Raw genomic sequence first — 57,671 nt, 5'->3', positions numbered from 1 at the left:
ACGACAAGACCATGGATGACCGTTCCGGAAAGAAGGGACCTGAGGTGGAGAGTGTCACAGTGGGGACCGTGGGAGAGAAGACCTATGCTTTTGTGGGGCTTGAGAGAGTCGGCGGAGTGATGGTATATGACATCACGGAGCCGGAGCAGAGCAGCTTTGTGAATTATATCAATTCCAGAGATTTCAGCCAGGATATCGCCGGGGATGATTCTCCGGAGGGGCTGTGCTTTATCCCGGCGGTGGACAGCGCGGACGGAAATGCGTATCTGCTGGCGTCCTGCGAGGTGTCCGGCACTGTGGCGGCTTACAGGCTGACAGAGGGCACGGCTCAGGAACCGGGCGGACAGCCGGGAGAAGAAGACCCGGATGATACGCATAAGCCGGGCGGACAGGAACCGGGCGGCAGTCAGGAGCCGGGAGAGGGCCAGGATCAGCCGGGCAGCGGAGAAGCGGATAAAGACGCCGGAAAGGATGCTCCGAAGACAGGAGACCAGAATTTTGCGGGCGTATGCTGCATGTTTGTTTTTGCCGCGGCGGCAGCAACAGGGATGGCAGTGATGGCCGGACGCAGAAGATCCGACAGATAGACAGTAAAATTAAGAGAAGTGTTTTGAGAGATATATTTTATTAATCAAAAGCATGCAGCCGGAAGTCTTGTTCAGGGCTTCCGGCTGCATGTTTTTATGGGATCCTGCAGTTATGGGATCCTACAGGGAAAACGTACAGGCGCAGCCTGTCTTTTCGAAGAATTCCTTCTGTATTTCCGCGATTGTTTCCGGATTGGTTTCAGCGGCGGGCTTAAGTGCGATCGCCTTCTCCATGGGGAGATAAGACGGATTCTTTTTCAGGCTGATCCCGTACTTCGCGCAGAGGCTTACCGCATTCTGGGAGAGAGTCATCTGGTTGACCTTGTCCGCGATGCGGATGCGCCATCCGGTCTGGTCTGCACACCTCTGAATTACATCACGGGAGCGGAACCCGATTTCAGGCGACAGAAAGCTAAGTTCGATATATTTCCCCTGAGGGTCCTGTTTCAGGCCCTTCTTTTCAGGTCTGCCGGGAACAGAAGCAAATTCATAGTCAATGCAGGAAAGGGCAAGATTCTGTTCGATCGGACCGGAGGAATCAGAGGCAGGAATGAACTCGCTCTTTTTGTCTGTGCTGATCCCGGCGCCCGGATCCCCGGCCCCGGCTGCTGTGCTTCCGGGTGACGTATTGCAGCCGACAGGCGCGCCGGCTGCCGCGAGCCCGGTTTTGCCGTACAGATGCCCGTTTATGGTCAGGGACCATCCGGTCGTCCTGCAGAATTCGGCTCCCGCTGCTTCGTCGTTTTCTGAGGAGGCAGTCAGGCTGACCGCATAACTTTTCCGCTCGCTGTAATAGGAAATCTTTCCGAGCCTGTCTGAAAAAAGCGTATGCAGGAGACTGCCTGCCGCGCTGTGGTTCATCGAAGGGTTGACGGCTGCCGTCCATCCTGTTTCATCCTCAAACTGCTGTGCCCGGCGGTTAAAATCTTCTGTGTCCAGGCTGTCCGGATAGTCAAAGAGGAGAAGCACTTTTTTCGCGTCTGTATGATATCCGATCCTGCGGTAACCACAACCGGTAAAAATCTTCCGGATATAAGCTTCGATGTCCTGGATCGTCAATTCTTTCGGCGCCAGCGCCCCGGCCACGTCTTCCTCTGTATTTGTTTCAAAGAGAAAGAGCTGGCGCATGTTCGGAGAAAAATAGATGCTGTCCAGAAGGATGTCCTGCATTTCCTGGAGGACAGTGTCATCGGTTATCTTTTTCCCGTACCAGATGAATGCGATCTGGGAGACGGGAAACCGCTTTCCCGGATAGTGTTCTCTCCAATAATCCCACAGAAGCTCCGCGTCATCGGCAGAGAATGCCCGGGCTTTCTGCATGGTAAATGTAGGGACAAAGGAGAGCTGCTTTCGTTTTGTGTGGAGCGTGACTTCGTATTCCTGTCCGCATTCAGGGAGATATACATGCCGCCGGAAATCCTCTGAAGCGAGCTCGTTTCCCAGTTCATGGATCACGTCTTCGTTTCCATGCACAAGGAAAACGCGGCGGGAGGAGAGACGATCCAAAAGCGCAGTGATCTCAGCCTTATCGCCGTGTGCCGAGAGTCCGACCTGCTCGATGCGGCATCTGACCGGACAGGAAGTCCCGTTGAGGGTGAGCTTCCTCTCCGGGAGCATGATCCCTGCTGCTGTATCTTCTGATGAGGCATTTCCCGGGACAGATCCGGGGACGGGAGAGGAGCCCAGCAGGTTCAGAAGCTGCCTTCCCGGCGACTCTTCATCCTGATAGCCGGTGATGATGATGCAGGCGTTTTCCGAGGAGACAAGCTTCTGGGCATACTGTGCGCTGGGACCGCCGGTTAGCATGCCGGAACTGGAGACGATGATCACCGGGTCGCTGCCTGCGAGAAGTTCATCACGCTTCTGGTTTGGCGCCACCGGCTGGATCTCCTTTGTGTAGAATGGCTCGTTCCCTTTCAGTATCCTTCTGGCAAGTGCGTTTTTCAGGAAGGTGGGGTTGCGCGTGTACATGGCGTTGATGTCCCGGACCATGCCGTCCACATATACGGGCACAGCGGGAATATCCCCGTTCTGGATGGCAGCGCGCAGGATCAGCAGGACTTCCTGTGCCCTGCCGAGGGCAAAGCAGGGGATCAGGATCTTCTGCCTGCTTTTTACGCATTCGCTGACCAGGGAGACAAGCCTGCGCTCTTCTACCTGGCGGTTCGAGTGGAGCCTGGTGCCGTAGGTCGTCTCCACAATAGAGACGTCGGGCCGCAGTTTGGGAATGTGGATCCCCTCAATAGTGCGCTGGGAGAAAGAGGAAAAGTCTCCGGAGTAAAAAACAGTGCCCTCATCTGTCATGATATTCATGCAGGCCGCGCCTGCGATATGCCCCGCCGGATAGAAGGTGACGGTAAAGCCGTCAGATATCTGCATGGCGGTCTGATACCTGACGGGGGTGATGCGGTTTAACATAGAGAGGACATCCTGCTCTGTGTAATGTGGGATCTCATCTTCACGGTAATTCATGATCTTCAGGCTGTCGTAGAGAAGGACTCTCGTCAGATCCGCAGACATGGCGGTCATATAGATCCGCGCATCCGGATATGCTTTGCTGATGAGCGGGAGCGTTCCGATATGATCCATGTGGGCATGACTGACCAGGATCGCGTCCAGCCCGCCATGCGCCTGGATAACTGCAAAGTCGGGGAGGGGATCTTTTGTCCCGGACTGCCGGATCCCGCAGTCCATAAGGATCCGCTTCCCTGCTATGTTCAGATATATACAGCTTCCGCCAATCTCCATGGCGCCGCCTAAAAAATGTAATTTCATTCTGTAAACCTCTCTTTGTCTGGGATTTTTTCAGATACCTGTCCATTGTAGCACGGGAAGGGATTTTATGATAGAATGAATCGAAGAGAAAAGACTGATTGAAGAGGGAAAATACATGATTACAGGCGAAGTAAGAAACAAAGTAGATAAAATATGGGAAGTTTTTTGGACAGGAGGCATTACAAATCCCCTGGAAGTGATCGAACAGTTTACCTATCTGTTGTTCATAAAGCAATTGGATGAGACAGAGACTATAAGAGAAAATGAAGCGAGCTTTCTCGGTATAGAGTACCAGGGAATTTTCACGGAAGAGTGCCAGAAATATCGCTGGAGCAGATTTAAAAATCTCGGTGACGCTCAGGAGATATACGATATTGTCCTTAACGGAGTGTTTCCTTTTATCAAAAATCTTCATGGGGATGGGGAATCCGCATACAGCAAATATATGGGAGACGCGATTTTTAAAATTCCGACGCCTGCTATGCTGACGAAATTGATCGATGGAATCGATGGACTGGAACTGGGAGAAGAGGACAGTAAAGGAGATCTGTATGAGTATCTTCTCTCAAAAGTTGCAACAGCAGGAACAAACGGGCAGTTCCGTACGCCCAGGCACATTATAAAAATGATGGTAGAGCTGGTGAAGCCGAATCCGTCAGATATTATCTGTGATCCTGCTATGGGATCAGCAGGATTTCTTGTGGAAGCTCAGGAATATCTCCGGGAACATGAAGCTGATCTGTTTTTGAATAAAGAACTGCGGGAACACTTTAATAACGATATGTTTTACGGATTTGATATGGACCGGACAATGCTGAGGATCGGCGCTATGAACATGCTGCTTCACGGAGTGGACAATCCGAAGATTGAATACAGGGACAGCCTTTCCGAAAATAATACAGATAAAGAAAAATATACGCTTGTTCTTGCAAATCCTCCTTTTAAGGGAAGCCTGGACTATGAAAGTGTATCGGCTGATCTGCTGAAAGCATGCAAAACAAAAAAGACAGAACTTCTGTTTCTCGCATTATTTATCAGAATGCTGAAAAGCGGAGGACGGGCAGCGGTTATCGTGCCGGATGGCGTGTTATTCGGAAGCAGTAAAGCGCATAAGCAGATAAGAAAAGAAATCATCGATAATCACAAATTGGAAGCAGTGATCTCCATGCCCTCGGGAGTGTTCAAACCTTATGCCGGGGTTTCTACTGCGATCCTTGTATTTACCAAAACCGGAGCAGGAGGGACAGATCAGGTATGGTTCTATGACATGAAAGCGGACGGGTACTCTCTTGATGATAAACGGCAGCCGATTGAAGAAAATGATATCGAAGATATTATCAAACGGTTCCATGACAGAGAGAATGAAAAAGAAAGAAAACGGACAGAACAGAGCTTTTTTGTGGATGTAGATGAGATCAGGGAGAATGATTTTGATCTTTCTATCAATAAGTACAAAGAAATCGTGTATGAACCGGTAGAATATGATCCGCCGGAAGTGATTCTGGATCGGATAGACGAGCTGGAAAAAGAGATACAGGATAATATGGCGGAACTGAGAAAATTATTAAATTCGGATTTGTAGGGATGAAAATGTGATGGATTTTAGTGAAATCTTTGAAGATAAAACAAAATATGGAACCAAGCTAAAAACGGATGAATATGAAGAACAAGGGAAATATTTAATTGTAGATCAAGGTCAAGAGTTAATCGCTGGATATACTGATAAAAAAGAAGGATTTTTTTCGGAGCTGCCGGTAATTATTTTTGGAGATCATACGAGAATACTTAAATATATTGATCAACCATTTTATATAGGTGCAGATGGGGTTAAGATATTACGATGTAAGTTGCAAAATGCAAATTACAGGTATTTATTTTATGCATTGAAAAATGTCTATATTCCAAATACAGGATATAATCGACATTTTAAGTGGCTGAAACAATCAAGTATTAAATACCCTGATAGTGTAACTCAGGATAAAATAGTTGAAATACTAGATACTGTGTCCGACATTATTCAGTTGCGTAAAAAAGAGTTGAATCAATTAGACTATTTAATTAAATCCCGATTTGTCGAGATGTTTGGTGATCCAATTGTAAATAGTATGGGACTAGCCACTGCATCTATGGCAGAGCTATGTGAAATTATTGATGGTGATAGAGGAAAAAATTATCCGAAAGGTGATGAGCTTTCTAACGAAGGGGATTGTTTATTTCTTAATGCAAAGAATGTTACTCCACAAGGATTTAATTTTAACACATGTACATTTATATCCAGAGAGAAGGATGAAGCTCTCCGCAAGGGGAAATTGACACGTGGAGATGTGGTGCTTACTACCCGAGGAACAATAGGAAATTTAGCCTTTTATTCGAATGAAATCCCATACGAACATGTCAGGATTAATTCAGGAATGGTGATTCTTAGAATGAAGCAAGGTGTTATGGATGAAGTATACTTTATTGAACAATTTAAGATGAAACTTGCAGATGTTAAAGAGAAAATAGCAAGTGGTTCTGCGCAACCACAATTGCCAATTTCGACAATGAATAAAATTCAAATGCTAGCACCTGACATTACCAATCAAAAACATTTTTCGGAGTTTGTAAGAGAAATCGACAAATCAAAATTGACCATCCAGAAGAGCCTCGATGAACTGGAAACTTTGAACAAGGCACTTATGCAGAAGTATTTTGGCGGAAATGGGGTGTGAGTATGGGAATAATGACAGTATATCATGGTGGATATAAGGCAGTAGAGAGACCAGAAATACGCATCGGCCGAAATACAAAGGATTTTGGAAATGGATTTTATTGCACTGTGATCAAAGAACAGGCTCAGCGGTGGGCAAAAAGATATAATACAAAGATTGTATCAATTTATGATGTGCGGATGAATAGTTCTTTGGATATTAAAGAATTTAAAGATATGTCTGAAGAATGGCTGGACTTTATTATTGACTGCCGCAGCGGAAAACCTCACAGCCACGATATTGTGATTGGCGCCATGGCGAATGACCAGATATATAATTTTATTTCTGATTATATCGATGGAGTTATTACCAGGGAGCAGTTCTGGATCATGGCTAAATTTAAATATCCGACTCATCAGATTAATTTTTGTACAGAAGAGGCGCTGAAATGTTTGAAATATCGAGGATATGAGGTGGTAAAATGACGGACAGACAGTTTGGAAGAGAGAGTAAGAAAGATAATGATCTGTTTTTTACCTGCAGTTTGATTGATTATATTGCAAGAAAGACAAAAAATACTCGGAAAGATATCGTAAACGCTTTGGGAAAACAGAGAGTTGAAAAGATATATGACCTGGCGGATGTCTATCACAGCGATAATATTGACAGAGTGAGTCAGGACTTTATAGAAGAAGCAGGAATACGGGAAGGAAATTTTGACAATGTAGGTGACTGCGGATATGCGGTCCCGACGCATTGGGATATAGGAAAAGTATATAAACGACTGATAAAAATGACGGCGGAGGATGAGAATATCAGCATTGTAGACGCATTGTTTAAGGTATATAATTCTTTTATCAGTCCCAAGATTGACGACTATAACAGCAGTGTATACTATGAAAATCCATCATATATTTTTGAATGTTATAAAGAAAATAAAATGTTGTGAGAGATAGAAGGTAGAAAATGGATAAGTTTGAGAAAAGTGGAATTAAGCCGGTCGTGATGGATGAAATTAAGAAGATAGCCGAAAAATATGACATAAAAAGAGTGATCCTATTTGGTTCACGGGCCAGAGGAGACTATCAGAGGGCGAGCGATATTGATCTGGCAGTTGAGGGCGGTAGGATTACTGATTTTATTCTTGAAGTTAAAGAGACAACATCAACTTTGCTGAACTTTGATATTGTGAATCTGGAGAAAACTGCTCCGGGAAAATTCCGGGATTCCATTAAGAAAGAAGGAATTATTCTGTATGAAAAAATTTGATAATTTTGTTTCCAACCTGGAAATCCTGCAGAAAGCGGAACAGGAGGACTTAAAAAACGAATTTATTATAAGCGGAATTATTGATAAATTTTTTATTCAATTTGAACTAAGCTGGAAGGTGCTGAAAGAATTGCTCCGCTATGAAGGGAAAAGTTCGGCGAATTCCGGGTCACCAAGAGAAATATTAAAAGCTGCATATGAAGTGTATGATTTTATTGATGAGGATGTGTGGCTTGATATGTTGAAATCGAGAAATGATATGACTCACATATATGATGGGGATGCGGCAAAACGTTTTGTAAATGATATTTTGTACAGATATATTCCTGAATTTATAAAGTTGCGTGAAAATATCGCAGAACAATATGAGGAAGTACTTTCGCAAATCTGATATACTTTCTGCAAAAAGGAGATATCAGAAGATGGATAACCAGATCTACAATATTTTGAACGACATGTCGGATTATCTGAATGTTTCGCAGATGAAGAAGCTTCAGGAAATTTTGATCAAGAGACTGGAAGGAACGAATGAGGCGGCAGAAGCAGTTACAAATGACACTTATCTGGAAATGTTTTTGACTGCGAAGCAGATAGAAGGGTGTTCGGTCAGAACGATCCAGTATTATAAAGTTACAATTGAAGGACTCCTTCGGAAAATTGATGTGCCCCTGAGAAAAATGTCGACGGAGATGATCCGGGAATATCTTTCTGAATATCAGGCGAAAAACGGCTGCAGTAAAGTAACTGTGGATAATGTGAGAAGAAACCTTTCCAGCTTTTTTTCCTGGCTGGAGGAAGAAGACCATATTTTAAAAAGCCCGGTCCGCAGAATACATAAAATAAAGACGAAAACTGCAGTAAAGGAGATTATTTCGGACGAAAATATAGAAACTCTGCGGGATAACTGTGGAGAAAAAAGAGATCTGGCTATTATTGATATCCTGTATTCAACAGGTATGAGAGTGGGAGAACTCGTCAATCTTGATATTGATGATTTGAATTTTGAAGAACGTGAATGTATTGTCTATGGAAAAGGAGACAAAGAGCGAAAAGTATATTTCGATGCCAGAACAAAACTGCATTTGCAGAATTATTTAGACAGCAGACAGGATTCTAATAAAGCGCTGTTTGTTTCTTTAAATTATCCATATGATCGTCTGAAAATCAGTGGAGTAGAGATTCGTTTGCGAAAGTTAGGAAGGAAATTAAATATAGACCGAATACATCCGCATAAATTTCGGCGAACCATGGCAACACGGGCAATCGATAAGGGCATGCCTATTGAGCAGGTTCAAAAACTGCTGGGACATCAGCAGATTGATACAACGATGAAATATGCTATGGTTAATCAAAGTAATGTAAAATCTTCTCATAGGAAATATATTGCGTGATGGGATTTGTGCAAGTATTTTTTGAAAACCCTATTGAATTTGACTGAACTGATATAAAGAGGTTAACAGCTTCTAATTTGTGGAGGAAAAACGTGTTATGAATTTAGAGGATTTAAGAATAGATTGTGCTATCAAGCAAAAGAGAGGTATTCATTTTATTTCAGCTTCTATTGTGATTTGGCTTTTGGTGATGATGGTACAATTCTTAGATTTACCGATTCTTACCAAGAATTTGCTAACATTTTGTTGTACCGCACCACTATTGCCTTTAGCATTTTTGGTGTCCAAATTATTAAAGATCCAATTTCAGGACAAAAGCAATCCACTGAATAATCTAGGTATATTATTTTCGATAAATCAAATCTTATATTTATTGATTGCAATGTGGATTTATCCAACAGTACCAGAAAAAATGCTAATGGTTATTGCTATGATTTTTGGGGCGCATTTGTTACCATATAGTTGGTTATATAAATCAAAAACTTACATGATTATGTCAGTTCTTATCCCTATAGCTTCATTGATTGTTGGATGTAATTCTACACGTTTGATATTAGCGTTAATGATGCTTGTTTTTGAAATTATATTTACAGCATTGCTCATAATAGAAAATAGAAAAATATAATGTCTTGCACAACAACTCAAAATTGTTTGTTAATGTATATTTTATTCTGATTTTTTGCTGTCTTAGATGCATAATAAATACATCAGTAAAAAGTAAGTTATCTAATGATAAGGGGGAAGCTCTATGAATACGAATTTTGACTTCTTGGCAAAAAATAAGGAGTTCCTGTCTTTTGCGCGGCAGGCGATAGAAGCAGAGAGAAGTCTGACAATCTCGCCGGCAACGGCGGCCATATTGTCCAGAAGGGCATTGGAACTTGCTGTCCGCTGGGTATATATCAATGAGAATGCGTTACATCTCCCTTATCGGGACAACCTTTCCAGCTTGATCCATGAAGACAGTTTTCAACGGATTATTGAACCAGGGCTGTTTCCCATGCTTAAGTTTATTGTAAAACTGGGGAATACAGCAGTACATACGAATAAAAATATCCGGAGAGATGATGCTGTTCTCTCGCTCCGCGATCTGTTTGAATTTTGCAAATGGATCGAATACTGCTACGGCAAAGAGTATGAAGATGTCTCATATGATGAAAGTATTTTAGAGCAGGGCGGAGGGAAGAAAGTACGCCAGGCAGAGTTGAAGAAACTGTACGGGCAGCTGAGCAGCAAAGACCGTAAACTGGAGGAAATGCGGCGGGAGAATGAAAGTCTGCGCGGGCAGATGTCAGAGCTGCGCAGGCAAAATGTATCCGACAGGACCTTTGAGATCGACAAAATCTCTGAGGAGGAAACACGCAAAAAGTATATTGATCTTGATCTGATGGAAGCTGGATGGCAGATTGGGAAAGATTGTCTGGAGGAAGTTGAAGTCAAAGGGATGCCAAATAGCACTGGCATCGGGTATGCGGATTATGTGCTCTATAGCGACAATGGGCTTCCCCTTGCTGTGGTCGAGGCAAAGAGGATGGAGAAGAATCCGATCGAGGGCAGCCAGCAGGCGAAGCTGTATGCGGACTGTCTTCAGAATCAATATCAGCAGAGACCGCTGATCTTTACTACGAATGGATTTGAGATAGAATTTACTGATGATTATAATGGGTATCCAAGGCGGAGGGTTTCGGGCTTTTTTACAAAGGAGGAACTGCAGTTAAATATTGACAGGAGAAAAACCAGAAAACCGCTGGAACAGATAGAAATCAGGGACGATATTACCAACCGTCCGTACCAGAAGGAAGCAGTGACGGCTGTGTGTGACGCAATACAGAAGAAACACAGGAAGATGCTTATCGTGCAGGCGACCGGCTCCGGGAAAACCAGGGTAAGTATCAGTATTGTTGATGTTTTAAGGCGGCATAATTATGTGAAAAATATATTATTTCTTGCAGACCGCAAGGCGCTGGTAAAGCAGGCAAAAAATAATTATAGCAATTTGCTGCCGGATCTGACATTGTGCAATCTTCTTGACAGCAAGGATGATCCGGAACAGAGCCGCATGATTTTCTCCACCTATCCGACCATGATGAATGCGATCGATGAAACGAGGAGAAAAGATGGGAACAAACTGTTTACGCCGGGACATTTTGACCTGATCATTGTGGATGAGAGCCATAGGAGCATTTATAAAAAATATCAGGAAATCTTTCACTATTTTGATGCTATGCTTCTCGGAATGACAGCGACTCCCAAGGACGAGATCGACAAGAATACATACGGTGTTTTTGATTTGGAGCGCGGCGTGCCGACCTATGCATATGAACTGGACCAGGCGGTCGAAGAGGGATACCTGGTTGATTACAGTACTTTGGAGTATAAAACGAAGATTCTGGAGGACGGGATCCATTATGATGAGCTGACGGAAGAAGAGAAAGAGGAATTTGATGATACCTTTGAAGATGATGAAAGAATCGAAAAAGATATTTCGGCGTCAGCAGTAAATGAATGGCTGTTCAATAAGGACACGATCGATAAAGTCCTGTGTGAGCTGATGGACCGGGGACTGAAAGTGGAGGGCGGAGATAAATTGGGCAAGACGATTATCTTTGCCAAAAACAGCCCGCATGCGGCAAAAATCGTAGAACGTTTTCAGAAATTATTTCCTGAGTATGGGGCGGATTTCATCAAACAGATTGATTACAGTATCCGCTATGGAGAGAGCTTGATCGATGATTTCAGTACCCCGGAAAAACTCCCGCAGATCGCTGTTTCTGTGGATATGCTGGATACGGGGATCGATATCCCGGATATTTTGAATCTGGTCTTTTTTAAGAAGGTGAGAAGTTGTTCTAAGTTTTGGCAGATGATCGGGAGAGGGACAAGACTGTGCCCGGATCTGTTCGGACCGGGACTGGACAAAAAGAAATTCCTGATTTTTGATTTCTGTAATAATTTTGAATTCTTCCGTGCAGACAGGAAAGGAACAGAAAGCAGGATTGAACCTTCAATCTGCGAAAAGATATTTAACTGCAAAGTCAATATTGCCAGGGAGCTGCAGGCACCAGAGTATCAGAGCGATGAGGATTATGCCGCATACCGGGCAGAGCTGGTTGATGAGCTGAACCACACAGTTATCAGCCTGGATAACAGAAGTTCCCGTGTCAAACAGCATCGGCGCTATGTAGAGAAGTATAGAAAGAAGGCATCATGGATGGCACTGGAATCTGTTTCTGTATCAGAGCTGAGAGAACATATAGCCCCGATTCTTGTCAAGCAGAAAGATAATGAGCTTGCCCGGCGTTTTGACTACCTGATTTACAGTATTGAACTTGCTCAGCTTCAGAGCAGAAATGCAGATAAAAATATCAGCGCTGTTATTGCTGCGGCGGAGAAACTGGAGAGACGTTATACGATTCCCCAGGTGAGAGAGCAGAAATACATTATAGAAAAAGTTTTGGGGAAAGATTTCTGGGATGATGCAGTGATCCCGGATCTTGAAGGGGTGAGGGAGGCACTCCGGGATCTGATACAATTTATTGACAGAGCGGATACGAAGATTTATTATACAGATTTTGCTGATAACATTATTTCCCAAAAAGAAGGGACGGCAATACATATATCGAATGATCTGAAGAATTATAAAAAGAAAGTAGAATATTATCTGAAGGAACATCAGGATAATCTTGCGGTTTATAAGCTGCGCCATAATAAGAGACTCAACGATTCGGATATGCGTGAGCTGGAGAGGATTTTGTGGGAAGAGCTCGGAACAAAGGCGGATTATAAGAAGGAATACGGAGATACACCAGTGGGACGGCTGGTGAGAAAAATCGTTGGCGTTGACAGGGAGACAGTGAACGAAGCGTTTAGCGAGTTTATGAGAGATGAACGGCTGAATATTCATCAGATCCGTTTTGTACGCCTTATGATAGATTACATTGCCGCCAATGGAAATATAGAAGATAATTCTGTCCTGACAGAGGAACCGTTCCGAAGTGTGGGCAGCATCCCGGTTCTTTTTAAAGATAATATGGGGACTGCGAAAAGAATACTAGATATTGCCGTTCAGATCAGGAAAAACTCAGAAGAGACTGCGTAACAGGGCAGGGATGGGATGATTGATGCAGCGCCGGAGATGGAAGAAAGCCTCCATCCCCGGCGCTGTATTATAATGTCCGCAGTGGTTTTGCCCATTATCCGATCAGCGTCCCCAGCCAGTACAGCACCCCAAGCCCCCAGCTTGTGAAGATCCCATACAGGATGACCGGACCCGCGATCGTGAAGATCTTGCATCCGATGCCGAATACCTGCCCCTCCTTTTTGTATTCGATCGCCGGCGCGGCGACAGAGTTGGCAAATCCGGTGATGGGAACAAGCGCCCCGGCGCCGCCCCATTTCGCAAGGCGCGGATAGATGCCGGTGCCGGTGAGGAGGACGCTCAGGAGGACAAGGAGCAGGGAAGTCCAGCTGCTGCAGTCGTCCGTACTCAGATTTTTCAGCTCGCAGTAGTGATTGATGACCTGGCCGATGAAACAGATGGTGCCTCCGAGGAGAAAAGCTTTGAGCATGTTCAGCCATACGTTGTGCTTCGGTGTTTTTTGTCTGACATATTCTTCGTATTGTTTTTCCTGTTTTAAACGCTGTATCTTATCCATAGAGAATTCCCCTTTCTTTCAGCCCGGCGCGTAAAAGCGGAGCTGTCTTTTGTTAGTATCCGGGATCATCCGGGAAAATATACCCCGTATATTCATTGGGAAACATGCGCATAATACCCATGAGACAGACGAAAATGCAGACAGACGAAGACAGACGAAAAGGTGGGGATGCGGTATGGAAGAGACCATAAAAGGAAGCCAGAGCCTGATATTCAGAAATGCGCCTTATCTCATAAGCGCGGCGTCAGTGACCGGCAGCAAGGAGGCGGAAGGACCTCTGGGAAAACTGTTTGATATGACAAGTGAGGATGACCTCTTCGGGGCGCAGACCTGGGAGGAGGCGGAGAGCACGATGCAGAAAGAAGCCTGTGTCCTGGCGCTGGGGAAGGCCCATGTGGAGCCGGCGGCGGTACGGTATCTGTTCGGCGGCGACCTGCTGAGACAGGGGATTGCCACTTCCATGGGTGTGGAGGGACTTCAGATCCCGATGTTCGGGCTGTATGGGGCGTGCTCCACGTCCGGGGAAGCGCTCGCCCTGGCGGCGATGAGCGCGGCCGCCGGGTATGGAGAGTATATGCTTGCCGTGACTTCCAGCCATTTCGGCAGTGCGGAGAAAGAGTTCCGTTTCCCCCTGGGATACGCGAGCCAGAGACCGCTGTCCGCACACTGGACCGTGACAGGGAGCGGCGCGTTCCTTGTCGGCTCTGCGGAAAAACCGCCAGGGGACGGACAGGATAAATACGAAAACAGCGAGGTACGCCAGGAGAAGAGCCATGTCCGCATCTCAGGTGTGACCGTGGGGAAGATCGTGGATTACGGGCTCAAAGATTCCCAGAACATGGGCGCGTGCATGGCTCCGGCGGCGATGGATACGATCGTACGGAATTTTGAAGATATGGGCAGGACAGAGCAGGACTATGACCGGATCATCACCGGGGATCTGGGATATGTAGGGCAGTCCATCCTGTTTGACCTGGTCAGGGGGAAAGGATATGACATCCGTGAGCGGCATCTGGACTGCGGGATGACGATCTTTGACCAGCAGACGCAGGATACTCATGCCGGGGGGAGCGGATGTGGATGCGCGGCAGTGACACTTGCCTCTTTTGTGCTCCCGAAGATTGAGAAGGGAGAGTGGAAGCGGGTGCTGTTTGTCCCCACGGGAGCATTGATGTCAACAGTAAGCTTCAACGAGGGCGCCAGTGTCCCGGGGATCGCCCACGGGATCGTGCTGGAGCACTGCTAGCATATCATTTCGCAGATAACTGCGCCAGACCGCCTGCGGGCTTTCCGGCATCCGGTCAGCGCTGACGTGATAATGCGGATAAAAACAGATCTGAAAGGTGGAAAAGACATGGAGTATGTGACAGCTTTTGTGACAGGCGGACTGATCTGCGCGCTCGTGCAGATCCTTCTGGACCGGACGAAACTGATGCCGGGGCGGGTCATGGTCCTGCTCGTATGCACGGGAGCCGTGCTGGGGTTCTGCGGGATATACAAACCATTCCAGGAGTTCGCCGGATCAGGCGCGGGAGTGCCGCTCCTGGGCTTTGGGAATGTCCTCTGGCAGGGAGTGAAGGAAGCAGTGGACAAGCACGGGTTCATCGGGGTGTTCATGGGCGGATTTAAGGCGAGCGCAGTCGGGATCTCAGCGGCGCTGATCTTCGGGTATATTGCATCGTTTATCTTTGAGCCGAGGATGAAAAAATAAGTGCAGGAATCCCGCGCCGGAAGAAATCAGAGGAAACTCTTGGCGGAAAAGGTGAAAAACCCTGACTTGACAGGAAGAGTCCGCAATGCTATTGTTTGTTAGATAAATATGAAAAAATCATACAATAGCGGGATCAGGGAAAAGATGAAACATTTCATAAAAAAGGCAGCGAGGAAGTTACGGGCCGGATATCTTGAGGAAGTATCCGGCGAACTTCGCTGGATGTACCGGTATATAAAAAAATACAGGCTCTGGGTGCTGATGTACATAGTTATTGGGATTGCGGGGGCGGGAATGGGGCTTGGCGTATCCGTGGCGTCACGCAATCTGATTGATATGGTGCTCAGCCAGGATCCTGCGCGGCTCGCCGGGATGGCGGGTACAATGGCTGCAATGGCTGCAGGCAGCATCGCCGCTTCGGCTGCGGTCAGCCGCGTATCGGCAAAGATTATGGTGGATGTGCAGAATGAAATGCGTGGGGAGATGTACAGCAGGATCCTGTATTCCCGTTGGGAAGAACTCCAGCTGTACAGCACGGGGGATCTGCTGAACCGGCTGAACAGCGATATGGGCATTGTCTCAAGGAATGTGATCGGATGGCTCCCATCTCTTTTGACGAAAGGGTTTCAGTTTCTGGCGGCGTTTTTCCTTATTCTGTATTATGACCCGACAATGGCGGTGCTCGCGCTTGTAAGCGCGCCGTTGACTCTCCTGCTTTCCAGGATGCTGATCCGCAGGATGCATCGGTATAACCGGGAGATGCGGGAGATCAGCAGTGATATGATGTCTTTCCAGAACGATTCGTTCCAGAATCTTCAGACTGTAAAAGCGTTCGGCCTTATGGGGGTATTCAGCGGGAAAATGAACGCGCTGCAGGAATATTACAGAGAGCGTCTCATGGATTATAACAAATTTAATATCTTTGTGTCGTCCTATCTGTCTATTGCAGGGACGGCAGTATCATACCTCTGCTTTGGGTGGAGCATCTACCGGCTGTGGGGCGGTTATATCACTGTGGGGACGATGGCAATGTTCCTTCAGCTGGCTTCCGGGCTTTCCGCCGCGTTTAATAATCTGGTGCATATGGTCCCTGCGCTCCTGAGGGCGGCAGCGTCCGCAGGGCGCATTATGGCAGTGGAAGGGATGGAAAAAGAGGATACAGAAGATCCGGAAGCGGAGGAGCTGCGGAGATACCGGGGACCGGTGAAGATTGAGCTGAGAGATGCGGCTGCTGCCTACGAGGGCGAAGCAAACGTATTTTCCCATTCCTGTTTTCACGTGGCATCCGGTGAGATCGCTGCCATAATAGGTCCGTCCGGTGAGGGGAAGACGACCCTGATCCGTCTTCTTCTGGGACTGCTGGAACCGGCAGAAGGAAGTGCGGAGGTACGGTGGAAAAAAGATGGGTCCGATGAGTATATGTGTTCCTGCCGTCTGTCGGCAGCGACCAGGGAGTGCTTCTCCTATGTCCCACAGGGAAATACGGTTTTCATGGGCACGATCGCAGAGAATCTCCGGTTGGTAAAGCCGGACGCGGGAGAGGAGGAGATGCGCAGGGCGTTGGAGCAGGCGTGCGCATGGGATTTCGTCAGCGCGTTTCCGGACGGGCTTGACCACTATATCGGCGAACACGGGGCAGGGATCTCAGAGGGGCAGGCCCAGCGGATCGCCATTGCGCGCGCGGTTCTCAGGGACGCGCCGGTTCTTCTCCTGGATGAGGCGACGTCCGCCCTTGACGCAGAGACAGAAAAGCAGGTGTTGGAACAGATCATCAAAAGTGACAGCAGGAAACTCTGTATCGTTACAACCCACCGGCCCACTGTGCTGTCTATGTGCGACAGGATCTATGAGGTCAGAGACGGCGCTCTGCGAGAGGTATAAGACCTTATGCGTTTTTCTTGACAGAGCGCGCTCTGTAATGCTATGATAAACACCGTAACCGGGTTGTTTGCTTTCTGAAGGAAAGCGGAAAGAATATCGTTTATATGGTGATAAGATTTTCAAAATAAAGGGAAGATTTTATCACCTTTTTGTGTTCAGACAAAGGAGGATTACAGCACATGTGTGGAATCGTAGGATTTGTAGGCGAGGAGCCGGCGGCTCCGATCCTGCTCTCAGGACTTGAGAAACTGGAATACAGAGGATATGACTCGGCTGGTATTGCCGTGCGCAATGAGGAGACAGGCAGGATCGAAGTGGTGAAAGCCAAAGGACGCCTGAAGATCCTCTCGGAGAAAACAGACGGAGGGATGGCAGTGCCGGGGACATGTGGGATCGGCCATACCCGCTGGGCGACCCATGGGGAGCCGTCTGAGAATAACGCCCATCCCCACTGCACGGATGACAAGTCTGTTGTGCTCGTACATAACGGGATCATCGAGAATTATCAGGAATTAAAGGAAAAGCTCCTGAAATCCGGGTACAGCTTTTATTCCCAGACTGATACGGAGATCGCAGTCAAGCTGGTAGACTATTATTATAAGAAGACAGGCACTCCACTTGAAGCTCTGACAAGGGCGATGCTGCGTATCCGCGGTTCCTATGCGTTTGGAGTGATGTTTAAGGACTGCCCGGGAAGGCTCTTTGCGGCGAGGAAGGACAGCCCGCTCATCATCGGGAAGAATGAGTCCGGCTGCCTGATCGCTTCCGATGTGCCCGCGATCCTGGACAGGACGAGGAATGTCTACTATATCGGGAACATGGAGATCGCGGAGCTGAGCAAAGATGAGATCCATTTCTATAATATCGACCGGGAAGAAATCCAAAAGGTAATGGTGGAGATCAAGTGGGATGCGGAATCCGCGGAAAAAGGCGGATATGAGCACTTTATGCTCAAGGAGATCCACGAGCAGCCCAAAGCTGTGCAGGATACGGTGGGCGCTTATGTAAAGGATGGTCAGATCGACCTCTCGGAAGTGGGGCTTACCAGCGAGATGCTGGCAGGGCTGGAGCGTCTCTACATCGTTGCCTGCGGTTCGGCTTACCATGTGGGCATGGTGGCGAAATACGTGATGGAAGAGCTGGCGGATCTCCCGGTGGAGGTGGATCTTGCGTCAGAATTCCGCTACAGGAACCCAAAACTCATGAAGGACTCCATGGTGATCGTGGTATCCCAGTCCGGGGAGACGGCGGACAGCCTGGCAGCCCTGAGGCTTGCGAAGGAAAAAGGAGTGCCGGTGCTCGGCATTGTCAATGTAGTGGGCTCCAGCATTGCCCGTGAGAGCGATCACATCCTCTATACTTACGCGGGACCGGAAATCTCTGTTGCCACGACTAAGGCGTACAGCACACAGCTCATCGCGGTATACCTGCTGGCGGTCCAGGCTGCGTTCGCGAAAGGACTGATCAGCGAAGAGCGGTACGGAGAGCTGATCGCGGAGCTGGGAAGGCTCCCGGAGAAGATCCAGAAGACACTGGACGACAAGGAGCGTATCCAGTGGTTTGCGAGCAAGTATGCGAATGCAAAGGATATCTTCTTTATCGGCCGCGGCATCGACTATGCGATCAGCCTTGAGGGAAGCCTGAAGATGAAAGAGATCAGCTATATCCATTCCGAGGCGTACGCAGCGGGAGAGCTGAAGCACGGGACGATCAGCCTGATCGAGGACGGCACTCTTGTAGTCGGTGTGGTGACGCAGAAAGCGCTCTTTGAGAAGACGCTGAGCAATATGGTGGAGACAAAGAGCAGGGGCGCATACCTGATGGGGCTGACCCTGTACGGCAATTATAATATCGAGGACAATTCGGATTTCTCTGTGTATGTCCCGAAGACAGAACAGTATTTTACGACCAGCCTGGCCATCGTGCCGCTGCAGCTGATGGGATACTATGTCAGCGTTGCGAAAGGCCTGGATGTGGATAAGCCGAGGAACCTGGCGAAATCCGTGACAGTAGAATAAAAAGCATGCAAAAGGACCGATGCTATAAAGATGCGGAGCGATCAACGCCCGCCATCCGAACAGCATCGGTCTTTTACAAACATTTAACATGCCTTGGTATTCGCGGGCCCATGGCTTTGTGATAAAATCGGTTCAGAGATCCTGAGTACAGGAAGAAAGGAAAATTGTAGAGAATCTACAGGGACATCTGCCATGGGGAATATCAGAAAACAGATCGAAAAGGGATACGCGGACCTGAGGCGCTCGGAAAAGCTGGCGGCGGATTATGTGCTGGAGCATATGGAACAGATATCGGATTTGTCCATAGACCGTCTGGCGCACAATGCGGGCGTCAGCCAGCCGACGGTGCTGAGGATGCTGAGATCCGCCGGCTTTTCCGGCTACCGTGACTTCTGCTACCGGCTCGTAGCGGAGCTGGCGAAAAAGGCGGAGGCAGGAGAAGGCGGAAAAGGACCGATGTACGGGTATACACTGGATAAGTCGACGCCCCTGAAGGAGATTCCCTTTAATATGGCTGCGACCACACAGAAAATGCTGGAGGAGACGGTAAAGAATTTCTCCGGGAAAATCTATCAGAAGACAGTGGAAGCGCTGGCAAATGCCCGGCTGATCGATATCTACGGGGTGGAAAACTCCGAGGCTACGGCGCTGGATCTTTTGACAAAGCTTCTCTATCTCGGGCTGCCCTGCCGGTATTTCAGCGACTGTTATCACCAGCAGATCGCGGCGGGAGCCCTGACGCCCGGGGATGTGGCGGTGGGGATCTCCTATTCCGGGGAGTCAAAGGATACCGTAGACTCCCTCAGGACGGCGAAAAAGGCGGGCGCGCGTACGATCGCGGTGACGAACTTTAAAGACGCGGCCATCAGCAGATATGCGGACATCCTGATCTGCACCAGCCAGGAGCAGCTGATGTACGGGGATGCGATCTTTTCGAGGTCGTGCCAGATCCTGGTCGTGGATATGATCTATATGGGCATTATCTCGCTGGATTATGACCGGTTTACGGACAGACTGAAGCGCTGCGAGAAAGTAGTGCGGGAGAAAGCATACGGCGGGAATGCTCCCGGGAAAGACTGAAAATGGGATAGAACGGGAGTGTAGATTTTCTACATTTTTACATATGTTAAGCCTTTGTAAAGTTTACGGTTTCTTTACAAAGGCTTAATTTTTCTTTGATAGAAAACCGGGGAACAGCTCCGCTATAATTGCCGATGCAGGCTGCGGGGCGATAAAGACGTTTCGTGGTGAGGGACACCGCCGGGCAGTGGAGGACGCCTGGGTGCGGATGCCGGCAGCGGCTTTGCAGAAGTATCGTAATGACAATGAGAATCATCGTGAGGAGTTATGGATTATGTTAGAGTTGAAAAATGTGAAGAAGAGCTATGACGGCACGCCGGTGCTCACCGACATCAGCCTGAATATCGAGGACGGAGAGATCGTTTCTATATTAGGTCCTTCCGGATGCGGCAAGACTACGCTCTTAAACCTGATCCTCGGGATCGTGGATTCCGACGGCGGACAGATCATCTATAATGGAAAAGATATCACAGATGTTCCTATGGAAAAGAGAGGGTTCAACATCGTATTTCAGGACTACGCCCTGTTCCCGAACCTGAATGTATATCAGAACATTACATACGGACTGAGGAACAACCCGGAGATCTCTTCGAAAGAGGAGGTGGAAGACCTGATCCGGCTGCTCGGTCTTGAGGAGCACTTAAATAAGAGGATCGGCCAGCTTTCCGGCGGGCAGAAGCAGAGAGTGGCGCTTGCGAGGACAATGGTGATGAAGCCGAAGATCCTGCTGCTCGATGAGCCTCTGAGCGCGCTGGACGGTGTGATCAAGGAGTCTATCAAAGACAGGATCAGGACGATCGCGGAACAGTATAACCTGACGACGATCATTGTGACCCATGACCCGGAGGAAGCGCTCACGCTCTCCAACCGTGTCATGATCATCAATGAAGGGGAGATCGCCCAGTTCGGACGCCCGGAGGAGATCATCCAGAAGCCGGAGAACGGGTTTGTGAAGAAATTCATCCTGAACCAGCTTGAGATCAAGAAAAATAATATCTTCACTCTGTTCGCAGGACAGCTCGCGCAGCAGGCGCAGGTCGGCTGAAGAGGTGCGCGCCATGAGAAAGAACAGAGAAATTAAAGCAATCTTCGCGGTGATGGCGGTATTTTTCGCAGGTTTTCTGGCTGTGCCCATGATCAGCGTGCTTGTGCGGTCATTCACCGGCAACGGCGAGCCGGCCTCGCTCGCTCACTATGTGGAAGTGCTTACCGGAAGAGGTTTCTTAAGGGCACTGGGGAACAGCTTTGTAGTTTCCATATGCAGCGCCCTGCTCGCGACCGGCCTGGCGTTTATACTCGCCTACACGATCCACTATACAAATGTGGGGAAGCGCTACAAATGGCTGATCAGCAAGGCGGCGATCCTGCCCATGCTGCTCCCGACCATTACCTACGGCTTCGCGATCATCTATTCCTTCGGGAAGCAGGGGCTGCTGACAAAGCTTTTCGGGCGGCAGCTCTTTAACATTTACGGATTCAACGGGCTGCTGCTCGGATATGTGGTCTATACGCTGCCTGTGGCGTTCACTTTGATCAACAACGCCATGGGGTATATTGACAAAAGGTTCATGATCGTGTCAAGGCTGATGGGGGATTCCCCGCTGCAGACATTCCGCATGACGATCGTGATCCCGTTGCTGGGTACGCTGGCGACATCGTTTATCCAGACCTTTTTCCTCTGCTTTACGGATTTCGGTATCCCGGCTTCCGTGGGCGGACGGTATGAAGTGGTGGCGAGCGTCCTCTACGCGGAGATGCTCGGAAGCATACCGAACTTCGGGAACGGCGCGGTGGTGGCGCTGATCATGATCATCCCGTCCGTGGTGAGCATTACTGTTCTCCACATCCTGGAGAAATACAATGTGCGCTACAACAAGATCTCTCCGATCGAGCTGAAAAAGGGAGTGAAGAGAGACGCGGTGTTCGCGGTCTTAAGCGGTGCGGTCCTTGTCTTCGCGCTGAGTATGTTTGTCGTGATGTTTATCACGCCGTTTATCGAGGAGTGGCCTTACCGGATGAACTTCACTCTGGAGCATGTGCAGGCGGTATTTGAAGACAGGCAGCTCTACGGCGTGTACGTCAATTCTGTGATGGTCGCGCTGATCACAGCTTTTGTGGGTACACTGATCGCCTACGGCGGCGCGCTTGTCACGGCGAGGAGTACGGTCAGCGGGAAGTTAAAGAAAGTGATCGACAGTATCGCGCTTGTGACGAACACGATCCCGGGTATGGTCATCGGTCTTGCCTATCTGTTCGTGTTCACAGGGACACCCCTGCAGAATACATTCCCGATCATCATCATATGCAACATTGTCCATTACTTCTCGACGCCGTATCTGATGATGAAGAATTCGCTTTCCAAGATGAACGCGTCATGGGAGACAACGGCAATGCTCATGGGAGACAGCTGGGCGAAGACGATCGCGAGAGTGGTGACGCCCAATGCGCTCTCCACACTGCTGGAAGTATTCAGCTACTATTTTGTAAATGCAATGGTAACGGTCAGCGCCGTCATCTTCATCGCCGGTGCAAGGACCATGGTCATCACGACCAAGATACAGGAATTACAGTATTTCAACGAGTTTAATGAAATCTTCGTCCTGTCGCTTCTGATCCTGTTTACGAACCTGATCGCAAGGGCGGTATTCCGCAGGCTTGCCAGGGTAAGCGAGAGCAGGCAGAGCAGGGCGAAAGTTTATAAATTTTCTGTAAAGAAAAAAGCCGCCTGAGATGCTCCGGCGGAAATGAAACAGTCAGTCAAAAAGCAAAAATAATAAATGAAAAATGAGAAGGAGAAACAAAATTATGAAAAAATTTACATTCAAAAGGGCAGCGTCTCTTACACTTGCGGCAGCGGTCGCGGTAACCGGCATGGGACTTACAGGATGCGATACAGGATCTTCCGACGAACAGGTGATCATCTACTCCAACGCGGATGAAGAGGCGATCACAGCGATGGAGAATGCCCTTGACAATAACGGATATGAAGGAAAATACATGTTCCAGACATTCGGCACCTCCGAGCTTGGTGGAAAACTCCTGGCAGAGGGCAAGGATATCGAGGCGGATATGGTGACGATGAGTACCTTCTATGTGGAGAGCGCCCAGGAGCAGAATGATATGTTTGTGGATCTTGACTTTGACGTGGATACGATCGATGAGTTCGAGCCGTACTGTGCGCCGATCACATCCCAGGAGGGAACGATCATCGTAAATACAGAGATGATGGAAGAGAATAACCTGCCGATGCCGGAGTCGATCGCAGATCTGGCTGACCCGGTATACAAAGGTTTTGTATCAGTGACAGATATCGCTGCATCTTCTACGGCGTGGCTGCTGATCCAGGCGCTTGTGTCCGAGTACGGCGAGGACGGGGCAGAGGAAGTCCTGACAGGCATCTATGAGAATGTGGGAGACCACCTCGAGGATTCCGGCTCCGCGCCGCTTAAGAAAGTACGCGCAGGTGAGGTGGCGATCGGATTCGGTCTGCGCCAGCAGGCAGTGGCTGATAAGGAGGACGGACTCCCGATCGACTATATCGACCCGGCAGAGGGCAACTTCAGCCTGACAGAATCCATCGCTATCGTAGACAAGGGCGACGATACAAACCCGCTTGCAATGGAGATGGCGCAGTGCATCATCGAGAACGGAAGAGAAGAACTCCAGTCCTACTATCCGAATGCGATCTATAACGGAGAGAACACAGACGCTGCGAACAAGTCTGCGAACCCGAAGGTATTCCCGGAGAAGCTGACAGTAGACCTTCTTGAGCAGCATCAGGCAATCTCCGAGGCGGCAAAAGAGGCGGCTGGTATCTAAGCGGCCTTACGAAAAACAGGCGTCTTCAGCGAGACAGAGAACGATCACGCCCCGCTATTTCCGGCGGGGCTGAAATATGGCTGTAATCTTACGGAAGAACAAAATAAATATATGAGAAAAGAGGAAACAGAGATGAGATCATACAAACTACTGACACCGGGACCGCTGACAACTACGGACACGGTAAAACAGCAGATGCTTTTTGACCACTGTACATGGGATGACGATTATAAGCAGATCACGCAGCAGATCCGCAAAGGTCTTCTTGAACTGGCCCATGTGTCGCCGGAGGAGTATACGGCAGTGCTCATGCAGGGCAGCGGTACTTTTGGCGTGGAGTCCGTCCTGACCAGCATACCGGGAGCGAACGACGAGCTCCTGATCTGCGCCAACGGGGCGTACGGTGAGCGCATGGCAGATATCGCGGAACACGCGGGGATCAAGTATCAGGTATATAATGAACACTATAATAAGGTGCCCAACGCGCAGAAGATCGCGGAGATGCTCGATGCTGACCCGGCCATCACCCATGTGGCGATGGTCCACAGCGAGACTACATCCGGCATCCTTAATGATATCGAGGCAGTGGGGAAGGTCGTGAAAGAAAAGGGCCGTGTCTTCATCGTGGATGCGATGAGCAGCTTCGGCGGTGTGGATATCCCGGTGAAAGACTGGGGGATTGATTTCATCATCAGCAGTGCGAACAAATGCATCCAGGGCGTGCCGGGATTCTCATTCATCATCGCGAGAAGAGACCTGCTCGAGGCGAGCGCGGGCAATGCCAGGAGCCTGTCCCTGGACCTCTGCGACCAGTGGAAGACAATGGAAGTGGACGGAAAATGGAGATTTACTTCCCCGACCCATGTGGTGCTTGCCTTTGCACAGGCGATGAAAGAGCTGAAGGAAGAGGGCGGGATCGAGGCGAGGAGCCGCCGCTATCTGAACAATAACCGTCTCCTTATCAAGAGGATGGAAGAGATGGGGATCCGCCCGTATATCGATGATACCCACCAGGGACCGATCATCACCACATTCTTCTATCCGGAGGAGTGCCACTTTACATTCTCCCAGATGTATGAATACATCAAGGACAGAGGATATGCCATCTATCCGGGAAAAGTGACCGAGGCTGAGACCTTCCGCATCGGGAACATCGGGGAGATCTATGAGGAAGACATCGAAAAGGTGTGCGCGATCATGAAAGAATTTCTGGAGGAGTACAATCATGAAAAAAATTAAGGCAGTGATCTTTGACTGGGCAGGGACAACGGTGGATTTCGGATGCATGGCGCCGGTACAGGCATTTGTCGAGGTGTTTAAGGAGTTCGGCATCGAGCCGACTATGGAAGAAGTAAGAGAGCCCATGGGGATGCTTAAGATCGATCATATCCGCACCATGCTGAAGATGGAGAGGATCAGAAATCTCTGGATTGAAAAATACGGAAAAGATCCGAAAGAGGAGGATGCACAGAAGATGTATGCCATCTTTGAAGAAAAACTCCTGAGCATCCTTCACCTGTACTCCGATCCGAAGCCGGGAGTCGTGGATGTAGTGAACAGGCTGAGACGGAACGGATACAAGATCGGATCCACGACAGGATATAATGACAAGATGATGGAGATCGTGGTCCCGGCCGCAAAGGAAAAAGGATATGAGCCGGATGTATGGTTCAGCCCGGACTCCACCGGGCAGAAAGGACGTCCGTATCCGTACATGATCTTCCGGAATATGGAAGCGCTGGATATTAAGAAGGTGCGCCGCGTACTGAAAGTGGGAGACACGATCTCGGACATCAAAGAAGGACGCAATGCCGGAGTCTGGTCCGCGGGGATTGTTGTGGGGAGCTCGGAGATGGGGCTTTCACAGGAAGAGTATGAAGCGCTGTCCCAGGAAGAGAAGGACAGGAGATGCGATGAGGTCGCACAGAAATTCATCGATGCGGGCGCTGACAAAGTGTTCTACACGATCGAGGACCTGGCAGAGTATCTGCTCGGCTGATAAAAAACAAAGATGTATAAAGTGCCGTATCTGCGGGAAAAATATCCGAAAAGCCCGCAGATATGGCATTTTTCTATTTTACATAGATTTAACATAACATTGATTTTACATTTTACATTCCTTTTTTATCATAAATACCGTTGACGGACAGAGAGAAGAAAAAGCGGTCCGCAGCGGCGGCAGGAAATGCCGCGGTACATAATAATCTGATTTGAAAAAGGAGATTATCAAAATGAAAATGAAAAAGTTTATCGCAGTATTGGCAGCAGTTTCAATGGTAGCTGCAATGGCAGCAGGATGCGGCAGCAAGGAGGACACTAAAGCAGAGGGTGACGCAGCGACAGAAGAAGGCGGCGAGGCAGGCAGCTGGGACGCAGCGAACATGATCACAGCCGTGACACGTGAGGAAGGATCAGGTACAAGAGGAGCCTTCACAGAGCTGTTCGGTGTTGTCGATGAGGATGACAACGATATGATCACTCTGGATGCTCAGACGACAAACAGCACTTCAGTTATGATGACGACAGTATCTGAGAATGAGTATGCGATCGGTTACATCTCTCTGGGATCTCTTGATGAGTCTCTTGTAAAGGCTGTGAAGATCGACGGTGTAGATGCGACGGCAGAGAATATCGAGAACGGAACTTACAAAGTATCCAGACCGTTCAACGTGGCAGTGAAACCGGATTCTGACAATGCGGTTGCAAAGGATTTCATGGCGTTCATCATGAGTACAGAGGGTCAGGCAGTTGTAGCTGACGAGGGATACATCCCGGTAGCTGAGGTAGAGGCATATGCCGGCGAGGCTCCGGAAGGAAGCTGTGTAGTCGGAGGTTCTTCTTCTGTATCACCGCTGATGGAAAAACTGATCGAGGCTTATGCAGAAGTAAACCCGAACGCATCTATCGAGCTTCAGACATCTGATTCTACAACAGGTATGACATCTGCAATCGAGGGAAGCTATGATATCGGTATGGCTTCCAGAGAGCTGAAGGACGAAGAGGCTGCTGAACTTGAGGGAACAGTCATCGCGACAGATGGTATCGCTGTTGTCGTAAATAAGAATAACCCGACGGATGATCTGACATCTGATCAGGTGAAGAATATCTACCTTGGCGATGTGACAACCTGGGACGCAATCTAATCGGATTAGAGCAGACTTTAAAATACCGTACAGAGAAATCCTTAAAGTAAAAGGTTTCCGCTTTTAAAATGTGAGCCGGGCAGATATGGAGCATGTCTTCCCGGCTCATTAGGAGGAAAAAATGAAATCAAAAGCATGGACTGAAAAATTCATGCAGGGAGTATTTTTCGTAGCCGCATGTGCATCCGTGCTGGCGGTGGCGCTCATCTGCATTTTCCTTTTTGCAAATGGAATCCCTGCAATGAGAGAAATCGGATTTATCAAATTTATCACAGGCGAGATCTGGCGTCCGAACAGTGAACAGTTCGGCATCCTGCCTATGATCGTGGGAAGCCTCTATGTGACAGCGGGCGCGATCATCTTCGGAGTGCCGATCGGTATCCTGACATCTGTCTTTATGGCAATGTACTGTCCGAAACATATTTATAAACCGCTGAAGGCAGCCACAGAGCTTCTTGCAGGTATTCCTTCTGTTATCTACGGTTTCTTCGGACTTGTGGTCGTAGTGCCGCTGATCCGTGAATTCGGGACTATACTGTACAAGGCACATCTTGTAAAGAGCCCCGGCAACGGAAACAGTATCCTGACTGCTTCACTGATCCTGGGGATGATGATCCTTCCGACGATCATAGGAACAACAGAAAGCGCGATGCGCGCGGTGCCTGCACATTACTATGAAGGCTCGCTCGCATTGGGCGCTACAAAGGAAAGAAGTATTTTCCGAGTCATTATTCCCGCGGCAAAATCAGGAGTGATCGCCGGGATCGTGCTGGGGATCGGTCGTGCGATCGGAGAGACAATGGCTGTCATCATGATCGTCGGAAACCAGGCGCGGCTTACGACGAGTATGCTGGATGGCATCCGTACCCTGACCGGAAACATTGTTATTGAGATGGGATATGCCACAGGCCTGCACCGCGAAGCGCTGATCGCGACAGGCGTAGTGCTCTTCGTATTTATCCTGATCATTAACCTGAGTGTAGCATTGCTGAAGAGGGGGGCGGATCATGAGTAATGAAGTAAGCAGAAGCAATCAGATGATCAATAAAACAACGATCGGCGATAAATTCAAAACATATTTAAAGCATCCGGGCTCATTTATCCTGATGCTGCTCGTGATGCTGGCAGCGCTCGTCACTTTCGCCGTTCTGATTTTTCTGATCGCCTACATTTTGATCAACGGTCTGCCGCATATCAAACCGTCACTGTTTTCGCTTGAGTACAGCTCTGAGAATGCTTCGGTCGTGCCGGCCTTTGTCAATACGATCGTTATGACATTGTTATCACTGCTGATCGCGGTTCCGTTCGGAATTTTCTCTGCGATTTTTCTCGTAGAGTATGCGAAGAGAGGAAACAAATTCATAGAGGTCATCCGGCTGACGACAGAGACGCTTTCCGGCATTCCGTCTATCGTATACGGACTCTTTGGTATGCTGTTCTTTGTAAATGCTCTGGGGTGGGGCTTCTCCCTGCTGGCAGGCGCCTTCACCATAGCGATCATGATCCTTCCGCTGATCATGAGAACGACAGAGGAAGCGCTGAAAGCAGTTCCTGATTCTTACCGTGAAGGAAGCTTCGGGCTGGGCGCAGGCAAGCTGCGCACCGTGTTCCGCATCGTCCTTCCGTCGGCGATCCCTGGCGTTCTTGCAGGTGTGATACTTGCTATCGGACGTATCGTGGGAGAGACTGCGGCGCTGATGTATACATCGGGAACCGTTGCGCAGATCCCGGACAGTGTCATGGGATCGGGGCGTACCCTGGCTCTTCATATGTATGTCCTTTCAAGTGAGGGACTCTATATGGATCAGGCATACGCAACAGCGGTCATCCTGCTTGTTCTTGTAGTAGGCATTAACGCGTTGTCAAGCGTGATCGCAAGAAAACTTACGAAAGCATAAATGTGAAAAAACTGTGAAAGGGGACGTAGTAAAATTGAATTTGACTACGTCCCGGATTAAAGAGGTAGAGGAAATGTCTAAGATTAGTATAAAGAATCTGGATTTGTATTACGGCGATTTTAAGGCGCTCAAGAATGTGAATCTGGAGATCGAAGCCAACAAGATCACCGCATTTATCGGACCTTCCGGCTGCGGTAAATCAACACTCCTTAAGTCCATCAACCGTATGAACGACCTTGTGGAAGGCTGCCGTATCGACGGTGAGATCCTCCTTGACGGACAGAATATCTTTAAGGGCATGGACGTAAATATGTTAAGAAAACGTGTGGGCATGGTATTCCAGAAACCGAATCCGTTCCCGATGAGCATCTACGATAATATTGCGTTCGGACCGAGGACACACGGAATCCATTCCAAGTCAAAGCTGGATGATATTGTAGAAAAGTCCCTGAGAAACGCAGCAATCTGGGATGAGTGTAAAGACCGCCTTAAGACAAGCGCGCTGGGCATGTCCGGTGGACAGCAGCAGAGACTTTGTATCGCAAGGGCGCTTGCCGTTGAGCCGGAAGTCCTTCTCATGGATGAGCCTACTTCTGCACTTGACCCGATCTCCACATCCAAGATCGAAGACCTTGCGATGGAACTGAAAAAGGACTATACTATCGTTATGGTAACGCATAATATGCAGCAGGCTGTACGTGTATCCGATAATACTGCATTTTTCCTTCTGGGAGAAGTCGTAGAGTATAATGATACGGAAAAACTCTTCTCCATACCAGCGGATAAGAGAACAGAAGACTACATCACAGGGAGGTTTGGTTAAATCATGCGTAATAAATTTGATGAACAGCTTCATCTTCTGGATGAGCAGCTTACACATATGGGAGAGCTCTGTGAGACAGCTATCGCAAAGGCAACACAGGCTCTGAAAGACGGAAGCGCGGAGCAGGCAAGAGTTATCATTTCAGAGGATGAGGAGATCGACCAGTCCGAGAAAGATATTGAGAGGCTCTGCCTGAAACTTCTGCTCCAGCAGCAGCCGGTGGCAAAGGATTTAAGAAGAATTTCCGCTGCGCTTAAAATGATCACAGACATGGAGCGTATCGGAGACCAGACTGCGGATATTGCAGAGATCATCCTGTCCTCAAAGAAATGGGCGGCAACCGCGGAAAATATCCAGGTGATCGGCACTATGGCGTCTGAGGTAAGCAAAATGGTGCGCAACAGTGTCACAGCTTATGTGAACAGAGATCTTGAGCTTGCCCGCGATGTGATGAAAGCGGACGATGAGATCGACCTTTACTTTGATGAAGTGAAGGATGAAATGATCAGCTTCATTAAAGAAGAAAAAGGCGAGAATGGCAAAGCGATCTTTGACCTGATCATGGTGACAAAATACCTGGAGCGTATCGGGGATCACGCGACCAACATCGCGGAGTGGGTGGAATTCTCCATCACAGGCGTACACAAGGACAGCGCGGTCATCCACGAGAGCTGACAGAAGAGCGCCGGCGAAGGAGAGCATCGGCACAGTGACAGCCGCCAGCCCGCAAAATGAGGTCAGAGCCGGTTGTGGAAAAAGATAAAAATAAGAAGACGAAGGAGAACTCGAAACGATGATATATTGCGTGGAAGATGACGACAACATCCGTGAGCTTGTGATATATACTCTGGAAACGACCGGGCTGAAAGCCCGGGGGTTTGCGGAAGGTTCTGCCTTCATGGAGGCTCTGGCGTTTGATACGCCGGAGCTGATCCTGCTTGATATCATGCTCCCCGGGGACGATGGGCTGGAGCTTCTGAAAAAGCTCAAGTCTTCCCCTAAGACAAAAGGAATCCCGGTGATCATGGTCACAGCAAAGGGCACAGAGTATGACAAGGTGATCGGCCTGGATTCCGGTGCGGATGACTATGTGACAAAGCCGTTCGGCATGATGGAGCTTGTCTCCAGGATCAAGGCGGTCCTGCGCCGTTCAGGGAAAGTGGAGGACAGGATCGATATGGAACTTTCAGGCGTCCGCATGGACATCAAAAAGCACGAAGTCACTGTGGATGGAAAGCAGGTAGCGCTCACACTCAAGGAATTTGAACTTTTGGAGAAACTGATGCGCAACCAGGGGATCGTCCTGACAAGGGACCAGCTCCTGACAGAGATCTGGGGCTATGATTTTGACGGAGAGACGAGGACCGTGGATGTACATATCCGGACTTTAAGGCAGAAGCTGGGAGCAAAAGGAGAGATCATCCAGACTGTCCGCGGTGTAGGATACCGGGTTGGAGGAGCCGCATAGTATGGTACAGCAGATTCAGCAGAACATTCAGAAAAAAAGAAAAAAGAAAATTCCCAGGAGCATGAGGCTGAAGATACAGAAGAGCATGATGGTCATTCTCGCAGTGACCCTCGTGCTTTTCTATGTTATCCTGTCCGTGATCCTTTACAACCAGAACCTGTCCATCCTGCGGGCGGAAGTGAGGCAGGAGGCGAAATACATCTGCACAGCGGTCAATATTTCCGGGACAGAATACCTGGAGCAGATGGACAATATAGATGAATCCACCCGCGTAACCCGCATCGATGCAGACGGCAGTGTGCTCTACGACTCCCGGCGGGACGCGGATACCCTTGACAATCACAGCGGGAGAGAAGAGGTAAAGGAAGCGCTTAAAAACGGGGAAGGCGAAGATGTGCGGCGCTCTGTGACCGTGGAGAAAGACCTGTACTACTATGCAATGCTTCTGGATGACGGGAGTGTGCTGCGCGTGTCCAGGGAAGTGGACAGCCTTGCCAGCACCGCCCTGGCCATGCTCCCGGTGATCGGCGGATTTGCTGTACTGATGATTATTTTTGCCATGCTGCTGGCAAAATGGCAGACAGCACGTCTGATCAAGCCTATAAATGAGCTTGATCTGGAAAATCCGCTTGATAATGACGTTTATACAGAATTAAGTCCTCTCCTGACAGCGATGGACAGGCAGAACAAAGAAAAGGAAGCTGTCTCTAATATGAGGAAAGAGTTTTCCGCAAATGTATCCCATGAGCTTAAGACTCCCTTGACTTCCATCTCAGGCTATGCGGAGATCATGAAAAACGGTATGGTGCGCCCGGCGGACATCCCGGTATTTTCAGAGCGTATCTACAAAGAGGCGCGCCGCCTGATCACTCTTGTGGAAGATATCATCAAGCTGTCCAAGCTGGATGAGGAATCTGTGGAACTGGAGAAGCAGGAGGTAGACCTCTATGACCTGACCAGAGAGATCATTAGCCGTCTGGCTCCCCAGGCGTCCCAGAAAAACGTGCGCATGGAGCTGACCGGGGAGCCTGTGAAGTATACCGGTATCCGGCAGATCCTTGATGAGATGGTGTACAATGTATGTGAAAATGCGATCAAATACAATAATGACGGCGGAAGGGTCACCGTCTGGGTCGGCAATACACTGGAAGGTCCCAAGATCAGTGTCGCTGATACAGGCATCGGCATCCCGGCGGAGCACCATGAACGCATCTTCGAACGGTTCTACCGGGTGGACAAGAGCCATTCCAAAGAGCGCGGAGGGACCGGGCTGGGGCTGTCCATTGTCAAGCACGGCGCGCTGCTGCACGGGGCAAAAGTCAGCGTAGAGAGCGAACCCGGGAAAGGAACGAAGATCGAGATGCAGTTTTAAATCTGGATTTGTAGGGGAGCCGACCGATTGGTTAAACGTCCTAAAACCGTCGGTTTGATGCAGGACGTTTTCGCGGCGGACGGGGATATGGCTCAGGTTCCGGTTCCGTAATCTGGGAAAGACGTAAAAGGGAGAAAGCATGGCTAAAAGCAATTGTCCGGCGGAAGATTCGGCTCCGCCTCAGGCATCCGCCGGACAATTAACGCCACGCTTCCTCCCTTTAAGTCTTTCCGGCAGATTACTCCAAGTCACCGTCGCCATATCCCCGCCCGCCGCGAAAGGTGCATCAAAGGGGTGGTTTTCTGCGCGCATCCGATCGGAAGGTCCCCGCAGGCAAATGCAGGATTTCGAAAGGTGGGTGAAAGGGGAGCTTCAGCGGCGGAACAGGAATTTTTATCGGACGGAAGGTGACGCGGACTTCCGGGAGAGGGTCAGCCGTTCGATTTGGCCCAGCAAGCTAGGCCTCTCTTGTTATAGAATTCTGCCAGCTGGGGGAGGGCTTCTTTTGGCGGAAAGGTTTTCCTTGGGGTATGTTTCTGCTGGTTGGAGAAGGTTGCTTTTTGTCGAAGAAGTTCCCCTCTCTCTTTGTTTTTAAACGCTGCATTTGCTGGGGACCTTCCGGCTTGAGTAAACCAGAAAACAGCGAAGCGCCTTTTTCGAAAACCTTTCAGCACGGGTGTGTGGGTGTCTGAGGTGACTGCGGAGGGGCTTGAAAAAACTTGAAATCCGGAACTATGCGTTGAAAGCAGCAGGGGGCTTGTCTGAGCCAAAGGCGAGTTGCTCCCTGCTGCTTTCTGCCTTTAGCATAGTCCCGGATTTCTTAGTTTTTGCTGCCACGGAGCCCCGGAGCCGAAGCCACCCACACACCCGTGCTGAATACGTCTTCGACAAACACGCTTCACTGTTTTCGAACGTTATATTCACAAGGAAGGCTCCCCCGCAAATACAGATTTTTAAGCTTGAAGGTTTTGGATTATTGTGCTACTATGTGTATAACACACTCCAGAAAGGATGAAGTACCATGCTCATAGAAATTGATTTTGACAGTGATGAGGCGATCTACGTCCAGCTGTGCAACCAGATCATTATGGGGATCGCGGCTTCTGTGATCCATGAGGGGGATTCTCTCCCGTCCGTGCGCCAGCTAGCAGACATGATCGGGGTAAATATGCACACTGTGAATAAGGCGTACAGTGTACTGAAAAGGGAAGGCTATATCAGCCTGGATAAGCGGCGGGGCGCGGTGATCGCCCTGGACATCGATAAGCTGGAGCAGTTGGAAGAGATGAGGCGTGAGCTTCGGATCGTGCTCGCCCGCGGGTGCTGTAAGAATATCTCCAGGCAGGAGGTGCATGACCTGGTGGATGAGATATTTGATGATTACAGTGCGCGCATGGAAGGGTAGAGCGTATTTATACAGAGTACAGTTATAATGTATTTATATAATGTATATTTGTAATGGAAGAAAGATCTGCCCTGATAAATGATCACGGGCGGAGAGACAGGAGGATCATATGCACATTTCATATACAGAACAGGCGGAAAGAGCGGTCAGATACGCCACGAAAAAGGCAAAGGAGATGCAGCATCCGTATATCGGGACAGAGCATCTCCTTCTGGGACTGAGGTCAGAGTATTCAGGAGTTGCCGGTCAGATCCTGGCGCAGAACGGAGTGGAGGAAAAAGATGTACTCCGCCTTATGGACGAACTGATCGTGCCTCCGGAGAATGCCTTTGAAGGGCGAAAGCCGGAGGAAAGCCCCCGTTTCCGCTATATCCTGGAAAACAGTGTAAAGGAAGCGCACAGGTTGCATACAACGGATGTGGGGACAGAGCATCTGCTGCTGTCCATTATCAGAGATGTGGACTGTGTAGCGGCGCGCATCTTGATCACATTAAATATTAACCTTCAGAAGATTTTCCAGGATATCATGGCTGCAGCGGGGATAGACGCCAAAGAATATCAGGATGAGATGCAGGAGGGACAGAAAGGCGCGGGTTCCATGGTGGAACAGTACTGTACGGACTTGACAGCTCAGGCAGAGGCGGGCAGGCTGGACCCGGTGCTCGGGAGAGAAGAGGAGATGTACCGCCTGATGCAGATTTTAAGCCGCAGGACGAAGAATAATCCGTGCCTGGTCGGGGAGCCGGGCGTGGGAAAGACCGCGGTCGTAGAGGGGCTGGCACAGAGGCTTGCCTCGGGAGTTGTCCCGGAAAAGATGAAAGATAAGCGGATCTACACCCTGGACCTGCCGGGGCTGATCGCGGGCTCAAAGTACCGGGGAGAATTTGAAGAGAGGATGAAAGGGCTGATCTCGGAAGTCAGGGCAAGCGGGAATATGATCCTGTTCCTGGATGAGATCCATACAATGATCGGCGCGGGGGGAGCGGAGGGGGCGATCGACGCGTCCAGTATCCTCAAGCCGTCTCTTGCAAGAGGCGAGATGCAGCTCATCGGGGCTACTACGATTACAGAATACCGAAAATATATCGAGAAAGACGCAGCGCTGGAACGGCGTTTCCAGCCGGTGACAGTCGAGGAGCCATCGAAGGAGCAGTGTGTACAGATCCTGCGGGGACTGAGAGGAAGATATGAAAGCCATCACAGGGTGGCTCTCAGCGATAAAGCTCTGGAAGCGGCAGTGCAGATGTCACAGAGATATATCACGGACCGCAATCTTCCGGACAAAGCCATTGACGTCATGGATGAGGCGTGTTCCAGAGTCAGCCTGAAGGGATATAAGGTGCCGGACAATCTGACTGCTCTGGAAGAGACGGTGAAAGAGCTGGCGGCGCAGAAGGAAGAGGCTGTCAGAAAGGGAGATTTTGCTGAGGCTTCTCTGATCCAGAAGGAGCAGGAGCAGGCAGAGGAAAAGCTGGCGGGTGTGAAAAAGCGCTTCCAGAAAAAGACGGCGTCTGCAAAGCCGGAAGTGACAGAGGAGGATATCGCTGAGGTTGTTTCCGCGTGGACAAAAGTTCCTGTGCAGAAGCTTGCGGAGAGCGATGCGGACCGGCTGAAAAAGCTGGAGAGTGTCCTTCATAAGCGGGTGGTCGGACAGGAAGAAGCGGTCAGCGCGGTGGCACGGGCAGTCAGGAGAGGACGCGTGGGCCTGAAGGATCCGAGGCGTCCGATCGGTTCATTCCTGTTCCTGGGACCTACGGGAGTGGGCAAGACCGAACTGTCCAAAGCTCTGGCAGAAGCGCTGTTCGGAAGTGAAGGATCCATGATCCGCGTTGATATGTCAGAATATATGGAGAAACACTCTGTGGCAAAGATGATCGGTTCCCCTCCGGGATATGTGGGACATGAGGAAGGCGGTCAGCTCAGCGACCAGGTGAGGACCCATCCGTATTCGGTCGTTCTTTTTGATGAGATCGAGAAGGCGCATCCGGATGTGTTTAATATCCTTCTTCAGGTACTGGACGACGGGCATATCACGGACTCCCAGGGGCGGAAAGTCGATTTTTCCAACACTGTGATCATCATGACATCAAATGCGGGGGCAAAGGCGATCGTAGATCCAAAGAAGCTTGGCTTTGCGGTGAAGGAGGACCCGGCAGACGATTACAAGAGGATGAAACAGAATGTCATGGATGAGGTGAAGATGATCTTCCGTCCGGAGTTTTTGAACAGAATCGATGAGATCATCGTGTTCCACGCTTTGGATAAGACACATATGAAGAAGATCGTAACGCTCATGTGCCGTGACCTTGCAAAGAGGCTGGAGGAGCAGATGGATATCCGGCTTACATTAAGAGAATCTGCAAAGGCTCTGATCGTCGAGAAGGGCACGGACGCGAAATACGGGGCAAGGCCTCTGCGCAGGGCGCTCCAGACAGAGCTGGAGGATAAGCTGGCGGAGGCGATATTGAATGGAGAAGTCAAACCGGGAGACCATGTGGAAGCGGGAAGCGTGAAAAAAGAGATCCGTTTTATCGTACGGAAAGATTGAAGATCATTTCAGACAAAGGGGGCGGACAGCGGTCAGGTGTGAACCGCAATCTCTCCCCGATGATTTTCCAGTATGATTTTCACAGATATTTCGGTAGAAAAAACAAGGGCTTTATATTATAATATCGATAGCAGAAATTTACTGAAATACTTAGGAGGAAAAATGAAATGGCAGCAGTGAAAGAATTATTGCGTGCAGAAAATGACGGGACACTTAGTTTTGGTGATTATACGCTCGCGGCAAAAACAAAGAAAGATAATTTTGAGTTTGAGGGCGATATCTATAAAGTGAAGACATTTGCAGAGATCACGAAGCTGGAAAAGAACGGGATGTTTGTATATGAATCCGTTCCGGGAAGCGCGGTCGAGAATTTCCGGGAGACCGGGGAAGAGATCGGATTTACTGTTTCAGCAGGCGGAGATGTACAGTTTACGCTGGAACTTGAGCCGGAGAGTGAGTATGAGGTGTTAATCGGCGGGGAATCCGCAGGAAAGATGAGTACAAACCTGAGCGGAAAGCTCAGCGTGAGCGTGGAGCTTGCAGCGGATCAGAATGTTCAGGTAAAGGTAGTGAAATGTTGAGAATATGCCTGCAGTGAGCCGGACGGGTGTTGAAAAAGATATGTCAGGCTGACAGGCCAGGCAGGGGCGGATGGTGCATCCGCCCCGATTTTTATTCGCTTACAGGTGTAATACTCTGCTGTTTGCAGGGTTCTGAAAAAAGAAACCAGGAGCGGATACCCCGTTGCTTGCAGCGGGCCGGGCGGATATACAGGCTTTGTATGACGGAAAGGATGGAGAATGGCAAAAGGAAAGAAAAGTGTGTTCTTCTGCCAGAACTGCGGGCATGAAGAATCGAAATGGCTGGGGCAGTGCCCGGCGTGCGGAGAGTGGAATACATTTGTAGAAGAAAGAGTCAGCAGCGGCATAACAAAAGGAAGTACAGTGACCTCCAGGAGTGTCAGGGAATCCGTCCGGGAGGCAAAGGTGATCCCCCTGAATGATGTGACCGCGGATGACGATGTGCGGATCCGGACAGGCATCCGGGAACTCGACCGGGTGCTTGGAGGCGGGATCGTGCCAGGATCTCTCGTCCTGGTGGGAGGCGATCCGGGCATCGGGAAGTCCACGCTTCTGCTGCAGGTATGCCAGCGGCTGGCTGATAAGAAAAAAGTATTGTATATTTCCGGCGAGGAATCCCAGGCGCAGATCAAGCTGCGGGCGAACCGTATGGGGGCATTCGCATCCGGGCTGTATCTCCTGTGCGAGACGAACCTGGAGACGATCCGGGGCGTGATCGAAAAGGAAAAACCAGAGCTGGTGATCATTGACTCGATACAGACAATGTTCAGCGAGGAAGTATCTTCCGCTCCGGGGAGCGTGTCACAGGTGCGGGAGTCCACCAATATTTTCATGCAGCTTGCAAAAGGTTTGTGTATTCCGATATTTATCGTAGGACATGTGACAAAAGAAGGGACAGTGGCAGGACCGAGAGTGCTGGAGCATATGGTAGATACAGTGCTGTATTTTGAGGGGGACCGTCATGCCTCTTACCGGATCCTGCGGGCTGTGAAAAACCGCTTTGGGTCCACCAATGAGATCGGGGTGTTTGAAATGCGCCAGACCGGCCTTGAGGAAGTGGAAAATCCTTCCGAATACATGCTCAGCGGCAGACCGGAAAACGCTTCCGGTTCTGTGGTGGCGTGCTCCATGGAAGGAACCCGCCCGATCCTGATCGAGATCCAGGCACTTGTGTGCCACAGCAATTTCGGGATGCCGAGGAGGACGGCTGCGGGTACGGACTATAACCGGGTGAACCTGCTCATGGCAGTATTGGAGAAACGGCTGGGCATGGCGCTGGGAAACTCTGACGCCTACGTGAACATCGCGGGCGGGATCCGCATGAACGAGCCGGCAATCGACCTGGGGATCGTGATGGCGCTGGTATCCAGTTACCGCAACCGCCCCATTGATGAGAAAACAATCGTTTTCGGGGAAGTAGGGTTAAGCGGGGAAGTCCGCGCGGTCAATATGCCGGAGCAGCGGGTGGCAGAAGCAAAGAAGCTTGGCTTTGAAACATGCATCCTGCCGGAAGTATCCCTCAAGATGGTGCGGGGGATCAGCGGGATCAAGCTGGTGGGAGTTAAGACCATCAGTGATGCGGTTAATACAATTTGATACAATTGCAACAATTTCGGCAAAAGGGGTCAGACCCCTGTTAACAGGGGTCTGACCCCTTTGGGGAGAGCTGTCAGAAAATTCTGGCGAGGAGGATTATTTTGATGAAACCTTACACAAAAACAGCAAAATACTATGAGACAGATCAAATGGGTGTCATCCATCATTCAAATTATATCCGTTGGATGGAAGAGGCCCGTGTAGATACGCTGAACCAGATCGGTTATCCGTACCGCCGCTTTGAAGAGATGGGGTATATCAGCCCGGTGCTCCATGTGGACTGTGAATACAAGAAGAGTGTAAAATTTGACGATGAGGTAAAGATCACCGTCAGGCTCCAGGAAGCGGGAAGGGTGAAGTTTACCCTCAGATATGATATTTATAATCTGTCGGAGGGCGGCGTGCTCAGCGCCTGTGGGACGACGACACACTGTTTCCTGAGAAAGGACGGAAGACCGGTATTGATGGATAAAGAAATGAAAGAATTTACAGAGGTTATGCGGAATACACTGGAACAGGTGTGAAATGGATTGGAGTGATCCTTATGATACTGAGTGTGAGCAGACGTACGGATATACCGAATTATTACAGCGAATGGCTTGTCCGGCGTTTCCGGGCAGGCTTTCTCTGTGTGCGGAATCCCATGGATCATCATCAGGTGAGCAGGATAAATCTTTCCCCTGAAGTGATCGACTGTATTGTGTTCTGGACGAAGAACCCGGTGCCCATGTTCCCTTATCTGGATGAATTCAGCAGTTATATGTATTATTTTCAGTTTACCCTGACCGGATATGGGAGGGGGATCGAGCCGGGACTGCCGGATAAGAAGAAAGTGCTCATTCCTGCATTCAGGGAGCTGGCGGACAGGATCGGAAAAGAGAGAATGGTCTGGCGCTATGATCCGGTCTTTCTTTCTGACCGGTATACCCTGGACTACCATGTGAAAGCGTTCACGCAGATCGCAGAAGCTCTTGCGGGGAAAACGCAGAGAGTGGTGATCAGTTTTCTTGATGATTATGATAAGACGAAACGGAATATGAAGGGGTACGGGATCAGGGAGCTGACAGAGGGGAAGATGCGCCGGCTCGCGCAGAGTTTCGCCCGGATCGCAGGCAGATATGGGATGGAAATCCAGACATGTGCGGAGAAGATCGACCTGTCGGAATACGGGATCGTCCACGGGGCATGTATTGACAGAGCATATATCGGGCATCTGCTGGGATGCCGGCTGCGGGGCGGAAGGGACCGCGGACAGCGACCGGAGTGCGGATGTGTGGAGAGCGTGGAAACAGGCAGTTATCATACCTGCCGGAACGGATGCAGATATTGTTATGCCAATGATTCTGAAGATCGGGTGCGGGAGACTGTCCGTGCTTATGATGTGGATTCCCCGTTTCTGTGCGGGAAGCCGGAACCGGGCGACAGGATCACAGAGCGGAAGATGAAGACGCTGAGGGAGACACAGTTGACCTTAGAGGACTGCATCAACTTATAAGAAGAAACTTATCGGAATGATCAGAAACGTATAAAAGAGCACATAAAAAAGAAAGAGCCGGCTGTTTTTACTTGACAATATCGAGTGTCGATATTATTCTAAAAGTAGAAATATCGATACTCGATAATTGTAAGGAAAGGGGGCGGACTCTATGGCGAAGGTGGAAGATCAGGCGCGTTTCAGGCGTGTGTTCAGATATTACCGCTATATTGAAGCGGATGCATTCGCACAGTATCTGCACGAAATGTCGTTAAAGGGATGGCATCTGAAGGAATGGAAACTCTGGCTGGAGTTTGAAAAAGGAGAAAGCCGGGATATAGAATACGCGGTGGAAGTATTTCTAAAGGGCAGCGAAATGGATGTAAAGCCCGGAGCAGATGCCGAGGAGTATGCAGAATACTGCAGGGCAGCGGGATGGGAGTTTGTGGACTCCAGGAGAAGGTTCTGCATCTTCCGAAAGATTGCAGAGGATGCCATTCCCATCGTGACAGAAGAGGAACGGTTCAAAAATATCCGAAAGGCAGAGTGGAAGCGCTGTCTTATGAGTGTGCTGACAGGTGTGTTCATTTTGGGAATGTCCGCTGTACAGCTTTCTGGAGTTGATGCTGTTTTAATACTGTTCTCTAATATGCTCCTGCTCCCGGGGCTTACCCTGGCAGTTTTGTTCGCATGTGAAATATTACAGTGTATCGTTCTGGCTGTGTGGTGTATAAAAGCAGGGAAAAAAGTCAGGGCAGGAGAACACCCATCCTATGGAAAGAGCAGGGAAAAGTATGTCTGGTACGCTATGGCGGCGATCATCCTGATCGAATTGACTGTGGTCTGGGGGAAAGCAGGCGGCGGAGGTTCTGCGGTCACGCTTTGGATCTTTCTGGGGATCACTGCTGCAGTGCTGCTTGGGATCGGGTTTTACCGTCCGGCGCGCAGGGAGAACTGGGCGCTGCAGCTGGCGGCGGGAGTGGGGATCGGTGTCATCTGGGTTATCGGCATGGGGATCATTTTCATCCAGGGTATCGGTCAGGAAACAGGGCTGGTAAAAGTGGAGACTGATGGAAAAATTATCCTGCCAGATGAGGAGAAACTGCCTCTTGTGCTGACAGATTATACGCAGACAGAAGAGGCGGTCACACTGGCTCATTACAGCGAGCTGTCCAGTGTGTTTGGGACTATGATGAGCGGGGCAGTGGAATACGGAGAGCCATCGTCGGAGGAAGACAGTGGAGATGGGACGGATGCGGACCAGGGGTGGCAGCGGCTTGCCTACACAGTGTACCGGACTGATGTCCCCTGGATCCTGGATCTGGTGTGGAAGGAAGAGCTGGAGTCCGGGGATCCGGAGGGGTATGGCTGGATCACTGAGACAGACGCAGACAGTGGTTACGACAGATGGCATGCTGAGAAAGTCATGCGCAGGGACTGGGAAGAAAATATGGTATATGTGCGGTATGAGGACGCGGTCCTGACTCTCTACGCGACAGAGCCGCCCAGAGGAGAGCAGATCGACATCGTAAGAGAAAAGCTGGGGTTGTAAGACCGATAGGGATAATGGGGTGAAGAAACATTGGCAAGAGAACAGTTCCAGACATTGACAGAACCTATGTATTATATCCTGATCGCCCTGACGGAAGAGTGCTGCGGGGTGGATATCATGGAAAAAGTACAGCGTATTTCAAAAGGCAGGGTAAAGGTAGGGCCGGGGACACTGTACGCGATGCTGTCCAAATTTGAGGACAATGGGATCATCCGCCGCACCGCGGAGGATGGGCGGCGGAAGTCCTATGTGATCACGGAATATGGGATGGAAATGCTCAGGGCGGAGTATGACAGGCTACAGATGATGGTGAGAGACGGGCGGGAGGCGGCATCGTGTTTCCGGAAGTTATCCTGAGAAAGAGATTTCAGAAGTGCTTGTATTGATTTTATAATATATTCGATCACGGAGAGCGGCAGGCAGAGACTGTTATTCAAAGAAAAATAATTCTTCAAATTTCTTATCTAATGCAATACAGAGAACAAGGGCCAGTTTTGCAGTCGGACAGAACTGGCCTGTTTCGATAGAGCTGATCGTGTTGCGGGAAACTCCGACAAGATCCGCCAATTTTTGCTGTAGCCCTTTTTAAAAAGTGCAAAATTATATGGAAAGGGGTCAGACCCCTTTTGATCGGGGTCTGACCCCATAAATAAACAGTATATAACAGTTGACAACAGTTATATACTGTTATATACTGTTTATCAAGAGGAGGACGCGTATGAAGATTATAATCAACAGTTCATCGATGGTACCGATCTATGAACAGATCATGGATCAGATTAAGGCGCAGATTACTGCGGGAGATCTGAGAGAAAACGATATACTCCCCTCTGTCCGGACTCTTGCGAAAGACCTGAAGATCAGTGCCCTGACGGTCAAGAAGGCGTACGACAATCTTGAACAGGAAGGGTACACGGTGACAGTCCACGGGAAAGGCACTTATGTTGCTGCCGCAGACGCTGAGCGGATGCTTGAGGAGCAGCGCCGGGAAGTGGAGAGCGACCTGGAAAAAGCGGTTGAAAAAGGCCGCAGATGCGGGCTGAAGGACGAGGAGATCAGGGAGTTGTTTGATTTGATAATGGAGGATTAGAAGATGCTTGAGATCAATGGTTTGGTAAAACATTACGGTGATTTTACTCTGAACTGTACGATGAAGGTGGAACCGGGACGCATCACAGGGCTGGTAGGAGAAAATGGTGCGGGAAAGAGCACGACGTTCAAGGCTGTGCTCGGACTGATCACATATGACGCGGGAGATGTCGCCCTGCTGGGAAAGGCACCGTCGGAGCTGACAGAGGAAGAGAAGCAGAAGATTGGCGTGACACTGGCGGAATCCGGGTTCAGCGGATACCTGAAGGTGAAGGATGTCGTACCCGTACTGGCAGCCCTTTACCCTGCCTTTGACAGAGAGAAGTTCCTTGGCCTGTGCCGGAAGTTCGGAATCCCGCTGGATAAATATATCAGGGAATTTTCCACAGGAATGAAAGCGAAACTAAAGGTGCTCGCCGCGGTCACTCACAGAGCGGAGTTCCTTCTTATGGACGAACCTACTACCGGCCTTGACGTGATGGCAAGAGAAGGCATCCTGGACATTTTCCGCGAATATATGGAAGAAGACGAGAACAGAAGTATCCTGATCAGCTCCCATATCTCTTCGGATTTGGAAGGATTGTGTGATGATATCTACATGATCCACAATGGAGAGATCGTGTTCCATGAGGAGACGGATGTGATGCTCAACGAATACGGGCTGATCAAGGCTGATGACACTCAGTACAGGAAGCTGGACAAAGAATACATTCTGAGAGTCCGCAGGGAAAGTTTCGGATACTCCTGCCTGACGGATCAGAAGCAATATTATCTGGAGAACTATCCGGATGTTGTTGTGGAAAAGGGAAGTCTGGACGAAGTGATAACGATGATCATAGGAGGGGAAAAGTTATGAAAGGAATGCTGATAAAAGATTTCAGGATTTTGAGGCATCAGGGAAAGGTATTATTTCTTATGCTTCTCGTTGTAGCGGTATTTATGAACTTGATAACAGATGTTGGTCCGACCTTCATCGTCGGATATATTACGATCATATTTTCTTTGTTTACAGTCACCACGGTAAGCTATGATGAATTTGACAACTGCTATCTTTTCCTTATGACACTGCCTGTCACGAGAAAAAACTATGTGAATGAAAAGTATCTCTTTGCTCTGCTGTCGATCATCTTTGCATGGTGCACAGGTATTGTGCTTGGGATTATCCTGATGATCGTACAGCCGTCCGGAGAGGTGGACGCTGCCGATTGGTTCGGCACCTGCCTGGGGTATATTTTTACGGCATGGATCTTTGTCAGTGTTATGCTCCCGCTCAGGCTGAAATTTGATGCGGAAAAAGCGAGATACGCGAATCTGATCATGATCGCGGCCGTGGCCATCGCGGCATTTCTGATATCAAATGCCCTGGAGTATGTGCCTGCGAAGATCGTCGGTCCGGGAAAGGAATGGTTCTCCGGTCTGGGCACAGGGGGCATCCTGGGACTGTTTGCGGTTGTAACAGCGCTGGTGGTCGTTATTTCTTATCTGTGCAGCCGGCATATCATGGCGAAGAAAGAATTTTGAGGTGTCAGTATGAAAAATACAGGTATCTGTTCCAAATGCAGTTCAGCCAGGATCACGCGTGTCCCGGATAACGGGAGATATGCGAATGGAAACAATATTTATCTGATATATGCTCCGCGAGGGTGCTGAGCGTCTGGCGGGTGTTCGCTTAGCGTGACCGCAGTGAAACGAAGAGCGAAGGGATACAGAATGCACGCTCTCGGATGTCCGTCCAAAATGATTGATAAAAGGCGGAGCATTTTAATAGATATCTTTCTTATTATATATGATAAATGCCGCCAAAGCCGCTGCCGCGGTCACACAGCATCCGATAAAAGCGGGCAGCAGGGAAATCTCCGCATTGGTAATGATATCGGCAGCCTCCGCGTACCCGAAGGGTGTGATGTATTTCAGCCACTCTGCATCCTCACTGATATTGGCAATGAGGTTCAGAAAATACAGGACCGCGGCAAGTCCAAGCCCGGCGCCGATGCCGCTGCGCCTCAATGCGGCGGAAACCGCGAAGCACACTGCTGCGATCTCTGCCTGCAGAAGGAGATAAGCTGCATGGAGCAGCAGAAATTCCTTCATCTGCAGGCTTTCTCCGATGGCGCGCACCGCGATCAGAGAAGTGAGCATGCTTACTGCGTTCAGGATGAGGATCTGGCAGAGGACACAGGCCAGCTTCTCGAATACGACGCGGCTGCGGCTGACCGGATGTGTCAGCAGGTACTCCGCAGTCCGGTTCTTTTCTTCGCCTGCAAGAGCATTTACGCCGATGTATGCGGCAAAGAATGCGCCGCCGATCCCAAGGATATTGCCGCACTCCAGCCCGTAGAATCCCATCAGTTCCCCAAAGTTCAGCTGGTCCATGCCAAAGGCTTCTGTGAAGTTGCCCATGGATGAAAATGCCGCGTTGAGCTCATTGACCTGCCCCTTCATGTCAGGGAAAATGGCGAGGCAGACCAGAAGCAGAAGGGCAATTGCAGCAGTCCATACTGCAAGAGAGAGGCGGTTCCGTTTCAGTTCAAACAACATCAATGTCATAGCTGTATATCCCCCTGTTCGTAAAAATGCATAAAAATTTCGTTTAAGTCCGGTTCCGTTACCGTGATATCCGTATAAGAGATCTGGGGCAGCATGTCCATCATCATTTTGATATTTCCTTCAAACAGGAAGGAGACCGTATTGTCTCCGGTATGGAAATCGCGGATATCAGGATGTCCGGCGGATGCAGGCATTGCGTCGTCTCTTTGCGCCCTCTTTTCTGCGAGAGTTCCCGGGAGCGCTGCCAGGAGACGGCGGAGCGTCTCCGCGTCAGCACCGGTCAGAGTAATACGCTTCGCGCTTGTCCCAGACAGCTTCGCAAGATCGCCGCAGGCGGCGATCTGCCCTTCCCGGATGACAGCAGCCCGGCTGCAGTATCTCTGCACCTCGGAGAGAATGTGGGAGGACAGGAAGATAGTGACCCCCTGAGCGTTCCGTTCCTTTAAGATCTCAAAGAATTCTTTCTGGATGAGCGGGTCCAGACCGCTCGTCGGTTCATCGAAGACGCAGAGCGCCGGACTGTGCTGGAGCGCGCATACGATCGCAACTTTTTTTCGGTTTCCCAGGGAAAGGCTGTCTGTCTTCTGCCGGGGATCAAGCTGCAGGCGCTCACAGAGATCCTGCGCCTGCGCTGTACAGTCTTTTCGCCTCAGTCTGGCAGAGAGACGAAGGATTTCGGCGACAGTCGTATTGTGATAAAACATAGCTTCCGATGGGATATATCCGATGTTTTCAAGGATGTTCCTTCGATCACACGCAGTATCCATCCCAAAGACAGAGGCGCTGCCGGAGTCTGCCCGTATGAGTCCCAGCAGGATGCGGATCGTAGTGCTCTTGCCCGCGCCGTTGGGACCGATAAAGCCGAAAAATTCACCTTCGCCGACTGTCAGGCTGAGGTCAGTGATGCCCCGGGATTTCCCGTAATATTTCGTCAGACGGTTAGTTTTAATGATGTCCATATGTACTCCTTTCAGACATTTACAGATCAGTGCCTAAAGCAATGTCAGTCTCCTCGTTTTTTGTCAGTCGGAACAATCATCTGCTTACCATTATATCCGGCTGAGCGATTTTGAGAAGACTATTTAGCGGAAAAATTCCCCACATTATGTGGATAAGATTTTATAATCTGTGTAAATTCGTTGATAACCGGATTCCCTCTCAAAAGCATATTGCAGAACGTGAAAAGCGGTGTTTCATCGCAAGGAACATCGTGGTAAAATAAGGAGGAAGAATCTATGGGTACACAAGACGAAAAAAGAGAGAAAGATAATTTTATCATGCTTCCTACCGTGGATTTCTGTTTCAAAGAGCTGATGCAGAATCCGAAAGTGAGAAAAGGCTTTATTGCGGCAATCCTCGGGAAAGCTCCGAAAGAAGTCCGCCGGACAACACTGGTTCCGACAGCGCTCAGAAAAGAAAGCGAAGACGATAAGCTTGGGATACTGGATGTGCTGATAGAACTTGAGGATGAGACAAAAATGAATATGGAGATGCAGGTATCCTATTTTGACTGTTGGACAAACCGGGTGTTGTTTTATCTTGGGAAAATATACACCGGACAGATCAAAGAAGGGGAAGATTACGATAAACTTAGAAAATGCATCCATGTCAGTATCCTTGAATTTGTCCATTTCCCGCAGGATAAAAAATGCTGTCGGAAGATCGTTTTTTGCGATGCAGAGACGGGCGAACAGCTTGCATTGAAGCGGATCATAGAACGGCAGTTAGAGAACGGGAAAACAGAAAAAGAAACAGCAGAGCTGCTGGGAATGGATATTCAGGAAGTGAGAGAACTCGCAGGAAAATAGTACAAAAGGTATGGATGGAGGAGATACTGTGGGATATTTTTATTTTGCCCGCCACGGGCAGACGGTTTGGAATGTGGAAAATAAGATCTGCGGGGCGACAGATATTGAACTGACAGCAAAAGGGCACAGGCAGGCTGAGGAGCTGGGGAGAAAAATACTGGAAGAAGGGATCCGTATCGATGAGATCATCTGCTCTCCGCTGGCGCGTGCGGCAGAGACTGCAAGACATATCTCTGAGATCGCCGGAATTCCCATGCGTGTGGAACCGCGCCTGAAGGAACAGAATTTTGGAAAATATGAAGGGACGCCGCGGGACGGTGCGGATTTCCGGCGCGCGAAGGAATGTTTCGCGGACAGCTATGAGGGCGGAGAATCTATGATCCGGTTCTGCCACAGGATTTACGGGCTGCTTGATGATATCAGAGGGGAATCGGATGAAAAAGTGTATCTTCTGGTCGCCCACAATGGCGTCGCAAGAGCGGTGCAGTCGTATTTTGCTGATATGACGAATGAGGAATTTGCCAGGTTTGGGATCGGGAACTGCGAGCTTAGGAGGTTTGACTATTGAGGAAAACAGGATTGATTGCTTAAGGCGCCTGATACCAGATCATAATTTGTCGAAGAATGTAGACTTTCCATAAAACACCAATTATAATCCCGTCTTTGACAGTTCGTAAAAGAAAAAAACGCTGTATCCCTCGTGTTTACTGGGCTGCAGCGATTTTTACTGTTGTTTCGAACTATAGTAATTTATTCCTTCCCTTTGCTTTTTTTCTGGATTGTTCTCATTTTACTTTTGGTTATGAATTGGTAGTCTGTCCGGAACCCACAGGTCTCATGAAGATCATCTGTGATCTTTTCCCTCTTATACAACGGGATAAATCCCTGCTCCTGTATCCCGGCGAAATTCATTCCTTTTAGGGTATCCAGCAATTCTTCACAGGTATATTTTGAATCCAGTTTTTTCTCAAGATAACGGTAGACGGTTAATGCGAGGAAACAGATCAGGAAATGTGCCTTGATCCGGTTCTCTTCCCGTAAATAGATCGGTCTTGCAGAAAAATCTGTTTTCATGATCCGGAAGCATTCCTCGATCTGCCACCTCCCCTCACTTACTTTTAAAATATCACCGACCTCATCATCCAAAAGATCCGTGCATACTGCATAGAGCCCATCATACTGCGCCTCTTCCGCAATCTTATCCTCATCCAGATACTGTTTGATATCCGCAGCCTCCCCATCTTTTGTAACAGCCTTCTTTCCGATAAAACGCGCCGGGTCATTCGGATTCTTACGGTTCCTTTTCGCTTTTCCCGAATCCAGCATTTTTTGTGCCCGTTCCACCTGTGTATCACGGATGGATTTCTGATACAGGGCATACTTTGGAGAATAAGTGATGATCAAGCGTTGGTGCAGTTTCTTAGTGGTATATGGTTCATCCTTGTAATAAAGCCCTTTGTCATCTTCCGGAAGTTTCGTGATATCGACAGGCTCGTCATCGGAGACCCGTTTAAACCCCTGCGGGCTCAGCGCCCATTCTTTTTCTTCTTTCTTCAGCTTTTTGATCGACTGGGTTACGATATAAGCCCTTTCCCCCATATGGTTGTATTCCCGGATGGATTCCGAACCCAGCCCGGCATCGCTGCAATAAATGAATTTCTGGCATCCGAAATCACTAAGCACTTTCTTCTCCAGTGGCTTCAGCGATGTCTGCTCGTTTGCATTTCCCGGGAAGAGAGAAAACGCAAGGGGGATCCCATCCCCGTCCATGAAAAGTCCCATTTGGATGATCGGGTTCGGTCTGTGTTCCTTCCCCTTCCCATATTTCTTGCTGCCGTCTTCCTGTTCAATCTCAAAATAATAATTCGTGCAGTCGTAATAAAGGATCTTATCATTCCTTTGACCCATGAAATGGCTGTTTTTATAGACCTCCGCCTGGATCAGGTCACATTCAGCCCCGAGGACATCCAGCGCACGGTATACATCGTGAAGTTTGTAGGATGGTTTTTCTAAAAACTCTAATGCGGTCTTGTAAGAAGCACGTTTGCTGCAAGGCTCCAGGATCCTTGCGTAGATCAAATCGGAAAGGATTGCGTTGATGTCATATTCAAACTTATATTTTTGTTTTAACTTCCGGCAGAGCTTATTCATCTGCATCTGATAATAGATCGATTGGAGAAAAAGGTAGCCGCCCCGGTAAAAGACCTGCTTATCATAATCTAACTGCCTGTCTGCATGGAAAGTAAGTTTTATCTGTTTCTCTTCTCGTTCCTGCTTGTATTTTAAAGTTTCTAACCGGGCTTCCTCTTTGGCCCAGGCCATGACATCATCTCGTGTCGGACCGTGTTCAGGTAAAAGTTCTTTTAAAGTTCCCAGTTTCTTGACGATGACAGAAGTACTGACTCCTTTGTCATTGACATAGCCTTTTGAAATATAAAAAGATTCAGCATTCTTGGATTTCGAGGTTATAACTCTCATAGAAAAAAGCCTCATTTTATATATCATACAATACATTGCAATAAAATGCAATATATAAAAACAGAAAAATTGACACAAAAAATGCAGGTTTTATGCGGCCTGCAAGGTATTTTTCTAATATTCAACTGTCAAACGCCCGGCGTGAACACTCGTTCCTTAGAATCAAATTGTCAAATATTATCCCGAGTAGTATAATTTGATCAGATATTTTGCGTGTATTACAAAAGAAAAAACAAATGTTTACCGAGGATGAGAAAATGAAGTTTCAGGAGCTTATGGACTGTTATTATTTAAGTGACGAGGACAATAATCGAGTTGTATATGATCAATTGCTGGAGATGATGAAAAAGCAGAATGTTACCCCTGTTATAGGCGCGGGTCTGTCCTGCTGGGTTTATCCGCTTTGGGGCGCACTACTGAAAAAGCATGCAAAGGCTTATGGGATCGAGGATCAGGTTGATAAACTGCTGGCAGAAAATCAATATGAAGAAGCAGCCTCATGCCTGGAAGAAGAAGTAACTCACAATAAATTTATGCGGCTGCTGGAAAAGTCTTTCAGCGAATCAAAGATAGAAGAAAAAGCATTGGAAATGCCGGAATATCTGAGAAAAATTCCAAGGCTGTTCCGCGGACCTGTTGTTACGACAAATTTTGACCGCGTGATAGAATATTTGTATCAGGCAGAAGGAATGACACTACCTGATACGGTGAACCCATCTGATGATTTTCAAAGCGACAAAATAGAAAGGGCATTGCATCAGAACACCCCGTTGCTGGTGAAAATGCATGGAGATATAAATGATTCGAAGCACCTGGTCCTGACGCGGGAGGCATATGACCGTGCGTATGGAGAGAATCCTCAAGAGCCTGATTTTGAACTCCCCATGCCCAGGTTCTTACAGAAGATCCTTCAGAGAAATCCCCTTCTTTTTCTGGGCTGCAGCCTGGAGGCTGACCGCACATGCTCTGTAATAAAGAAATGCGCAGACAATATTCAGCAGTTTGCTTTCCTGGAACTGCCGGCAGATACAGAAAATAAAGAAGATTGGCTCCATCCTTTGTTAAGAGAAGGCGGCGGGAAGGAAGGCAGGCTCGGGGAAGGGCTGAGAAAGCGGATTCAGCAGATAACAGGAAAAATGAACATCCAGCCGATCTGGTATCCCCACGGAAAGCATACCGAAGCGCTGGAAGCTTTTTTCTCTCAGTTGATGGAGGATATGAGCGGCGGAGGAAACGGCAATGGGCCCAGCAGCGGCATTCTGCCGGAAGCCAGCGGCAATTACTTTGCCCTTCATAAACTCCTTGGAAGAGATGAAGAGGTCAGCAAAATCGTTACAGCCCTTACAGAAAATCAGCCCTGCTGCGTCTGGGTTGAGGGAGCTCCAGGAATTGGAAAAACGGAGACGTGCAAAGAAGTATATCATAGAATAAAAAGGTCTTATCCGGGCAAAAGCTGGATGCCCTTTATTGATATTACCGGAGTGAAAACGCTGGCAGATTTCTGGGATACAGTGGCAAGGTCAGTGGGAGCGGATCTCCCGGATGATCTGCCGGCTGAAAAATATCCTGAGTATCTGACAGACCAATTGAAAGCTATGTCTGATGTATTTTCGGCAGAGAGCGATGCTGTTCGGATTCTTTATTTTGATAATTGGGAAGATATCTGGTACGGGGTAACAAAAAATGAAGAAGAGAAGACAATACTGCTGAAGTGGATGAGAAGCGTTGGAATAGTCGGATTCAGGATCTTAGTGTCGACCCGTGAAACAGCTCCGTCTGTATTAAATGACCGGGAAATACATCTTCGGCCTCTGGATAAAGGAAATTTAAATGCGGAAAGGATTTCAGGGGACGAATTCTGCAATCTTGATAGTGTCAGGCTGTTTTGCTCTATTTTAGACCGGGGAATCACACCCGCAGAAGCAGAAGATTTCCGCCAGCTGATTCTTCAGTTAGAGGGGCATCCGCTTGCAATCGTCCTCACGGCGACACAGGCCAAGAGAGAAATCGGGATAAAAGATGTGCTGGCGCGATGGGATCAGGCGGTACAAGAATCAGCAATTGCCGAAAACAGACACAAGAGTCTTGAAATTGCCCTGAGAGTATCTTGGGAATCCGTGAAGGAGAATGAAGGAGCAGTATTGATCTGGGGGCTTTTGTATTACAGTGTGAAAGAGATTCCAGTGTCAGTTTTCGAAAGGCTTCGCGGAGATTTTGAAGAAGAAAAATGGAGGGAGGGAGTCAGTGCGCTTATAGATGCCAATCTGATTAATATTTCTCAAGACAGAACGAGGGTTTCCATGTTGCTGCCTTTGAAAAAGCAATTTAGGAAATTTGTTCCCGAGGAAAACCCAATACACAGGGAATGTCTTGTTAAATGGGCAGAGTGTATCAATGGCTTGCTGGAAACAGCTGAGAATCGAAAATCAGAAGAGCGGCTGAGGGCTCATCAAATAATAGTAGAAATGATGCCGCAGATTTCTCACATAATTACTTTGATAATATCGCAGGGAGAAGCGAGTGGTCTTACACAGTATTTAGATGAGATTGTGAGAAATGGAAGAAATTATTACCGTAATTATTTATATAGAATAGATATTATGGAGAAAATGCTGCGTTTTTATAGCGGGCACGAAAACGATAAGGCAGGTATTTTGGCCCTGCTTCATAAGATAAGTGGAGATCTTCTGAGGCGTCTAGGGAGAGTAAAAGAGGCGGAAGAGAAGTATGCGGGAGCGGAGGAACTCTATAAAAAGGAGAAGGACGATCTGGGTCTTGCAAATACGCTGAAATCGCAAGGAGATCTTCTGAGTCGTCTAGGGAGAGTAAAAGAGGCGGAAGAGAAGTATGCAGGAGCGGAGGAACTCTATAAAAAGGAGAAGGCAGATCTGGGGCTTGCAAATACGCTGCAATCGCAAGGAGATCTTCTGAGTCGTCTAGGGAGAGTAAAAGAGGCAGAAGAGAAGTATACAGGAGCGGAGGAACTATATAAAAAGGAGAAGGACGATCTGGGTCTTGCAAATACGCTGCAATCGCAAGGAGATCTTCTGAGTCGTCTAGGGAGAGTAAAAGAGGCGGAAGAGAAGTATGCAGAAGCGGAGGAACTCTATAAAAAGGAGAAGGCAGATCTGGGGCTTGCAAATACGCTGCAATCGCAAGGAGATCTTCTGAGTCGTCTAGGGAGAGTAAAAGAGGCAGAAGAGAAGTATACAGGAGCGGAGGAACTATATAAAAAGGAGAAGGACGATCTGGGTCTTGCAAATACGCTGCAATCGCAAGGAGATCTTCTGAGTCGTCTAGGGAGAGTAAAAGAGGCGGAAGAGAAGTATGCAGAAGCGGAGGAACTCTATAAAAAGGAGAAGGCAGATCTGGGGCTTGCAAATACGCTGCAATCGCAAGGAGATCTTCTGAGTCGTCTAGGGAGAGTAAAAGAGGCAGAAGAGAAGTATACAGGAGCGGAGGAACTATATAAAAAGGAGAAGGACGATCTGGGTCTTGCAAATACGCTGCAATCGCAAGGAGATCTTCTGAGTCGTCTAGGGAGAGTAAAAGAGGCGGAAGAGAAGTATGCAGAAGCGGAGGAACTCTATAAAAAGGAGAAGGCAGATCTGGGGCTTGCAAATACGCTGCAATCGCAAGGAGATCTTCTGAGTCGTCTAGGGAGAGTAAAAGAGGCAGAAGAGAAGTATACAGGAGCGGAGGAACTATATAAAAAGGAGAAGGACGATCTGGGTCTTGCAAATACGCTGCAATCGCAAGGAGATCTTCTGAGTCGTCTAGGGAGAGTAAAAGAGGCGGAAGAGAAGTATGCAGAAGCGGAGGAACTCTATAAAAAGGAGAAGGCAGATCTGGGGCTTGCAAATACGCTGAAATCGCAAGGAGATCTTCTGAAGAGCCAGGGGAGAATTAAAGCTGCGATCGAGCAGTATGTAATGGCAGTTGGATTGTATGAGAAGGAGAAAGCTCTTGTGGGATATCTATATTCAATAGCAGAGTTGTATGAATGCTATAAGAAGGAAGGCGCAGAATCACAAGCTGAGAAAGTTAAACAACTGATTCTGGATAATATTGACAGGGTTCCTTATGAGGAAGTAAAAGAATATGTAAAAGAAAAATTGGATATGGATTAAAGGGTGAACTGCAAATGGATGCTGCGGGAGGAAGAAACTGTATGATAGTGGGTCCCTCCCGCAGTTTTAGTTTTGGATATAAAGCACAGCTGATTTTTATTGATAATTATTGCTCGGCCGCTTTATTGATACAGTTAATCGCATTCAGGCTTCTTGGATATCCGATGTAAGGCAGGCACTGGGATACGACCTTGATGAGGAAATCTTTGTCATTTCCCATATTCATATTTCCCTGGGCATGGCCTATAAGCTGCGGCTCGCATCCGCCCTGAGCGGCGAGGAAACAGAAAGTGATCATTTCGCGCTGCCTTAAGTCCAGACCCGTGCGGGTATAATAGTCTCCGAAACAGTTGGCGGCAAGCCAGCGGTTGATATGCCCGGCTTTCCACGCCTCGTTCATCTGCTCGCCGAAGATGTCAGCCTGTGCCTGGATTCCTTTTTCGAGGCGGTCCTCCATGGTAGTTGTTGCCTGGCCTTCCAGCGGAAGTTCTACCCCGCGGGATAAGAGGATCTCGTTTGTGGCATCGAGGAACGGAAGCACGCGCCCGATCCCGAGATAGTCAACCGCCTGATACACGATCTCCTTTACCATGACAGGAGTCAGCCCTGCGTCCAGCGCGCGGGGCAGTTCTATGCGGAATTCATCAATTCCCTGGCATCCGAGGAGAGTGGCAACGATCGCCATATGGCGGGTTACATCGTCAAGCTGCTGTCCTTCTTCATTGACGACCTCGTCGAAAGCAAAATGTTCAAAGCGCTCCATGAATTCCGGATCAGTGTCATAATAATTTTTCATTATAAAAGCCTCCTTATGAGTTTGACTTTGTAATTCTACTTTGAATTATAGATCATATAAATAAAATCTGTCTAATGCTTATCCTAAATTACGGGAAATGCCTGAAAAGTATTGCGGCATTTCCCGTAAATGTTTTTGGCTATTTTGTTGTTTGTACAGGGGGCTTATTTTACCAGATGCCCATACTCCCCATGTTTCTCAAACCACCCCTGAGCATACGAGCAGGTCGGCACAGCCTTAAGCCCCCGCTTTTCCAGCTCTTCCACAAGTTCCTGCATCAGCTTTCCTGCAATCCCCTGTCCTCTGAGGGAAGCATCCACAAAAGTATGATTTACATCCACAGTGTTTTCGTCTACATAGGGAAACGTGATCTCAGCCAGCAGGTCCCCGGTGTCAGAGTATAAAGCAATCTGGTTTTCATTATGTTTAAAATCCATTTTATTAATCCTCACTTTCCTATTAATACAGTCTCTTTTATGCCCTCTATTTTACAGGACCAGAGAAAATATGCAATAGAAATTACGTGTACTATAATAGGTGCGCTCTGTTTACGTTATTGTTCATACGTAATTAAAGACGGCCGTTATATACCTATATCCGCTTTATGGGCTGCCGTATTACAGTTTTAAGTCTTTCCGGCGCTGTCCGTCTGGGATCGCTCAGGTAGATCTCGTGGTGCAGGCGTTCTCCGGAGAAATCCGGCTGGTATCCGTTTTCAGAGAGAAAGGCTTCCATCTTCCGGAGCGTGGCGGGCTCATCGTCGTAACTTCCGATGTGCATGCACTGAACGCAGAGTCCTTCATTATAAGTAAAAAACTCAGCGCGGGAAAAGTCTGTCTGTTTTTTCGTCTCAGCTTCGCGCACCGCCCAGTCAAATTCTTCTTTTGTTACAAATTCTGGGAGGCGGATCATGGAGATCCACTGGAAGCTGTCCTTGTGAGCGTAGTCGATCCCGGAAATGCCGTCCTGCCACCACAGCCCTTCCAGAGGCGGGACTACATAAGGGAAATATCCTTCGATCCTGTGGCTTCCTTTATAACTCATTTTGATTGTAAAAGAGATTCCATAGAGCAGGCTCATAGCTCTTTTATATTCCCTATCCGGATCGTTTGGGTTTCCCTTTCCGCGCACGGCGACATAATTCATCGTCGGTATTTCCGCGATGCCGGGGACTTTGGGCGGAAGATAGAACTCTTTATATCCTTTCTTATAATCAAATGTCATTTGGAGACCTCCTTTTCTGGGCGGCACTGTTTCGCTTCTTTTTGCTTTTCGGTTTTGGCATAGGCAGTTCACTGCAGGTTTCAGTAATGAATTCTGTTAAAAAATCCCGGTCATCCAGTTCTTCGATAAGAAAGTATGCTCTTGCGCCATCATAGGGAGGAACTTCAGATAGTTCCGGGGCAAGGCGCCTTCCCGCTTCTGTGATCTTGATAAAGAACTGATCATCGCAGATCAGCGCGAAAATCTTGCCGTCACAGTACATTCCATATTCCCCGAACATTTTTCGGTATGTGATTCTGCCTGCTCCGGAACACTGGTCTGCTGCATATTGGACGAATTCCTGGCTGCTTGACATTTTTTCTACCTCCTACTTTTGAATAACATGATTATTTGGCAGCGGATTATTGATAGTTTTTCTGCATTTCTGCAATTATATCTCTGAGCTTGAGACGGAACTCTTCCGGTTCCAGCAGCCGGACTTTATCTCCGAATGTCAGAATCCAGGAGATCAGATTGTCCGCATCTGTATAATCCGCATGAAACAGAAGAGTACCGTCACTTTGTTCTTCAAAGCATCCTTTGCCGAAGTCTTCGATGAGCCGCCATTTGCATTCTGGCTGGAAAAGAGCTTTTACGCGGATGCCGCCCGGGAAAATCCTTTCATTTTTCAGATTCGGAACCGGAGCAGGGCGACCTGGGAAATTCTGACCGGGCAGGTGAAGCCCGTCCATTCGGTTCAGTTTAAAAAGGCGGAAATCCTGACGGGCAAGGCACCATCCCCACACATACCAGCTGGACCAGCGGAAGATAAGATAATAAGGCTCAATGGTCCGGCGGCTTTCACTGCTTGGCGAATAATAAGTAAATTCAATCAGCATGTGACTGTCTATGGCATTTCGAATCTGCTCGATCTTAGGAGCAAGAGAATCTTTATACCAGGACGACAGATCGATCAGCAGGGAATGGCCCCCTGAGATAAAATCAGAAGATCCGGCAGAAAGCTTTTCCATGAGTTGAGAATAGCGGTTCGTTCCGTTGACACTATCGAGACTGCGAAGTCCGGCGAGAATATCCTGCATTTCAGCAGACGTCAGCAGTGTCCGGTCAATCTTATAATCTTCCATAATAGAGAGACCGCCGTTCATTCCCTGCCGTGTCATAATGGGAATGCCTGCCCGGCAGAGGGTTTCAATATCCCGGCTGATCGTGCGGGGCGAGACTTCGAACTGCCTGGCCAGTGAGGGAATCGTTTCTGTCTCCTTTTGTAATAGTAAAGATAAAATACCGATAAGTCTGTCGATCTTCATAACGGCTCCTTTGTCTGAAGTATTACAATTATTATAGCACCCGAAACATGACAACAGTATGTCATGTTGGAATAGATTATAGAATCTTTCCTTCGATGAGGCATATTCAGGATTCGTAATGTTGTGTGAAAAAAGAAGAATATGCAGAACGGAGAGGCGGTTTTGAGAAATACAGAGTGAACTATAATCGGACAGCGCTGATCGCAGTTTTTTGCAGCGGAAACGTTAAAATGTGTGAATTGTCTGAAATAAATAAAAAACAAGAAAAACGTTGACAATTCCTTTCTATGGTGATAAGATAGCACCTGTCGCTGATGACGGAGGAAAACTTCTGAAAGCCGGCTGACCGGAGACGCGGAGGCGGAACGACCGGGAGACGGCAGAAGGTCATCTGAAAAATGGCAGGCAGAAGAAAAAAATGTCGAAAGCGAATGAAAAAAGTTCTTGACAAAAGCAAAGCGCTGTGATAATCTATACGGGCTGTCGCTTGAAAAGAACGACAGGAACCTTGATAACTGAACAATAGACAACAACCCTTGAAAATTTCTTTGAAGAG

Annotated in this window: 51 protein-coding genes and 2 pseudogenes (1 of these 53 running past the window's edge); 41 read left to right on the top strand and 12 right to left on the bottom strand. The window is 48.6% G+C overall.

Going from position 1 to position 57,671, the window contains the following annotated elements:
* Window positions 1–587: the 3' portion of a choice-of-anchor I family protein gene (locus B5G27_RS10130; RefSeq protein WP_087178784.1), read on the top strand. The gene continues 2,977 nt to the left of window position 1, outside the view; the window shows 587 of its 3,564 coding nt (coding positions 2,978–3,564); its start codon lies off the left edge, out of view; the stop codon is at window positions 585–587.
* A gap of 120 nt (window positions 588–707) precedes the next feature.
* On the opposite strand, the gene B5G27_RS10125 is transcribed toward B5G27_RS10130, so the two are convergent.
* Entirely contained in the window at window positions 708–3,362 is a 2,655-nt protein-coding gene (locus tag B5G27_RS10125) for an MBL fold metallo-hydrolase (protein WP_087178783.1), read from the bottom strand.
* A 115-nt stretch (window positions 3,363–3,477) separates the two neighbouring features.
* Here B5G27_RS10125 and B5G27_RS10120 point away from each other — a divergent pair, with 115 nt between their 5' ends.
* The 9 genes from B5G27_RS10120 to B5G27_RS10080 all read left to right on the top strand — a co-directional run bounded on the left by B5G27_RS10120 (window position 3,478) and on the right by B5G27_RS10080 (window position 12,811).
* A complete protein-coding gene (locus tag B5G27_RS10120; RefSeq protein ID WP_087178782.1) occupies window positions 3,478–4,944 on the top strand; it encodes a type I restriction-modification system subunit M in 1,467 nt (488 codons plus the stop codon).
* A 13-nt stretch (window positions 4,945–4,957) separates the two neighbouring features.
* Window positions 4,958–6,073 carry a restriction endonuclease subunit S gene (locus B5G27_RS10115; protein ID WP_087178781.1) on the top strand — a complete coding sequence of 372 codons (1,116 nt, stop codon included), beginning with the start codon at window positions 4,958–4,960 and terminating at the stop codon, window positions 6,071–6,073.
* A 2-nt stretch (window positions 6,074–6,075) separates the two neighbouring features.
* Window positions 6,076–6,537, top strand: a complete 462-nt coding sequence (locus B5G27_RS10110; RefSeq protein ID WP_087178780.1) for a DUF3990 domain-containing protein — start codon at window positions 6,076–6,078, stop codon at window positions 6,535–6,537.
* On the top strand, window positions 6,534–7,001 hold the full coding sequence (locus tag B5G27_RS10105) for a hypothetical protein (RefSeq protein ID WP_087178779.1): 468 nt from the start codon (window positions 6,534–6,536) through the stop codon (window positions 6,999–7,001). The genes B5G27_RS10110 and B5G27_RS10105 overlap by 4 nt, the downstream gene beginning before the upstream one ends.
* Before the next feature lie 17 nt (window positions 7,002–7,018).
* Window positions 7,019–7,321 carry a nucleotidyltransferase family protein gene (locus B5G27_RS10100; protein ID WP_087178778.1) on the top strand — a complete coding sequence of 101 codons (303 nt, stop codon included), beginning with the start codon at window positions 7,019–7,021 and terminating at the stop codon, window positions 7,319–7,321.
* A complete protein-coding gene (locus B5G27_RS10095) occupies window positions 7,308–7,712 on the top strand; it encodes an HI0074 family nucleotidyltransferase substrate-binding subunit (RefSeq protein ID WP_087178777.1) in 405 nt (134 codons plus the stop codon). The genes B5G27_RS10100 and B5G27_RS10095 overlap by 14 nt, the downstream gene beginning before the upstream one ends.
* A gap of 31 nt (window positions 7,713–7,743) precedes the next feature.
* Window positions 7,744–8,712, top strand: a complete 969-nt coding sequence (gene xerA / locus B5G27_RS10090; RefSeq protein ID WP_087178776.1) for a site-specific tyrosine recombinase/integron integrase — start codon at window positions 7,744–7,746, stop codon at window positions 8,710–8,712.
* Window positions 8,713–8,809: 97 nt separating this feature from the next.
* Entirely contained in the window at window positions 8,810–9,337 is a 528-nt protein-coding gene (locus B5G27_RS10085; protein WP_087178775.1) for a DUF7010 family protein, read from the top strand.
* Between the two features lie 123 nt (window positions 9,338–9,460).
* Window positions 9,461–12,811, top strand: a complete 3,351-nt coding sequence (locus B5G27_RS10080; RefSeq protein WP_087178774.1) for a DEAD/DEAH box helicase family protein — start codon at window positions 9,461–9,463, stop codon at window positions 12,809–12,811.
* A 94-nt stretch (window positions 12,812–12,905) separates the two neighbouring features.
* On the opposite strand, the gene B5G27_RS10075 is transcribed toward B5G27_RS10080, so the two are convergent.
* Window positions 12,906–13,367 carry a SpoVA/SpoVAEb family sporulation membrane protein gene (locus tag B5G27_RS10075; protein ID WP_087178773.1) on the bottom strand — a complete coding sequence of 154 codons (462 nt, stop codon included), beginning with the start codon at window positions 13,365–13,367 and terminating at the stop codon, window positions 12,906–12,908.
* Between the two features lie 175 nt (window positions 13,368–13,542).
* On the opposite strand from B5G27_RS10075, the gene B5G27_RS10070 reads away from it, so the two are divergent.
* From B5G27_RS10070 to B5G27_RS09990, 16 genes and pseudogenes are all read left to right on the top strand, one after another.
* The gene (locus B5G27_RS10070) at window positions 13,543–14,613 is read left to right on the top strand and encodes a stage V sporulation protein AD (protein ID WP_087178925.1); all 1,071 of its coding nucleotides are present in this window, start codon (window positions 13,543–13,545) and stop codon (window positions 14,611–14,613) included.
* A 108-nt stretch (window positions 14,614–14,721) separates the two neighbouring features.
* Entirely contained in the window at window positions 14,722–15,078 is a 357-nt protein-coding gene (locus B5G27_RS10065; RefSeq protein ID WP_087178772.1) for a SpoVA/SpoVAEb family sporulation membrane protein, read from the top strand.
* A 144-nt stretch (window positions 15,079–15,222) separates the two neighbouring features.
* On the top strand, window positions 15,223–16,959 hold the full coding sequence (locus tag B5G27_RS10060) for an ABC transporter ATP-binding protein (protein ID WP_087178924.1): 1,737 nt from the start codon (window positions 15,223–15,225) through the stop codon (window positions 16,957–16,959).
* Window positions 16,960–17,138: 179 nt separating this feature from the next.
* A complete protein-coding gene (gene glmS / locus B5G27_RS10055) occupies window positions 17,139–18,977 on the top strand; it encodes a glutamine--fructose-6-phosphate transaminase (isomerizing) (RefSeq protein WP_087178771.1) in 1,839 nt (612 codons plus the stop codon).
* A 192-nt stretch (window positions 18,978–19,169) separates the two neighbouring features.
* A complete protein-coding gene (locus tag B5G27_RS10050; RefSeq protein WP_087178770.1) occupies window positions 19,170–20,057 on the top strand; it encodes a MurR/RpiR family transcriptional regulator in 888 nt (295 codons plus the stop codon).
* Window positions 20,058–20,331: 274 nt separating this feature from the next.
* Window positions 20,332–21,102 carry an ABC transporter ATP-binding protein gene (locus tag B5G27_RS10045; protein WP_087178769.1) on the top strand — a complete coding sequence of 257 codons (771 nt, stop codon included), beginning with the start codon at window positions 20,332–20,334 and terminating at the stop codon, window positions 21,100–21,102.
* 13 nt (window positions 21,103–21,115) lie between these two features.
* Window positions 21,116–23,876: pseudogene (locus tag B5G27_RS17070) on the top strand (extracellular solute-binding protein).
* Window positions 23,877–24,008: 132 nt separating this feature from the next.
* The gene (locus B5G27_RS10030; RefSeq protein ID WP_087178923.1) at window positions 24,009–25,115 is read left to right on the top strand and encodes a 2-aminoethylphosphonate--pyruvate transaminase; all 1,107 of its coding nucleotides are present in this window, start codon (window positions 24,009–24,011) and stop codon (window positions 25,113–25,115) included.
* Window positions 25,102–25,875: a phosphonoacetaldehyde hydrolase gene (gene phnX / locus B5G27_RS10025; protein ID WP_206608992.1), complete on the top strand. Its 774-nt coding sequence runs from the start codon at window positions 25,102–25,104 to the stop codon at window positions 25,873–25,875. Before B5G27_RS10030 ends, phnX begins: the two co-directional genes overlap by 14 nt.
* A 232-nt stretch (window positions 25,876–26,107) precedes the next feature.
* A complete protein-coding gene (locus B5G27_RS10020) occupies window positions 26,108–27,019 on the top strand; it encodes a substrate-binding domain-containing protein (protein ID WP_087178765.1) in 912 nt (303 codons plus the stop codon).
* A gap of 121 nt (window positions 27,020–27,140) precedes the next feature.
* Window positions 27,141–28,034 carry a phosphate ABC transporter permease subunit PstC gene (pstC, locus tag B5G27_RS10015; protein ID WP_087178764.1) on the top strand — a complete coding sequence of 298 codons (894 nt, stop codon included), beginning with the start codon at window positions 27,141–27,143 and terminating at the stop codon, window positions 28,032–28,034.
* Between the two features lie 22 nt (window positions 28,035–28,056).
* Window positions 28,057–28,917 (top strand): phosphate ABC transporter permease PstA, encoded by an 861-nt coding sequence (gene pstA / locus B5G27_RS10010; protein ID WP_087178922.1) that lies wholly within the window; start codon window positions 28,057–28,059, stop codon window positions 28,915–28,917.
* Between the two features lie 73 nt (window positions 28,918–28,990).
* Entirely contained in the window at window positions 28,991–29,740 is a 750-nt protein-coding gene (gene pstB / locus B5G27_RS10005) for a phosphate ABC transporter ATP-binding protein PstB (protein ID WP_087178763.1), read from the top strand.
* A 3-nt stretch (window positions 29,741–29,743) separates the two neighbouring features.
* Window positions 29,744–30,415 (top strand): phosphate signaling complex protein PhoU, encoded by a 672-nt coding sequence (gene phoU, locus B5G27_RS10000; RefSeq protein WP_087178762.1) that lies wholly within the window; start codon window positions 29,744–29,746, stop codon window positions 30,413–30,415.
* Between the two features lie 118 nt (window positions 30,416–30,533).
* Entirely contained in the window at window positions 30,534–31,208 is a 675-nt protein-coding gene (locus tag B5G27_RS09995) for a winged helix-turn-helix domain-containing protein (protein WP_087178761.1), read from the top strand.
* Between the two features lie 61 nt (window positions 31,209–31,269).
* The gene (locus tag B5G27_RS09990; protein WP_087178921.1) at window positions 31,270–32,580 is read left to right on the top strand and encodes a sensor histidine kinase; all 1,311 of its coding nucleotides are present in this window, start codon (window positions 31,270–31,272) and stop codon (window positions 32,578–32,580) included.
* A 180-nt stretch (window positions 32,581–32,760) separates the two neighbouring features.
* On the opposite strand, the gene B5G27_RS16620 is transcribed toward B5G27_RS09990, so the two are convergent.
* The gene (locus tag B5G27_RS16620) at window positions 32,761–32,892 is read right to left on the bottom strand and encodes a hypothetical protein (protein ID WP_275533038.1); all 132 of its coding nucleotides are present in this window, start codon (window positions 32,890–32,892) and stop codon (window positions 32,761–32,763) included.
* Between the two features lie 397 nt (window positions 32,893–33,289).
* On the opposite strand from B5G27_RS16620, the gene B5G27_RS09980 reads away from it, so the two are divergent.
* From B5G27_RS09980 to B5G27_RS09940, 9 genes are all read left to right on the top strand, one after another.
* The gene (locus B5G27_RS09980; protein ID WP_087178759.1) at window positions 33,290–33,595 is read left to right on the top strand and encodes a hypothetical protein; all 306 of its coding nucleotides are present in this window, start codon (window positions 33,290–33,292) and stop codon (window positions 33,593–33,595) included.
* Window positions 33,596–33,601: 6 nt separating this feature from the next.
* A complete protein-coding gene (locus tag B5G27_RS09975) occupies window positions 33,602–33,985 on the top strand; it encodes a GntR family transcriptional regulator (RefSeq protein WP_087178758.1) in 384 nt (127 codons plus the stop codon).
* A 109-nt stretch (window positions 33,986–34,094) separates the two neighbouring features.
* Entirely contained in the window at window positions 34,095–36,533 is a 2,439-nt protein-coding gene (locus B5G27_RS09970; protein ID WP_087178757.1) for an ATP-dependent Clp protease ATP-binding subunit, read from the top strand.
* Between the two features lie 167 nt (window positions 36,534–36,700).
* A complete protein-coding gene (locus tag B5G27_RS09965; protein ID WP_087178756.1) occupies window positions 36,701–37,114 on the top strand; it encodes an endosialidase in 414 nt (137 codons plus the stop codon).
* Window positions 37,115–37,333: 219 nt separating this feature from the next.
* Window positions 37,334–38,710: a DNA repair protein RadA gene (radA, locus tag B5G27_RS09960; RefSeq protein WP_087178755.1), complete on the top strand. Its 1,377-nt coding sequence runs from the start codon at window positions 37,334–37,336 to the stop codon at window positions 38,708–38,710.
* 104 nt (window positions 38,711–38,814) lie between these two features.
* Window positions 38,815–39,234 (top strand): acyl-CoA thioesterase, encoded by a 420-nt coding sequence (locus B5G27_RS09955; RefSeq protein ID WP_087178754.1) that lies wholly within the window; start codon window positions 38,815–38,817, stop codon window positions 39,232–39,234.
* A 20-nt stretch (window positions 39,235–39,254) separates the two neighbouring features.
* Window positions 39,255–40,205, top strand: a complete 951-nt coding sequence (locus tag B5G27_RS09950; RefSeq protein WP_087178753.1) for a DUF1848 domain-containing protein — start codon at window positions 39,255–39,257, stop codon at window positions 40,203–40,205.
* Between the two features lie 151 nt (window positions 40,206–40,356).
* Entirely contained in the window at window positions 40,357–41,736 is a 1,380-nt protein-coding gene (locus B5G27_RS09945; protein WP_087178752.1) for a DUF2812 domain-containing protein, read from the top strand.
* A gap of 30 nt (window positions 41,737–41,766) precedes the next feature.
* Entirely contained in the window at window positions 41,767–42,093 is a 327-nt protein-coding gene (locus B5G27_RS09940; protein ID WP_087178751.1) for a PadR family transcriptional regulator, read from the top strand.
* A gap of 72 nt (window positions 42,094–42,165) precedes the next feature.
* Here B5G27_RS09940 and B5G27_RS09935 read toward each other — a convergent pair.
* Window positions 42,166–42,312 (bottom strand): annotated as a pseudogene (locus B5G27_RS09935) (helix-turn-helix transcriptional regulator); the annotation flags it as partial.
* Window positions 42,313–42,454: 142 nt separating this feature from the next.
* Between B5G27_RS09935 and B5G27_RS09930 the strand changes: the two are divergent.
* Genes B5G27_RS09930 through B5G27_RS09920 form a run of 3 tightly spaced genes read left to right on the top strand, consistent with a single transcriptional unit; the run spans window position 42,455 to window position 44,346 of the window.
* Window positions 42,455–42,826: a GntR family transcriptional regulator gene (locus B5G27_RS09930; protein ID WP_087178749.1), complete on the top strand. Its 372-nt coding sequence runs from the start codon at window positions 42,455–42,457 to the stop codon at window positions 42,824–42,826.
* A 3-nt stretch (window positions 42,827–42,829) separates the two neighbouring features.
* A complete protein-coding gene (locus B5G27_RS09925) occupies window positions 42,830–43,681 on the top strand; it encodes an ATP-binding cassette domain-containing protein (RefSeq protein ID WP_087178748.1) in 852 nt (283 codons plus the stop codon).
* A complete protein-coding gene (locus tag B5G27_RS09920) occupies window positions 43,678–44,346 on the top strand; it encodes an ABC-2 transporter permease (protein ID WP_087178747.1) in 669 nt (222 codons plus the stop codon). Before B5G27_RS09925 ends, B5G27_RS09920 begins: the two co-directional genes overlap by 4 nt.
* A 240-nt stretch (window positions 44,347–44,586) precedes the next feature.
* Here the strand turns inward: B5G27_RS09920 and B5G27_RS09915 are convergent, their stop codons facing one another.
* Both B5G27_RS09915 and B5G27_RS09910 read right to left on the bottom strand, forming a co-directional pair.
* A complete protein-coding gene (locus B5G27_RS09915; protein ID WP_087178746.1) occupies window positions 44,587–45,372 on the bottom strand; it encodes an ABC transporter permease subunit in 786 nt (261 codons plus the stop codon).
* Window positions 45,369–46,331: an ABC transporter ATP-binding protein gene (locus B5G27_RS09910; protein ID WP_087178745.1), complete on the bottom strand. Its 963-nt coding sequence runs from the start codon at window positions 46,329–46,331 to the stop codon at window positions 45,369–45,371. The genes B5G27_RS09915 and B5G27_RS09910 overlap by 4 nt, the downstream gene beginning before the upstream one ends.
* Window positions 46,332–46,607: 276 nt before the next feature.
* Between B5G27_RS09910 and B5G27_RS09905 the strand changes: the two genes are divergently transcribed.
* Together B5G27_RS09905 and B5G27_RS09900 are read left to right on the top strand one after the other, a co-directional pair.
* Complete coding sequence (locus B5G27_RS09905; protein ID WP_087178744.1) at window positions 46,608–47,180, top strand: Rpn family recombination-promoting nuclease/putative transposase; 573 nt, start codon at window positions 46,608–46,610, stop codon at window positions 47,178–47,180.
* A 28-nt stretch (window positions 47,181–47,208) separates the two neighbouring features.
* Window positions 47,209–47,748, top strand: coding sequence for a histidine phosphatase family protein (locus B5G27_RS09900; protein ID WP_087178920.1), 540 nt, complete (start codon window positions 47,209–47,211; stop codon window positions 47,746–47,748).
* 182 nt (window positions 47,749–47,930) lie between these two features.
* On the opposite strand, the gene B5G27_RS09895 is transcribed toward B5G27_RS09900, so the two are convergent.
* Window positions 47,931–49,658, bottom strand: a complete 1,728-nt coding sequence (locus B5G27_RS09895; RefSeq protein WP_087178743.1) for an IS1634 family transposase — start codon at window positions 49,656–49,658, stop codon at window positions 47,931–47,933.
* A 257-nt stretch (window positions 49,659–49,915) separates the two neighbouring features.
* On the opposite strand from B5G27_RS09895, the gene B5G27_RS09890 reads away from it, so the two are divergent.
* Window positions 49,916–53,788, top strand: coding sequence for a tetratricopeptide repeat protein (locus tag B5G27_RS09890; protein ID WP_162611231.1), 3,873 nt, complete (start codon window positions 49,916–49,918; stop codon window positions 53,786–53,788).
* 106 nt (window positions 53,789–53,894) lie between these two features.
* Here the strand turns inward: B5G27_RS09890 and B5G27_RS09885 are convergent, their stop codons facing one another.
* From B5G27_RS09885 to B5G27_RS09865, 5 genes are all read right to left on the bottom strand, one after another.
* The gene (locus B5G27_RS09885) at window positions 53,895–54,584 is read right to left on the bottom strand and encodes a carboxymuconolactone decarboxylase family protein (RefSeq protein WP_087178741.1); all 690 of its coding nucleotides are present in this window, start codon (window positions 54,582–54,584) and stop codon (window positions 53,895–53,897) included.
* 164 nt (window positions 54,585–54,748) lie between these two features.
* The gene (locus B5G27_RS09880; protein ID WP_087178740.1) at window positions 54,749–55,021 is read right to left on the bottom strand and encodes a GNAT family N-acetyltransferase; all 273 of its coding nucleotides are present in this window, start codon (window positions 55,019–55,021) and stop codon (window positions 54,749–54,751) included.
* A 154-nt stretch (window positions 55,022–55,175) separates the two neighbouring features.
* Window positions 55,176–55,808, bottom strand: coding sequence for a GyrI-like domain-containing protein (locus B5G27_RS09875; protein ID WP_087178739.1), 633 nt, complete (start codon window positions 55,806–55,808; stop codon window positions 55,176–55,178).
* A complete protein-coding gene (locus tag B5G27_RS09870) occupies window positions 55,798–56,163 on the bottom strand; it encodes a TfoX/Sxy family protein (RefSeq protein ID WP_087178738.1) in 366 nt (121 codons plus the stop codon). The genes B5G27_RS09875 and B5G27_RS09870 overlap by 11 nt, the downstream gene beginning before the upstream one ends.
* A 46-nt stretch (window positions 56,164–56,209) precedes the next feature.
* The gene (locus B5G27_RS09865) at window positions 56,210–57,115 is read right to left on the bottom strand and encodes a helix-turn-helix transcriptional regulator (RefSeq protein ID WP_087178737.1); all 906 of its coding nucleotides are present in this window, start codon (window positions 57,113–57,115) and stop codon (window positions 56,210–56,212) included.
* Window positions 57,116–57,671 lie beyond the last annotated feature (556 nt).

Source organism: Lachnoclostridium sp. An76 (assembly GCF_002161355.1).
Taxonomy (GTDB): domain Bacteria; phylum Bacillota; class Clostridia; order Lachnospirales; family Lachnospiraceae; genus Mediterraneibacter; species Mediterraneibacter caccavium.
Note: the sequence above shows the minus strand (reverse complement) of the source record. Positions and strands in the feature narration are given on the sequence as shown.

What these genes read in the sequence shown, in the direction of transcription:
- B5G27_RS10125 (WP_087178783.1), bottom strand. Translation starts at nt 3,362, where the DNA reads ATGAAATTACATTTTTTAGGCGGCGCCATGGAGATTGGCGGAAGCTGT.
- B5G27_RS10120 (WP_087178782.1), top strand. Translation starts at nt 3,478, where the DNA reads ATGATTACAGGCGAAGTAAGAAACAAAGTAGATAAAATATGGGAAGTT.
- B5G27_RS10115 (WP_087178781.1), top strand. Translation starts at nt 4,958, where the DNA reads ATGGATTTTAGTGAAATCTTTGAAGATAAAACAAAATATGGAACCAAG.
- B5G27_RS10110 (WP_087178780.1), top strand. Translation starts at nt 6,076, where the DNA reads ATGGGAATAATGACAGTATATCATGGTGGATATAAGGCAGTAGAGAGA.
- B5G27_RS10105 (WP_087178779.1), top strand. Translation starts at nt 6,534, where the DNA reads ATGACGGACAGACAGTTTGGAAGAGAGAGTAAGAAAGATAATGATCTG.
- B5G27_RS10100 (WP_087178778.1), top strand. Translation starts at nt 7,019, where the DNA reads ATGGATAAGTTTGAGAAAAGTGGAATTAAGCCGGTCGTGATGGATGAA.
- B5G27_RS10095 (WP_087178777.1), top strand. Translation starts at nt 7,308, where the DNA reads ATGAAAAAATTTGATAATTTTGTTTCCAACCTGGAAATCCTGCAGAAA.
- xerA (WP_087178776.1), top strand. Translation starts at nt 7,744, where the DNA reads ATGGATAACCAGATCTACAATATTTTGAACGACATGTCGGATTATCTG.
- B5G27_RS10085 (WP_087178775.1), top strand. Translation starts at nt 8,810, where the DNA reads ATGAATTTAGAGGATTTAAGAATAGATTGTGCTATCAAGCAAAAGAGA.
- B5G27_RS10080 (WP_087178774.1), top strand. Translation starts at nt 9,461, where the DNA reads ATGAATACGAATTTTGACTTCTTGGCAAAAAATAAGGAGTTCCTGTCT.
- B5G27_RS10075 (WP_087178773.1), bottom strand. Translation starts at nt 13,367, where the DNA reads ATGGATAAGATACAGCGTTTAAAACAGGAAAAACAATACGAAGAATAT.
- B5G27_RS10070 (WP_087178925.1), top strand. Translation starts at nt 13,543, where the DNA reads ATGGAAGAGACCATAAAAGGAAGCCAGAGCCTGATATTCAGAAATGCG.
- B5G27_RS10065 (WP_087178772.1), top strand. Translation starts at nt 14,722, where the DNA reads ATGGAGTATGTGACAGCTTTTGTGACAGGCGGACTGATCTGCGCGCTC.
- B5G27_RS10060 (WP_087178924.1), top strand. Translation starts at nt 15,223, where the DNA reads ATGAAACATTTCATAAAAAAGGCAGCGAGGAAGTTACGGGCCGGATAT.
- glmS (WP_087178771.1), top strand. Translation starts at nt 17,139, where the DNA reads ATGTGTGGAATCGTAGGATTTGTAGGCGAGGAGCCGGCGGCTCCGATC.
- B5G27_RS10050 (WP_087178770.1), top strand. Translation starts at nt 19,170, where the DNA reads ATGGGGAATATCAGAAAACAGATCGAAAAGGGATACGCGGACCTGAGG.
- B5G27_RS10045 (WP_087178769.1), top strand. Translation starts at nt 20,332, where the DNA reads ATGTTAGAGTTGAAAAATGTGAAGAAGAGCTATGACGGCACGCCGGTG.
- B5G27_RS10030 (WP_087178923.1), top strand. Translation starts at nt 24,009, where the DNA reads ATGAGATCATACAAACTACTGACACCGGGACCGCTGACAACTACGGAC.
- phnX (WP_206608992.1), top strand. Translation starts at nt 25,102, where the DNA reads ATGAAAAAAATTAAGGCAGTGATCTTTGACTGGGCAGGGACAACGGTG.
- B5G27_RS10020 (WP_087178765.1), top strand. Translation starts at nt 26,108, where the DNA reads ATGAAAATGAAAAAGTTTATCGCAGTATTGGCAGCAGTTTCAATGGTA.
- pstC (WP_087178764.1), top strand. Translation starts at nt 27,141, where the DNA reads ATGAAATCAAAAGCATGGACTGAAAAATTCATGCAGGGAGTATTTTTC.
- pstA (WP_087178922.1), top strand. Translation starts at nt 28,057, where the DNA reads ATGATCAATAAAACAACGATCGGCGATAAATTCAAAACATATTTAAAG.
- pstB (WP_087178763.1), top strand. Translation starts at nt 28,991, where the DNA reads ATGTCTAAGATTAGTATAAAGAATCTGGATTTGTATTACGGCGATTTT.
- phoU (WP_087178762.1), top strand. Translation starts at nt 29,744, where the DNA reads ATGCGTAATAAATTTGATGAACAGCTTCATCTTCTGGATGAGCAGCTT.
- B5G27_RS09995 (WP_087178761.1), top strand. Translation starts at nt 30,534, where the DNA reads ATGATATATTGCGTGGAAGATGACGACAACATCCGTGAGCTTGTGATA.
- B5G27_RS09990 (WP_087178921.1), top strand. Translation starts at nt 31,270, where the DNA reads ATGAGGCTGAAGATACAGAAGAGCATGATGGTCATTCTCGCAGTGACC.
- B5G27_RS16620 (WP_275533038.1), bottom strand. Translation starts at nt 32,892, where the DNA reads ATGCGCGCAGAAAACCACCCCTTTGATGCACCTTTCGCGGCGGGCGGG.
- B5G27_RS09975 (WP_087178758.1), top strand. Translation starts at nt 33,602, where the DNA reads ATGCTCATAGAAATTGATTTTGACAGTGATGAGGCGATCTACGTCCAG.
- B5G27_RS09970 (WP_087178757.1), top strand. Translation starts at nt 34,095, where the DNA reads ATGCACATTTCATATACAGAACAGGCGGAAAGAGCGGTCAGATACGCC.
- B5G27_RS09965 (WP_087178756.1), top strand. Translation starts at nt 36,701, where the DNA reads ATGGCAGCAGTGAAAGAATTATTGCGTGCAGAAAATGACGGGACACTT.
- radA (WP_087178755.1), top strand. Translation starts at nt 37,334, where the DNA reads ATGGCAAAAGGAAAGAAAAGTGTGTTCTTCTGCCAGAACTGCGGGCAT.
- B5G27_RS09955 (WP_087178754.1), top strand. Translation starts at nt 38,815, where the DNA reads ATGAAACCTTACACAAAAACAGCAAAATACTATGAGACAGATCAAATG.
- B5G27_RS09950 (WP_087178753.1), top strand. Translation starts at nt 39,255, where the DNA reads ATGATACTGAGTGTGAGCAGACGTACGGATATACCGAATTATTACAGC.
- B5G27_RS09945 (WP_087178752.1), top strand. Translation starts at nt 40,357, where the DNA reads ATGGCGAAGGTGGAAGATCAGGCGCGTTTCAGGCGTGTGTTCAGATAT.
- B5G27_RS09930 (WP_087178749.1), top strand. Translation starts at nt 42,455, where the DNA reads ATGAAGATTATAATCAACAGTTCATCGATGGTACCGATCTATGAACAG.
- B5G27_RS09925 (WP_087178748.1), top strand. Translation starts at nt 42,830, where the DNA reads ATGCTTGAGATCAATGGTTTGGTAAAACATTACGGTGATTTTACTCTG.
- B5G27_RS09920 (WP_087178747.1), top strand. Translation starts at nt 43,678, where the DNA reads ATGAAAGGAATGCTGATAAAAGATTTCAGGATTTTGAGGCATCAGGGA.
- B5G27_RS09915 (WP_087178746.1), bottom strand. Translation starts at nt 45,372, where the DNA reads ATGACATTGATGTTGTTTGAACTGAAACGGAACCGCCTCTCTCTTGCA.
- B5G27_RS09910 (WP_087178745.1), bottom strand. Translation starts at nt 46,331, where the DNA reads ATGGACATCATTAAAACTAACCGTCTGACGAAATATTACGGGAAATCC.
- B5G27_RS09905 (WP_087178744.1), top strand. Translation starts at nt 46,608, where the DNA reads ATGGGTACACAAGACGAAAAAAGAGAGAAAGATAATTTTATCATGCTT.
- B5G27_RS09895 (WP_087178743.1), bottom strand. Translation starts at nt 49,658, where the DNA reads ATGAGAGTTATAACCTCGAAATCCAAGAATGCTGAATCTTTTTATATT.
- B5G27_RS09890 (WP_162611231.1), top strand. Translation starts at nt 49,916, where the DNA reads ATGAAGTTTCAGGAGCTTATGGACTGTTATTATTTAAGTGACGAGGAC.
- B5G27_RS09885 (WP_087178741.1), bottom strand. Translation starts at nt 54,584, where the DNA reads ATGAAAAATTATTATGACACTGATCCGGAATTCATGGAGCGCTTTGAA.
- B5G27_RS09880 (WP_087178740.1), bottom strand. Translation starts at nt 55,021, where the DNA reads ATGGATTTTAAACATAATGAAAACCAGATTGCTTTATACTCTGACACC.
- B5G27_RS09875 (WP_087178739.1), bottom strand. Translation starts at nt 55,808, where the DNA reads ATGACATTTGATTATAAGAAAGGATATAAAGAGTTCTATCTTCCGCCC.
- B5G27_RS09870 (WP_087178738.1), bottom strand. Translation starts at nt 56,163, where the DNA reads ATGTCAAGCAGCCAGGAATTCGTCCAATATGCAGCAGACCAGTGTTCC.
- B5G27_RS09865 (WP_087178737.1), bottom strand. Translation starts at nt 57,115, where the DNA reads ATGAAGATCGACAGACTTATCGGTATTTTATCTTTACTATTACAAAAG.